This is a genomic window from Burkholderia sp. AW33-5 (assembly GCF_053427615.1).
On record NZ_JBSAXA010000021.1, the window covers coordinates 57672 to 101514 of the forward strand.

Below are 43843 nucleotides of genomic sequence, written 5' to 3' on the forward strand. Positions count from 1 at the left end.
GCGGTCTTGCCGGGGCCGACGCTGTCGGACGGTTTCCGCTCGATGGTCGAGGCGACTACGGCACGGCAGGGCAAATCGGTCGAGCAGTTCGGCATCGACTTCGTGCGCGCGCATCGGGGCAGCTCGATTCTCCGGCGGCCGATCACGCCGGAGGAGGTCGCGAACCTGGTCGTCTACGTATGCTCGCCGCAGGCGTCGGCGACCACGGGCGCCGCGTTGCGGGTCGACGGCGGCGTGGTGGAGAGCATTGCGTGATCGAACGATGCGGCGCGCGGCCGCTTGCCGGTCACGCGCGCCCCATGATCCGGGTGCCGAGTGAAATCCCGAGTTCGGACAGCGACGCGTTGGTCGCGAGCTGAACGGCTTCCCAGCGCGATAGCGCCGCGTCGAACGCTGTGCCGCGCGCGACGCCGCGCAGCGCCTCGGCAAGACCGACCGCATTTTCCGCCGCTTTCGCGACGCCGGCGGCCGTGTGCGGCCGCACGAGGCAGGCCGCGTCGCCGAGCAGTACCGCGCGCCCGAAAGCCATGCGGTCGACCGCGAGATCGAGGATCGCCTGGGCGAACGGCGCCTGCGTCGCGTCGACGAGCGCGGCGAGCGTCGGCGCGAGCATCCGGTTGCCGGCCTCCACGAGTTCGAGCTGGTTGTCGTCCCGCATCGCGCCGGAGGGCAGCGAACCGTCGCGCTGCGTGCCGTCCTGCGCGAGAAACAGCGACGGCATGCGGTCCGCGGCGAGCCGCCGGTACCAGACCCAGTTCACGCGGCGCTTGCCCGGTTCGATCGCGCCGTCGCGGCCCGGCACCAGATACGTCAGGAACAGATGCGCGTCGCCTTGCTGAAACGTGAAGCGGTTGCGCAGCACCTGCAGCACCGTGTCGGACAGCAGGTGCTCATCGACGAGCCCGCGCCACGCGACATAACCCGCATACGCGGGCCGCGCATCGGGAAGCAGTTGCGCGCGCACGTTCGAGCGGCCGCCGTCAGCGCCGACCAGCAGGTCGGCCCGCTCGACGCGGCCGTCCGCGAAATGCGCGATCACGCCGTCGCCTTCCTGCTCGAACCGCTCGAACGATACGCCGGCCTGGACGACGCCTGCGGGCAGCGCGCGCTTCAGGACCGTGTAGATCACGTTCCACGCGGTCTGCGTTTGCGGCATGTAAAGGCGCTGCACGACGCGGTCGTGTTCGTCGAGATAGATCCGGTCGCCTGAATCGACGCCCGCATCGTGCGGCACGGGTACGCCGCCGAACGCGAAGGCGCGCTCGATCGGCGCTTGCAGCACGATGCCGCCGCCGCGGCTTTCGAGATCGTTCGGCGATTGCTCGAACACCTTGACGCGCCATCCGGCCGCCCGCAGTGCGGTCGCCGTAAACAACCCGCCCACCGATCCGCCGATGACGACCGCCAGCGGACTGGAAACGTCGCTCATGATGGTTTTCTCTCGATGAAGCGTCGAACGGCGATTCAGCCTTCCCAGTGCTTCAGGAAGTCGAGCAGCAGCGCGTTCACGCGCTCCGGCTGTTCCTCCTGAGGCAGATGCCCGCACTGCGCAATCGGTTCGGCACGCAGGTTCGTCGCCATGCCTTCCCACACGGATTTCATGTCGAACATCTTGCCGACCGCATAGAAATCCTCGCCCCAGATGGCCATGGTCGGGCACGCGATCCTGACGTCCGCGTCGACGAGATCCTGCTTCACGTCCTCCGCGTTTGCTCGATAGTCGGCCAGTGCGCCGCGCACTGCACCCGGGCGTCGATAGGCTCGCACGTATGTGTCGAACGCGTCGCCGGAGATCGCGTGCGGGTTGTAGCACCAGTCGGAGAAGAAGTGGCTCAGCCACTCGGCTTCCTTGCCGGCGATCAACGCCTCGGGCAGGTCGGGCACCTGGTGAAACAGGAAGAACCAGTACGCGCGCGCCGTTTGCGCGGTCATGTTCTGCGCGACGATGCGCGTCGGCACATTGTCCATCACGACGAGGCGGTCGACGCGTTCGGGGAAGTCTTTCGAGAACCGCGTCGCGACGCGTGCACCACGATCGTGTCCGACGAGCGCAACGCGGCCGATGCCGAGCGTGTCGAGCAGCCCGGCGATGTCGCGCGCCATGTTGCGTTTGTCGTAGCCGGCGGCCGGCTTGTCGGTTTCTCCGTAGCCGCGCAGATCGGGCGCGATCACGCGGTAGCGCTGTGCCAGCGCGGGGATCTGGAAGCGCCACGCGAAGCTGGTTTCCGGAAAGCCGTGCAGCAGGACGACGACGGGCCCGCTGCCGGCATCGATGTAGTGCTGGCGGATGCCGTTCGCGGTGACGGTGTGATGGGCGATCGAAGGCGTGGCGGCGGTCATGTGAGGATCCCTGTTCGGTTCGGCCTGCGCGCAACGGGAACGTGCGGAGCGTCCTTTCGAGGATAGGTGAAATGCCCGGCGCGACGGATAAATTGTTCTGAAATCGTCTTGTTTCGCCGCACGTGGCCGGTGTCGATTGCTTCATAACGATTAAGTTGTGGCCGGGCCGCTGGCAACCTCTACTACTCGTGTGAATCGCGCCTCAAGCGGCGTACAAGGAGCCCGAGCGTGAAGATGCCAGATGTCGATTCGACCGTCGTCGCGCGCCGTGCGGCGATCGCACGCGACCTGCGCGCGATCGTCGGGGACGAATGGGTGCTCGACAGCGAAGCGGAGCGGCGCCCGTACGAGTGCGACGGCCTGACCGCCTACAGCGCACTGCCGCTGCTGGTCGTGCTGCCCGAGACGACCGCACAGGTGAGTCGCGTGCTCGCCTATTGCCATGCGGTGCACATCAAGGTCGTGCCGCGCGGATCGGGTACGTCGCTGTCGGGCGGTGCGCTGCCGCTCGAGGATGCCGTGCTGCTCGGCACGGCCCGGATGAACCGGATTCTCGACATCGACGCCGCGAACCGCGTGGCGCGCGTGCAGCCTGGCGTGCAGAACGTCCGGGTGACCGAGGCCGTGCGTTCGCTCGGGCTCTGTTACATGCCGGACCCGTCGAGCCAGGCGATTTCGACGATCGGCGGCAATGTGGCCGAGAATTCGGGCGGCGTGCATTGCCTGAAATACGGCGTCACGTCGAATCACGTCACCGGGATGGACATCGTGCTGATGACGGGCGAGGTGCTCACGCTGGGCGGCGCGTTCGTCGGCGGCGCCGACGGCGAGTTCGACCTGTGCGGCGCGCTGATCGGCTCCGAAGGCCTGCTCGCGGTCGTGACCGAGATCGTGGTGCGCCTGACGCCGGAGCCGCCGCTCGCGCGCGTGCTGTCGCTCGGCTTTGCCGACGTCGAGCGGGCGAGCCGCTGCGTCGGCGCGATCATCGGTCACGGCATCGTGCCGGCCGGGCTCGAATTCGTCGACCGCAAGGTGATCGGCGCGGTGTCGTCGCTGCTCGGCGAACTGCCGCCGCCGGGCGTCGAGGCTCTGCTGCTGTGCGAGCTGGACGGTATCGAAAGCGAGGTAGACACGCTGGCCGCGGAGGTCGAGCGCATCGCGCGCGATGCCGGTGTCGTGGACCTGCGGATCAGCCGGACCGAAGCCGAACGCGAACAGCTGTGGCGCGCGCGCAAGCTCGCCTTCGGCGCGATGGGCAAGGTGGCGCGTGACATCTACGTGACGGACGGCACGATTCCGCGCGGGCAGCTCGCCGAAATCCTGGCCCGCATCGACCGCCTGTCGAAACAGCACGGCCTCGACTATGCGAACTGCTTTCATGCCGGCGACGGCAACCTGCACCCGATGGTGCTGTTCGATTCCGCGCAACCCGGCGACCTCGAGAAAGCCGAGGCGTTCGGCGCCGACATCCTGCGTGCGTGCGTCGATCTCGGCGGCGTGCTGAGCGGCGAACACGGCATCGGCGTCGAGAAGCGCGACCTGATGCCTTACCAGTTCGAACGGAACGACCTCGAATTGTAACAGCGGCTCAAGTGCGCGTTCGATCCGGACGAGTTGCTCAATCCGGGCAAGGTATTCCCCACGCCGTGCCGTTGCGTCGAACTCGGCCGCGTGCGGATTCGCGGCGACAACATGCGATTCGCCGATGTTCCGCGCTTCTGAGGAGCCAGCCATGCACGCGATCGACGATCGGACTGCGCAGGCGCGCATTTGCCCGCGCGATGCGGCGGAACTGGTTGACGCCGTCGCCGACGTCAATCGTCATGGCCGCTCGTTCGAGATCCTCGGCGGCGGTACCAAGCGCGGGTTCGGCGAACCGGTGCACGCGGATGCGCTGCTCGATCTGTCCGGCCTGTCCGGCATCGACTTCTACGAACCCGAGGAACTCGTGATCAAGGTGCGCGCCGGCACGCCGGTCGAGACGGTGCGCGCGGCGCTGGCCGAGCATCGCCAACAGCTCGCTTTCGAGCCGCCGGACTACGGCCCGGTGTTCGGCGGCGAAGCGGCGCGTGGCACGATCGGCGGCGTCGTCGCCTGCAATCTGGCCGGGCCGCGCCGCGTGCTGTCGGGTGCCGTGCGCGACGCCGTGCTCGGCGTGGAAGGCGTGAGCGGCCGCGGCGAGGCGTTCAAGGCCGGCGGGCGCACCGTGAAGAACGTGACCGGCTACGACGTGCCTCGCCTGATGACGGGCTCGTTCGGCACGCTGGCCGCGTTGACGGCCGTCACGCTGAAACTGCAGCCTGCGTGGCCGGACGAATGCACGCTGCTGATCGACGGGCTCGACGACGGCGCCGCTACCGGCCTGCTCGCTGACGCGTTGCGCCTGCCGTTCGAGGTCAGCGCGGCCGCGCACGTCGGCGGCGAGCGGCGCGATAGGTCGGCCGTACCGACCACGGCATTGCGGCTGGAAGGCCCCCGCGCATCGGTGGCGGCGCGCGAGGTGGGACTCGCGAAGCGGGTCGGCCGCTCGCTGGCGATCCGCACGATCGGCGGCGACGCGAGCCGGGCGTTCTGGCGCGCGTTGCGCGACCTGCGGGCGTTCGCGGACGATCGCGACGCGTGCATCTGGCGCCTGATGCTGCCCGGCACGCAGGCCGCGCGCGTGGTCGCGGCGGTGGGCGGCGACGCGATCTACGACTGGGGCGGCAGCCTCGTCTTCTTGCGTACCGACGCGGCCGCGGTGGCCGGGCAGGCGGCGGCGCTCCGGCAGGCCGTCGCGACCGCTGGCGGGCACGCGTGCCTGTTTCGTGCGCCGGAGGCATTGCGGCGCGCAGTCGGCGCATTCCATCCGCGCTCGGCCAACCTGCGCGCACTCGGCGAGCGTGTGCGAGCGAGCTTCGATCCGAACCGCGTATTCAATCCGGGCTGACTCGTCCCCATCGACACGGGAGCAGCGTGACATGAGAACCCGCATCGACGCCGCCGCACTGGCCGACCCCGGCATCGCACTGTCTAACGACATCATCCGCAGCTGCGTGCATTGCGGCACGTGCCTGTCGCATTGCCCGACCTATCAGGTCCGCCACGACGAGAACGACAGCCCGCGCGGCCGCATCGTGCTGATGAGGAACATGTACGAGTCGGGCGGCGCGCCGGACCCGAAGACGGTCGCGCATCTCGATCGCTGCCTGACGTGTCTCGCGTGCGAGGCGATCTGCCCGTCGGACGTCCAGTATTCGAAGCTGATCGCGCACGGCCGCGAATACGTCGAGACTCATTACCGCCGGCCGCCGGTGCAGGACGCGATCCGTCGCGCGCTGGCCGTGCTGATTCCGAGCCGGCCGCTGTTTCGCGCCGCGCTCGCCGCCGGCCGGCTGTTCCGTCCGCTGCGTTCGGCCTTCGGCGGCACGCTGCGCGCGATGCTGGAGATGGCGCCCGCGGCACCGTTGCCCGCGGCGAGTCCGGTCGATCGCGCGCAGGTGTTTCCGGCACGGGGGCCGCGCCACGCACGGGTCAGCCTGTTGAACGGCTGTGTGCAGACCGTGCTCGACCCCGCGATCAACGAAGCGACGATACGGTTATTGCAGCGGCACGGCGTCGAAGTTGTCGTCGCGCACGGTGCAGGGTGCTGCGGCGCGCCGGCCGAGCACATGGGGCGCGAGGCGCAGGCGCTGCCGCTGGTGAAGGCCAACATCGAAGCGTGGCTGCGCGAAGCAGACGGGCCGGCGGGGCTCGACGCAATCATCGTCAACACGTCGGGATGCGGGACGTCGCTCAAGGCATACGGTCACACGCTGCGGCTCGATCCGGCATGGAGGGACGGCGCGACCCGCGTCAGCGCGCTCGCGAAGGACATTACCGAATTCATGGCGCAGCTCGGCTTGCAGGCACCGGTCATCCCCCCGGGGATGCGGGTCGCCTATCACGCAGCGTGCTCGATGCAGCACGGTCAGCGGATCGTGCATCCGCCGCTCGACCTCTTGCGCGACGCGGGGTTCGACGTCGTCCAGCCGTCCGACAGCTTCATGTGCTGCGGATCGGCCGGCGTCTACAACCTGCTGCAGCCCGAGATCGCGGGCGAGCTCAAGCGGCGCAAGGTCGCGGCGATACGTGCGACGGCGGCCGATATTGCCGCGGCCGGCAATATCGGTTGCATGACGCAGCTGGCCGGCGCGGTCGGCATGCCGTTCGTGCATACCGTGCAGTTGCTCGACTGGGCGACCGGCGGGCCCGTGCCCGACGCGTTGCGCGCCAGCGTCGCGGTGCGCCGCAAGCGAGATGGCGCTTGACGGCTGCGCGGCCGCGTGACGAAGGAGAGCGCGCAGCCGTACCGGGCGGTGGCGCGTCCGGCGAGAACATTGACGTATAACCGACGTCGTCGAAAACGTCGAACAAGGAGCGTGCCATGCGATTTGCCGTGTATGAACAGAATGGATCCCGCGGCCTGGCCGTGGAGCACGACGGGAACTGGTCCGGGCTGACTGCTGCGGACACGGCCTATCCTGGCGATTTGGATGCGCTGCTGGCGCAGGGTGCCGATCTTGCCGGGGTGGGCGCGCGTCTCGCCGGTCGATCTCGACGCGGTGCGTTTGCTGCCGCCGGTCGGACGACCGCACAAGATCATTTGCGTCGGCCTGAACTACCTCGACCACTCGACCGAGACCGGGTTTGCAAAGCAAACCTATCCGACCGTGTTCGCGCGGTTCGCGTCGAGCCTGATCGGCCACGGTGACCCGATCGCGCTGCCGACGCAGTCTTCGCAACTCGACTACGAGGGCGAGCTTGTGGCGGTGATCGGCAAGGGCGGACGCGGCATCGCGCGCGAGCGGGCGCTCGATCACGTTGCGGGTTATTCGCTCTTCAACGACGCGACGCTGCGTGACTACCAGTTCCGCTCGCCGCAGTGGACGATGGGAAAGAACTTCGATGGCACGGGGGCATTCGGGCCGTGGTTCGTCACGGCCGACGAACTGCCGCGCGGTTGCAGGGGGCTGAAGATCCAGACGCGCCTGAACGGGACGGTGGTGCAGGAGGCGTCGACGTCGGACATGATTTTCGATGTTGAGACGCTGGTCGTGCTGCTCAGCGACGTGATGACGCTGCAGGCCGGCGACGTGATCGTCACGGGCACGCCGGCCGGCATCGGGATGGCGCGCGAACCGCAGCTGTGGATGAAGGCCGGCGACGTGTGCGAAATCGAGGTCGAGCGGCTCGGCGTGTTGCGCAACCCGGTCGCGCCGGCGGCGGTGCGGCGCGACGCATGACGTACGCGGGCGGTGCGCACGCCGCCCCCCCCCCGTCGCGTTACGCGCGCCGGCGGCGCTGGACGGCCGCGCCCGACGCGAACTGCTTCAGCGCGGCGGGCGCGCCGTGCAGGAACGCGTCGATCAGCCAGTCGCGCAACACTTCGCTGTGATTCGACTTCAAGCGCCCGCCGACGAGCACCTTGGTCGTACCGTGCGCATCGGCGAACGTCCACGCCTGTTGGTCGCCGCCGAAGTGAAAGCGTAGGCACCCGTGATCGATCAGCTCGCCCGGCTCCGACGGCGTGCCGTGCGCGTCGAGGTAGTCGTGGCTCGCGACGACATAACAGGGAACGTGCCGAGTGTCCGCGCGATGACTCCGGCGGACGGCGCCGCATCGCCGAGCCGGATCTCGACGTCGATGCAGCCCGCGACGAGATCGACGCGCTCGTCGGTGAACTGCAGGTCGAGCTTCGGATGGCGCGCGAGGAAAGTCGCGACGTGCGGCGCGATGCGGCGCACGCCGTACGCGACCGGCACCGACACGCGCAGTGGCTCGGACGGCTCGTCGCCGCGATCGGAGACCAGCGCGTCGGCTTCCGCGAGTTCCTCAAGCGGCAGTTTCGCGCGCGCGTAGTACATGGCGCCCGCATCGGACAGCGTGACCTGACGCGTCGTGCGGTTCAGCAGCACGGTGCCGAGCGATGCCTCGAGCGTATCCACCGCGCGTACCACCGACGCAACCGCGAGGTCGAGAAGCCGCCGGCTTCCGCCACTTCAACGAACGCGCGCAGCGCGGAGAATTTGTCCATGTCGTTGCTTTGTGACTGCGTGCTTTTGTGCATATCGCAACGAAGCGTTGCGTGCCGTTGGCATTCTATCGCCGGCCCGCGAGCGCTATCTTCTGAACTGGCAATTTACAGGAGCGTGCGATGAAACCCCTCGAAATTACGGTGACTTACGATCTGATCTGCCCGTGGTGCTGGATCGCCGAGCACAGGCTCGCGGAGGCGATCGACGCAACCGGCCTGGCCGGCAACGTGAGCGTGCGGTTCTTGCCGTTCGAACTGAACCCGACCATGCCGGCCGGCGGCATCGACCGCAAGGCGTACCGCAGCGCGAAGTTCGGCAGTTGGGCGCGCTCGCAGACGCTCGACGCGCATGCGGCCGAAGCCGGCCGCGAGGCGGGCCTCGTATTCGATCATGCGCGCATCGCGCGCACGCCGAACACGCGGCTCGCGCACAGGCTCGTCTGGTTCGCACAACAGCGCGGCAGTGCGGTCGCGCTCGTCGATGCTTTGTTCGCCGCGTATTTCCGCGACGGCCGCGATATCGGCGATACAGACGTGCTGGTCGAGATTGCGGCCGGCGCCGGTTTGCCGGGTGACGCGGTGCGAGCATTCCTCGCATCCGGCGAAGGGCTCGATGCGGTGATCGGGCTCGAGGAGAAGGCTGTGCGCGACGGCATCGCTTCGGTGCCGTCGACGCGCATCGGGCCGTCGGTCGTCAGCGGGGCGCAGCCGACCGTGGTGTTTCGGGATGCCTTGATCGACGCGCAGCGCGCGCTCGACCCGATCGCCTGAATCCGGGCCGGCGCCGCCGTGGCCCGGCCTTCAGAAAGATTCATGCGCGGCCCAGGATTATTGCGAACCCGGCCGGTAAGCTCGGTGTCACGCGCACCTCGCGGCCAGATCGGCCAGGCGGCGCGCAACATCGATACGCAACCGGGGAACCGACATGAAGAACTTGATCCGGCACACGTGCGCGGCTCGCGCGGGCAGCATGCTGCTCGTCGCGTGGTGCGTCGGCATCCTCGCATCGGTTGCGTTCGCCGGCGAGCCGGGCGGAGGCAACCAGGCCCCCGGCTTTTATCGGCAGAAGCTAGGCGACCTGCGGATCGTCGCGCTGTCCGACGGCACGCATCCGTTTCCGGTCGATACGGTCTTCCGGGATATCTCGAAGGAAGCCATCCGGCGCGATCTCGATCGCGCGTTTCTCGAGCCGCCGGTGCAGGGGGCGATCAATGCGTTCCTGGTCGATACGGGAACGAAGCGGATCCTCGTCGATTCGGGCGCCGGTGTGCTGTACGGCGAGTGCTGCGGCAAGCTGCTCGCCAACCTGCGTGCGGCCGGTTATGCGCCGGAGCAGGTCGACGAAGTGCTGCTCACGCACCTGCACAAGGATCATGTCGGCGGTATCGCGTCGAACGGCAGGATGACCTTTCCGAATGCAGTCGTTCGCGTCAACGAGATCGAAGCGAAATACTGGCTCGATCCGGACAACAAGGCACAGGCGCCGGCGTTTCTGGCATCGTTTTTCGATGCGGCGGCCGTGTCGGTCGCGCCGTACGTCGCGGCCGGGCGCTTCAAGACGTTTCGCGGCGAGGCGACGCTCGCCCCCGGCATTCGCGCGGTGCCGATGCCCGGTCATACGCCGGGCCATACGGCCTACCTGATCGAGAGCGGCGACGCAGGGCTGCTCGCGTGGGGCGATATCGTGCATGTCGCGGCGATCCAGTTGCAGGATCCGGAGGCGACCGTCCAGTACGACAGCGACGCCGACGCGGTGCGCGGCTCTCGGCGCGCTGCGCTCGAGCGCGTGGCGGACAAGCGTTATCTGGTCGGGGCCGCGCACATCGCATTTCCCGGCCTCGGGCATTTGCGCAAGGACGGGGAGCAGTACGACTGGGTGCCGGTCAACTACGACACGACACCACTTCGATGAAGCGAAGGCGCGCGGCGGCGGTGGCCGCGCGTGACGGAATCAGCGGGACAGTTCGCGCCGCCAGGCGCCAGGCGGATGGCCGACGATGCGGACGAACACGCGGTTCAGGTGGCTCTGGTCCGCGAAGCCGCACACGGCCGCGATTTCCGCGAGCGACATGTCGGTCGTCTCGATCAGTTGCCGTGCGCGGATCACGCGCTGTTCGAGCAGCCATTGATGCGGTGTGCGTCCCGTCGTGCTCGAGAACGCCCGAATGAAATAGCCGCGCGACAGATCGCATTCGCTCGCGACTTCCTCGATCGATACGCCGAGATCGGCCTTTTCCAGCAGCAGCTCTTTCGCGAGCGCCGCCTTCGCCGGCGACAGCAGGCCCTTGCGCTGCAGGTCGCGCGCCCCCGCATGGCCGTACTGGCGCGCGAGATGCGTGCCGATCGCGAGCCCCATCTGCTCGACGAACAGCGCGTTCAGCGCGCCGGGCTCGTCGAGGCTGTCGGCCACCGCGTGCGCGAGATGGCCCAGCACCGCGTCCTGTACGTCGGGTGCGCAGGTCAGGCCGCCGATTTCGGTGCCGTCATGCTCGCGGCCGAGGCCGCCGAGATACGCGTGCGACAGCTCGACCAGCAGGAAGTCGAACTTGCCGTACAGGTCGGCACGGAAATTCCGGGAGAAGTCGCGAATGTAGATCGAGTTGTGCTGGAACCGCCGCTCGGAACGGGATTGGCCGGTACCGCCGTAGATTGTGCGCCGGTGCCCGCCGTTGAGCGACACGCCGATCAGGAAGCCGCGATCGCTGGCTGCCATCTCGATGCGCTCGAAATGCTCGTCGCGCATGCATTTGCGATGGAGCTTGAGCCCGCCGACTGAGCGTTCGACATCCTTGGACAGCAGGCTCGACAGGCAACCGAGCGTGTCTTTCGGCAGTGCGGCAGGGGGCGCGACGAGGGAATCTGGCATGACAGAAAAATCCTTCGATGGGAGCGGCGCGCGAACATTTTTACGCGAAGTTTATACGGTGCGCTCAATCGGCCCAAGTTAACTTGAATAAATGTCCACTTACTGACGAAATGCTTGCTGTCGTCCGACCCGCGCCGCGCGGGCCTCGACCGGCACGCGAATACACCGCCGTGGCCACGATCCGGTCACTCCTGCCCTATTTACGATCGCGTGGCGCACGCCTACGGGCGCACGGGTGTGGAGGCGGCCAGCGCATTTTCCTTCAAGATTTTTGTTTATACGGCGTTTACACTCGCTCCACATTCTGAGACTTTGCGTCCGCCCGGCGGCGCTGGACGGGTGTGCATCCCCGCCCCTGTGGACTGCCGTGTTCACATGGCGGTCATCGTCGGGAACCTGGAGGCGGCCATGATCCAGATCGGGACGTTGTCGGTGGATTTCGAGCAGCGGGACATTCGCCACCACGGCGCGTCGCTGCGTATCGGCGCACGCGCGCTTGACATACTGGAAGTACTGCATCGCGCCAACGGTTCCGTCGTGTCGAAGGACGACATCATGGATGCCGTGTGGCCGGGCCTGATCGTCGAGGAAAACCGGCTGCAGGTTCATGTCGCGACGCTGCGCAAGGCGCTGGGCGCGGACCGTGACCTGATCAAGACGGTGCCGGGCCGCGGTTACCTGCTGATCGCGAATCCGGCCGTCGCGCACGAGGCCGCGCCGGGCGCGGCCTCGTTGCCGGCCGAGCCCGTCGCCGTGGGCCGCCCGGTTCCGCTCGTTGGACGTCAAGCGGAGATCGCGCAGATCGTCGACATGATCGAACGCGCGGCGGTCGTCACGCTCGTCGGGGCGGGCGGCATCGGCAAGACGAGCCTGGCCGGCCGCGTCGCCCATGAGCTGCGCGAGCGCTCCGGCGAACGCGTGCTGTTCGTCGCGCTTGCGAGTGCCGCGACGCGCGACGACGTGCTGCTCGCGATCGCCGCGGAACTCGGCCTCGAGACCGACCGCGTGCCGGGCATCGACCGGATCGTCGAAGCGTGCGCCACGTCGCCGGCCCTGATCGTGCTCGACAACGCGGAACACGTCGTCGATCTGGTGGCCGATCTCGTCGATACGCTGACGTCGCGCGCGCCGTCGCTGCGCGTGCTCGCGACGAGCCGCGAACCCCTGCATATCTCGGTCGAAGCTGTGTTTCGCGTGAGCCCGCTGGCGGTACCGGACGGCGACGTGCCGCTCGGCGAGATCGTGCGTCATTCGGCAGTCGAACTGTTCCTCGCGCGGATCCGCGCCGCCGCGCCCGACTGCGCGGTCGATGCGGCCAGCATCCGGTTGATCGGTGACATCTGCCGACGTCTGGACGGGCTGCCGCTCGCGATCGAACTGGCTGCCGCTCGCGTCGCGACACTCGGGCTCGAGGTCGTCGCCGCGCGTCTGGATGACCGGCTGAACTTGCTGACCGGCGGGTTGCGCTCGGCGCTGCCGCGCCACCAGACGTTGCGCGCGACGTTCGACTGGAGCTACGTGCTGCTGGATGCGGCCGCGCGCGCGCTGTTTCGCCGCATGGCGTGCTTCATCGGCCCGTTTACGTTCGATGCCGCGCGCGAGGTCGCGATGGATCCCGGCATGTCGGCCGCCGAGGCGATCGCGGTGCTCGGCGAAATGGTCGCGAAGTCGCTGGTGACCGTCGAGTTCCACGGGGCGCAGGCGCGTTACCGGTTGACGGAATCGACGCGCGCGTACGCGCTCGAGAAACTGCACAACGAAGGCGAATTCGACGTCGTCGCTGAGCGTCATGCGCGCTACGAGCGCGAGCAGGGCGAAGCGCGAATGCAACCGCAGATGGAGACGGAGATGCCGCCGCCGGACACCGACCTCGCGGGCACGCGTGCCGCCGCAGACGTGCCGGCGCCGCGCGAGCCCGTCGCGGCCGAGCCGTGGGCGCAGGGAGCGGACGCGTTGGCGCTCGCGTTGCTGGAACCGGCGCGGATGCGCGAATGCGCGCATCCGGCGCGGCGGACGCTCGACGCGATCGAGGCCGGCGGCATCGACGCCGCGCGCGAGATGCGCTTGCGCGCGGCCTACGCGACGGCGCTGCTGCATACCGACGGCGATACGCACGCGGCCGCCGCGATGTGGGACCGGACGCTCGTGCTCGCGGGCCGGATCGGCGACGAGGCGTTCGACGCGTGTGCGATGGTCGGGCTGTGGAACACGATGCTGACACGCTCCGACATTCATGAATCGCTGCGCTATGCGACGCGCTTCGAACGCGCGGCCGAACGGCGCGGCGACCGGCCGCAGCGGCTGCTGGCGAACGCGATGGTCGCGACGTCGCTGCATTACTTCGGCGAACACGCGCAGGCCCGCGAGCGGCTGGAGGCCGCGACCGCCGGGCTGGCCGTGGCTGGCGAGCCGTCGTGCGCGGAAGCCGCGCTCGGGATCGACGTCACGACGCTCGGCCGCACGATGCTGATGCGGCTCGTCTGGATGCAGGGCGATCCGGAATATGCGATGCGGCTGGCCGCACAGACGGTCGAATCCGTACGCCGCACCGGGTCGGGGCCGGCACTGTGCGTCGTGCTCGGCGCCGCGGCTGTGCCGATCGCGTTGCGCTACGGCGATCACGACCTGATTTCCGACTATCTCGGCACGCTGCGCTCGACCGCGGAGGCGCACGGGTTCGACATCTGGCTCAGTCACGCGGAAGGTCTCGCTGGCCAGTTCGACATACAGGCCGGGCATCCCGGCGCTGGTCTGGCGCGGCTCGAGCCCGCGCTGCGGCGCATCGAGGCGAGCGGGTTCCGGCGACTGCTCGCGCCACTGGTCGTCGCGTACGGGGAAGGGCTGACGCGCACCGGCCGCGCGGCCGAGGCATGCGTGAAACTCGACGCGACGCTCGCGCGCTGCCGCGCGCACGGCGAGCACCTGTTCGTGCCGGAACTGTTGCGCGTCCGAGGGCTCGCGATGCTCGAACAGGCCCGCACCGCGGAGCCCGATGCCGCGCTCGCTTATGAAGTCGAAGGGCACCGGCATCTGCTGACCGGGATCCATACCGCGAACGGGCAAGGCGCCGCGATGTGGGCGCTGCGCGGCACGCTGGATCTGTCGGATCACCTGATCGAGCGCGGGCGCATCGCGCAGGCATCGTCGCTGGTGGCCGACCTGTCGGGGCAGATCGACCCGCAGTCGCGCGCGTTCGACGTGCGCCGCCTGGCGCGTCTGCAGAACTTCGTTCGCCAGGAGACCAACGCGTCGACCAGCTCGACGCGCGCGCGACGCGAGGCGGCGGATGCGATGCAGTCGGCGGCGTGACGGCGCGCGGGCCGGTCGTTCAATGTTCAAGGAGGAAGGGATGGTCGGTGGATCGTCAAACCGGATGCATGCCGCGTGCGGCCGCATGCCGGCTTTCGGCGCGGACGGGGGGGCCTGACGATGCTCGAGACGACGGCATCCGCCGAAGCGGCGGACCTCATCGTATACAACGGCAAGATCGCGACGCAGGACGCGCGGCAGTCGTTCGTGACCGCGCTCGCGGTCAAGGACGGCCGGATTCTCGCAACGGGCAGCGGGCACGACGTGATGCGCCATGCGCATGCCGGCACGCTGCGCATCGACCTGAACGGCCGCACCGTGATCCCGGGGCTGAACGATTCGCACCTGCACATGATCCGCGGCGGCCTGAACTTCAACCTGGAACTGCGCTGGGACGGCGTGCCGACGCTGGCCGACGCGCTGTGCATGCTGCGTCGCCAGGTGCTGCGCACGCCGGCGCCACACTGGGTGCGCGTGGTCGGCGGCTGGACCGAATTCCAGTTCGCGGAAAAGCGCGGGCCGACGGTGGCCGAGCTCAACGCGATCGCGCCCGACACGCCGGTCTTCATCATGCACCTGGGCGACAGCGCGCTGCTGAACGCGGCCGCGCTGCGCGCGATCGGCTACGGCCGCGACACGTCGAGCCCGCCCGGCGGCGAGATCCAGCGCGATCGCCTCGGCAGGCCGACCGGCATGCTGATCGCGCGCCCGGACATGGCCATTCTGCACGAGGCGCTCGAACGTGCCCCGAAGCTCGGCCACGACGACCAGATGAATTCGATGCGGCATTTCATGCGCGAGCTGAACCGGCTCGGCGTGACGAGCGCGATCGACGCGGGCGGCGACTTCCAGGCGTTTCCGGACGACTACGGCGCGATCCTGGCGCTCGCGCGGCGCGGCGAAATGACCGTACGCGTCGCGTACAGCCTGTTCGTGCAGCACGCGGGACGCGAGCTCGACGACTACGCGCGCTGGGTGACGCTCGCGAAGCCCGGCGACGGCGACGCGTTCCTGCGCATGAACGGCGCGGGTGAACTGCTCGTGTATTCCGCGGCCGATTTCGGCAATTTTCTCGAGCCGCGCCCCGATCTGCCGGCGGCGCTGGAGGCCGAACTGGCCGCGGTGGTGCGGCTGCTGGTGCGGCACCGCTGGCCGTTCCGGCTGCATGCGACTTACGACGAATCGATCGGCCGCTTCCTGAACGTGCTCGAAGCCGTGAACAGCGAGACGCCGTTCGACGGCCTGCGCTGGTTCTTCGATCACTGCGAGACGATCACGGACGCGAACATTGCGCGCATCGCCGCGCTCGGCGGCGGCGTGACGGTCCAGCACCGGATGGCGTTCCAGGGCGAGTACTTCATCGCGCGTTACGGCGCGCAAGCCGCGATGCGCACGCCGCCGATCCGCGCGATGCTGGCGGCCGGGCTGCCGGTCGGCGCGGGCACCGACGCAACGCGCATCGCGAGCTACAACCCGTTCGTGGCGCTGTACTGGATGGTGTCGGGGCGCACGGTCGGCGGCACGGCGCTGTATCCGGAGCGCAACCGGCTCAGCCGGATGGCGGCGCTGCGCTGCTATACGGTCGGCAGCGCGTGGTTTTCCGGCGAGGACGACTGCAAGGGCGCGCTGGTGCCCGGCCACTACGCCGATTTCGCGGTGCTGACGGACGACTACTTCACGATCGACGAATCGCAGATCAAGTCGCTGGCGTCGGTGCTGACGGTCGTTGGCGGCAGGATCGTGCATGCGGACGACGAGTTCGCGTCGCTCGCACCGCCGCCGCCGGCGGTCAGCCCCGCGTGGTCGCCGGTGGCCGAATTCGGCGCCGCCGGCCGGCAACGTCCAGCCGAGTCGGCGTCGCTGCACGCCACGGCCGGCGTGGGCCCGCAGGCGGCCGGTGCCGTGCGCGGGCTCGGACGCGCGTTCGTGCAGCGCCTGCGTGCGGCCGCGACGGAAACCGTCGAGCACTGCGAAGCATCGGGTTGCCCCGGTTTCGCGTTCTAGGCCGACGCTGTACCGGCAGGGATGCCGGCCGCGTCGGCGCGTGCCGTGCGAGGCATGGACAATTTTCCGCCTCCGGTGGGGGGCAGAAGGAGTCGAGATGAGTTCTGCGCATACGTGTGCATCGGCCGACCACGAAGTCGCCGGCGTCCGCATCCCGCGGACGCCGATGGCGATCGAAGCGGCCGAAGCGGCCCGCGCGTCGCTGCCGCGGGCGATCACCGGGCATGCGAGCCGGGTGTTCGTACTCGCGTCGCTGGCCGCGCGTCGGGCCGGCGAGACTTGCGATGCCGATGCGCTGTATGTCGCCGCGATGTACGCGAACATGGGACTGAGCACCGCGTATGGCCGCTCGGCCGCGCGCTACGAGCTCGACAGCGCCGATGCCGCCGATACGTTCCTGCTGCGCCACCAGACGTCGCAGCGCCTGCGCGACGACGTGTGGCACGCGATCGCGCTGCATACGACGCCCGGCGTCGCCGCGCGCGTGTCGCCGCTCGCGCGCGTGCTGGCGGCCGCCGTCTCGACCGATCTGATGGCCACCGATTTCGACGCGTATTCGGCCGACGAGCGGCGCGCGCTGCTCGCCGCCTACCCGCGCGGCGAAGGCTTCGGCGACGCGTTCCTCGATGCGGTCGCGCGCGGCGTCGCGCACCGGCCGGCGTCGACGTTCGGCACGTGGAGCGCCGATGTGCTCGAACGCGCTGATCCGGATTTTCGCCGGCCGAATTTCTGCGGGCGCGTGCTCGGCGCGCGCTGGAAGGACGCCTGACGGCGTCTTGCGGGTTTCGGCGGCGTGAGCGGGTGCCGTGGATGCCGGTCAGTGCGCAGGCGCCTGCGCACCGGGTTACGCACTCACGCCCGCCGCATCGTGACGCGCATAGTCGACGTAGCCCGCGCGGTCGCCGCCGTACCAGCCGACCGTCTTCGGCGCGGCGAGCGGTGCGTTCGCCGCGAGGCGTTCGACCAGATCGGGGTTCGCGATGTACGCACGCGCGAACGCGACGAGATCGGCGTCGCCCGCGTCGATCAGCGCATTCGCGGCATCCGGCGCGATGCCGCCGTTGACGATCAGCGTGCCGCCGAAATGCTTGCGCGTGTTTGCGACGATGCGCGGCAGGTCGGGTTCGCCGCTCCAGCCATTGGTGTCCGCCGCGTGCAGGTAGGCGACGCCGGCTTCGTCGAGCATCCGGCCGACGTATGCGTACGTCGTATCCGGATCCGCGTCGCGCACGTTGTTGTACTTCGCGTACGGCGAAATGCGCACGCCCACGCGGCTCAGCGGCATCACGGCGCCGACCGCGTCGACGATCTCCGCCAGGAAGCGCGCGCGATTCGCGACCGAGCCGCCGTAACGGTCGTCGCGGCGGTTCAGCGTCGACGACAGGAACTGATGCGGCAGGTAGCCATTGGCCGCGTGGATCTCGACGCCGTCGAAGCCGGCCGCCATCGCGCGAACGGCCGCGTCGCGGAATTCATCGACCGTGTCGGCCACCTCGTCCGTCGTCATCGCGCGCGAAGGTGTCGCGTGAATCTTCGTGTAATAGCCGTTCTGCAACTGCGCCCACACCTGCAACTGCTCGAGATCGTCGTTGACGCCGGATGGCGACAGCGGCGCGTCGCCGCCGAGCAGCGTCAGCGAACTCACGCGGCCGCCGTGCCACAACTGCGCGAAGATGCGGCCGCCGTTCTCGTGCACGGCATCCGTGACATGCTTCCAGCCGGCTGCCTGCTCGTCGGTGACGAGCCCCGGCGTCAGTTCGAACGAGGCGGAAGCCGGGCTGACGTTAGTCGCCTCAGTCACGATCAAGCCGGCTGACGCGCGCTGCGCGTAGTACTCGGCCATCAGTTCGGTCGGCTGGCCGCGCGACGGCGCGCGCGAGCGCGTCATCGGCCCCATCACGACACGGTTGGGAAGCGGCAGGCCGCGCAGGTCGTAGTGGCTGAGCAGGGAAGACATGATGGATTCCTTTTGGCGTGACGCAGGGCGGCACCGCGTGTCGCTTGACAGCGACCGGTCAGGCGGCGGGCCCTGCGGAAAGTTCGGGAAAGACGGAGCTGAAGCTGATCAGCAGCGAGGTCGCGAGGAACAGCCCGGGCGTCTGCACGACCGCGGCCGCCGCGAGGCTCGCGATCGACACGACGGCCGTGACGATCATCAGGTTGCGGTTCTCGAGCAGGTCGCCGAGCGGCACAATGAAGAACAGGCCGAACGCGTAGCCGATCGGCGTCAGCGACACGGTCAGGCTCGCGGTTTCGCCGGACATGTGCAGGCTGGGCGCGATGAGTTCGGTGATCGGCTGCGCATAGTACAGGTTCGCGACGATCGCGGCGGAACTGAACGCGAACAGCAGGAAGAGGCCCTGCGTGAGTTTGGCCGCGTACCCGTGGGCCGCGAGCGAGGTGGATTCTGCTGACATGGTCGACTCCCTTCGAAAGAGACGCCGGGTGCCCGGTCGTCGGGCGGGCGTAACGGGGTTCGGTTGTTCGTCGCGGCACAACGGAAACCACCGCATTGCCGTCAAGGTTATTGATCGATCGATAACAAGGGAATACGCCCGGGGCGCAATCGAGCTTTGCGCGCCACGCAAAGGGGGCGGACCGTGGACGGATTCATGCGCATGCGCCGAGGCCGAGATCGGTCGCGAACCGCACGCCGGCGTCGGCGAGGCCGGCCGACGCGACCCGGCGCGCGGCCGCCCAGGACGCCGTGCGTCTCGTGACGTCGTGCGCGCCCGCCGGCAGCGCCTGGGCGAGGGTGACCGCGTCGGCGAGAGCCTTCGACATGCCGGATGCCGTATGGGGCCGCAGCGTGCAGGCCGCGTCGCCGACGAGCGCGATGCGGCCGTTGGCGAAGGCCGGACTGAAGACATCAAAGACGGCTTGAACGGACGGGGCGGCGGTCGCGTCGACCAGTTGCGACAGCACCGGCGGCAGACGCTCGTGCGCGAGCATGCCGAGTTCGGCGTGCGCGCGGGTCGACAACAGGCCCGGTTCGGCCGACACACCGTGCAGGCGGCCGCCGAGGTCGGCCAGATGGCTGCGCAACGCGTCGAGGTTCGCTTCGAAGCGGTACCAGATCCAGTTGAAGCGTTGCGCGCGCGGCCCCGGCATGCCGTCGGCGGAGGGAATCTGGAACGCCATGAAAAGTTCGCCGGGCTGCCGGTAGAGCGTCAGGTTCTCGACCAGCATTTCGATGGTCCCGGCATCGAACGCGGCTTCGTCGACGACGCCGCGCCACGCGAAGTAGCCGGTATAACGCGGTGCGTAGCCAGGAAACAGCGCCGTACGGATGCGCGAACCTGCGCCTTCCGCGGCGACGAGCAGGTCCACCCGTTCGCGCGTCGTGCCGATCTGCAAGTCGACACCGTCCGGGGCGCGGTGCTCGACCGTCACGACGCTGTCGTAGCAGATCATCCCTTCCGGCAGCATCGCGCACAGCGCCCGATGGACGATGTCCCACGACGAGAACGGCAGCCATTGACACGCGTCGTCGACGATGCGGCCCGCGCGGTCGATCCAGCGCCGGCGGCGCGTCGGAACCGTCGCGATCGACAGCCGCTGGCCGCCGTGCGCGTCGAGAAATGCCGTCATGCGGCGCAGGACCGCGACACCGCCGCCATGATCGGACACTCGCCGGTCGCACCGCTCGTGGACGACGACCTCGTGGCCGATGCAATTCAGGGTGACGGCGGCGGCGAGGCCCGCGATGGAGCCGCCGGCGATCGCGATCTTCATGATGTGCCTCTCGAAACGGGCCTCCGACGCGGATATCGCGGGTAGCGAAGCCCCCTGAGAGCAGTCTGGATCGGGCGGACTGAATAGTCCTAAACCGCGTCTTAATTCACTTGATTCATGCGGTATGTGCGCGGGCGCGGACGCGCGGTTTCAGTGATGAGCGTCAGCGGCGCTCCCCCTGCAGCGTCGGAATATGCGCGAACAGGCCGGCGAGCCGGTCGACGAACACCTTGAGCTTGACGGGCGTATGCCGGTTGGGCGGATACAGGATCGAGATCGGCCGCAGCGGTGTGTTGAAATCGGTCAGCACCTCGCGTAGGCGCCCCGATTGCAGGTACGGCTCGACCAGGTACAGCGAGGTCTTGATCAGGCCGATGCCGGCGAGGCCGCATGCGATGTAGGTGTCGGCGTCATCGGCCGCGACGGTGCCGCACATCTGCATGATCCGCGTTTCGCCGTCCACGACGTGATCCCACGGCCGCGGCTGGCCCGTATCGGCCGAGATGTGGCTGACCGCGACGTGCTGCGTGAGCTCGTCGACCGTTTCGGGGGCGCCGCATCGTTCGAGATAGGCGGGCGCGGCGCAGGTGGTGAGGCTGCCGATCCGTTTCGCGACCGATCCCGAATCGTCGAGCGCGCCGATGCGCACGACGCAATCGACGCCTTCGCCGATCAGGTCGATCTGCCGGTCGGTCACGCCCAGTTCGACCGAGATGCCCGGACGCGCGGGACGTTGCTCGCCTGCGAGACGGCCGCCTCCATGTCGTCGATTTCGCGTAGCACGCCGACGCAGCGCTCGTAGTACGCCTGCCCGTCCTCGGTGATCGGGATCCGGCGAGTAGTGCGGTTCAGCAGCCGGCAGCCGAGGAGCTGTGCGAGCGTGCTCAGCAGCGCGTATACGCGCTGCGGCGTCAGCCCGGTCGTGTCGGACGCGCGCGTGAATGCCGCCGCGGGCGGGCCAGGAGGGGAGGCCGGGCCCGCACGTACCGGCGGTGGTCGCCCGGTCGGCACCGTCCGATGACGGCGGTGCCGACCGGGCGATCCGGCCATGACAAGCCGGCGCGGCGGCAGCGATTCGCGGCGGAGATCATGTCGTTGCTCCAGGTGTGGGGAGGCCGCGCGGCCGATGACCGCGCGGCGGATGATGAGGGCAGTCTACGCGCGCCGGTGCCATTTCCTGAAACCGCGCCGAAACGTTCTGAACGTGCCGACTCGGGACGTTCACGGCACATGCGCAATCGTCGCTCGTTACCGGTTCGCGACCGGCGCCGGCACCGGCGCCAGCATCGTATGCGGTTCTTTCGTGCGTTGAGGCGCCTTGTGGACCATCGTGTACGCGTAGTCGACGCCCATTCCGTACGCGCCGGAATGCTCTCGCACGATGTTCATCACGGCGTCGTAGGTGTCGTGCCGCGCCCAGTCGCGCTGCCATTCGAGCATCACCTGCTGCCAGGTGACGGGCACCGCGCCAGCCTGGATCATGCGCTGCATCGCATATTCGTGCGCTTCCTTCGACGTGCCGCCCGATGCATCGGCGACCATGTAGATCTCGTAATCGCCTTCGTCCATCGCGCACAGCGCGAAGGTGAGATTGCACACCTCGGTCCACAGGCCGGCGGCGACCACTTTCTTGCGGCCGTTCTTCGCGAGCGCGTCGCGTACCTTCTGGTCGTCCCACGAGTTCATCGACGAGCGCTCGAGGACGGGCTGATTCGGAAATACGTCGAGCAGTTCCGGGAACGCGTAACCGGAAAAACTTTCGGTTTCGACCGTCGTGATCGTGGTCGGGATGTTGAAGGCCTTCGCGGCCTTCGCAAGGCCGACCGCGTTGTTCTTTAGCGCTTGCCGGTCGATCGACTGCACGCCCATCGCCATCTGGGGCTGAAGATCGATGAAGAGCATCTGGCAGTTGTCGGGTGTCAGGACGTCAAGTTTAGGATTACGCATGATCGTGATCTCTCTGGCAGGATGAATCGCGTGACGAACGGTTCGCAAGCCGGATCGGCCGAACCGCGCGGAGTCGACGGAGCCGCTTCGCTTGCAGAGGGCGTCCGCCGATGCGTGAAGATTAGGATGGCCAGGCGGACAAAGAAAATAAAACGTTGTGAATCGATGCCAAGGCGGCAGGCCTGCCGCCCGTGCGTCAGCGCGGCGTGCCGAGGCCGAACGCCGCAGCCAGCTGCGGGCCCTTCTCGAGCAGCGACGTCACTTCGTCACGCCGCCGCGCCGACCACTACGCGAGGCGCGCGACGACGTCGGTCGCATTCGCCGGTAGCGCTTCGGCAAGCGACATCGCATCGCTCGCGGCCTTCGTGCCCGGCGCCGTGCGGGGGCGCACGGTGCATGCTGCGTCGCCCATCAGCGCGACGCGACCGTCGACGAACGCGGGTCTCAACGCATCGAAGATCGCCTGGTTGAACGGCATGCGCGTCGCGTGAACCAGTTGGGAGAGCGTGGCCGGCAGGCGTTCGCCGGCGAGTTGCCGCAGCGTCGCGACGACGTCGTCGGCGAGGTGACCCGGATGCACGGATGTGTGATGGACTTGCCCGGCCCGATCGGTCAGGTGGTGGCGCAGCGCGTCGCGATTGGCCTCGTTGCGATACCACAGCCAGTTGAAGCGGCGCGTTCCCGGTGCGAGCGAGCCGTCGAGCGCGGGAATCAGGAACGCCATGAACAGCTCGCCCGGCACCTTGTGCAGCGTCATGTTCTCGACCAGCGGCGCGATCGACGCGGCATCGAATTCGGCTTCGTCGACGATGCCGCGCCACGCGGGATAGCCCGCGAACGACGGCGCGTAGCAGGGAAACAGGCGCGTGCGCAGGGTCGAGCCCGCTCCGTCGGCCGCAATCAGCACGTCCGCGCGGATGCGTTCGTCGCCCAGGCGCGCGTGCGCGCTTCGTCAAGATGGGTGCAGGTCGTGGTCATCTGCCGCTCCGATGCCCGCGCCGAAGGGCACTCGCAACGCGGCCGGCGCGAGATTGCGAGCGGGGGGAACACGATTCATTGTGGACGGCGCGCATCGCGCGCGGCCCTTAATTCTTATGAAACGTGGCAGCCTCGGCAGCCACGACGACGTACAGTCACACGTATGGCCGGCGTCGAAACCGGTCGGGATCCGACACGCGGTCACCGGGAGACGCTCATGGCGCAGTCGCAGCATGTCAAGGTCATCGGCCTGCCTCACAGCAAGGAGGCCTACGCGATCCGCGACTTCCTGAAGCGCGGCGTGGTCGAGTACGAATGGTACGAGCTGACGTCCGATACCGATTGCGTGCGCGGGCTGGGCATCGCGCCGCTGCGCGATGTCCGGCTGCCGGTGGTCGTCTTTCCGGACGGTACGTGCATCTACCAGCCGACGCTGCCGGAAATCGCCGCGAAGCTCGGCTGGGTTTCCCGGCCGCGCTTCATCGAGTACGACGTATCGATTTACGGCGCCGGCCCGGCCGGCCTGTCGGCGGCCGTCTACGCGGCGTCCGAGGGGCTGCGGGCCGTCGTGATCGAACGCGATGCGATCGGCGGGCAGGCGGGCACGAGTTCGCTGATCGAAAACTACATGGGCTTTCCGGACGGCATTCCGGGCGCCGAGCTGGCGGAACGCGCGCGCCAGCAGGCGGTGAAGTTCGGCGTCGAGTTGCTGATGATGCGCGAGGGCGTGCATGCAACGTTCGTCGACGGCAAGATCCGCGTCGACCTGGCCGACGGCTCGATCCTGACCGCACGCTCGAACATCTGCGCGACGGGGATCGAATACCGCAGTCTCGGCCTGCCCGACGAGCCGAAGTTTCTCAACGCGGGCCTGTACTACGGCGCGGGATCGAGCGAAGCGCCGATGTGCGAGGGCAAGCACGTGTTCATCGTCGGCGGCGGCAATTCGGCCGGGCAGGCCGCGATGAACTTCGCGCGGCACGCGCGCGAAGTCACGATAATCGTCCGGGGTGCATCGCTCGCGGCGACGCTGTCGCGCTACCTAATCGACCGGATCGAGCGCACGCCGAACGTGACGGTGCGCTACGGCACGACCGTCGAAGCGCTGCAGGGCGATGGCCGGCTCGAGGCGATCGTGCTGCGCACGGAAGACGGCGCGCGCGACGTGCTGCCGGCCACGCACCTGTTCGTCTGCATCGGCGGCGCGCCGAACACCGAATGGGCGCGCGACACGAACATCATCCGCAATCCGGGCGGTTACCTGGTGACGGGCAGCGACCTGTACGACTGCCCGGACTTCGGGCGCGTGTGGCCGCTCGAGCGCCGGCCGTACTACCTGGAAACCAGTGTGCCCGGCTCGTTTGCGGCGGGTGACGTCCGTTCGGGGTCGGTCAAGCGGGTGGCGTCGGCGGTTGGCGAAGGGGCGATGGCCGTGACGTTCGTGCACCGGTTCCTCGGCGAGGACGCGCACCGGCCGAGCGCGACCTGAATCGCGCGGCGGGTGACGGCCCGCGCCGCGCGATTGCTTCAGCCGGCCGTCGACACCGGTAGCCGGAAAGTCAGGACGGAGCCGCCGTCGCCGCGCGGCGCCGCGTCGAGCGTGCCGCCGTGCGCTTCGACGATCGAGCGGCAGATCGCGAGACCCATCCCCATGCCGTGCGATTTCGTCGTGAAGAACGCGTCGAAGATCCGGTTCGCGATCCCGGCGTCGATGCCCGCGCCGCGGTCGGCAATGGATACGGTCGCGTAGCCGTTGCCGGCCTGCGACGCGATGTCGAGTTCGCGCGATGCGGCCTGCCCGTCCATCGCGTCGAGCGCATTGGTGACCAGGTTCAGGATCACCTGCTGGATCTGCGTGCGATCGGCCATCACCCGGATCGCGGGGCAATGCAGGTCGACGCGCAACGCGACCTGCTTCGCGTCGATTTCGGTCGCGGTGAGGTGCAGCATGTCGCGGATCAGGTCGTCGATCGCGAGCGGCGCGAGCGCGGGCGGCGTCTGGCGGGCGAGCGAGCGCAGCGCACGCACGATGTCGGCCGCGCGGACGCCGGACGCGCGGATGTCGTCGAGACTCGCGAGCGCTTCGTCGAGATCGGGCGGTGTGCCGCGCAGCCAGCGCATGCCCGCGCCGGCGCTCGAGACGATGCTCGTCAGCGGCTGGTTGATCTCGTGCGCGATCGATGCGGCCAGTTCGCCCATCACCGTCATGTGCGCGGTGCGCGCGAGCTCGGTGCGCGCATGCCGCAGCGCGGCCTCGGTTTCGAGCCGGCGCGCGTTCTCGTCGATCAGTTCCGCGTAAAGCCGCGCGGACTCCAGCGCGTTGGCCGCCTGCGGCGCGAGCACTTCGAGCATCGCGATGCGGCGCGGCGAAAACACGCCGTTGCTCAGCGCATTCTCCAGGTACAGCACGCCGATCAGTGCGCCCTGTTTCAGCAGCGGCAGGCAGAACAGCGAACGCGTGGGGTGCGCGCGCAGGCTGTCGACGTGGTCGGGCATCCCCTCGCGCTGCGCGTTCGCGAGCACGACCGGCTTGCGGGTGCGCGCGACGGTGTTCAGGATCGACAGCGGGACATCGTGCTCGGTGGGTTCGCTGCAGGCGATCTCGACGACCACGTCGCTGTCGACGATCCGCGCGGCGGCCTCGATCGTCAGCCGGTCGTTGCGGGCGAGCAGCAGCAGGCCGTAGCCGGCGCCGGCGTACACGATCATGTTGCGCATCAGCGTCTGGATCAGGCGCTCCAGCACGATTTCTTCGGATAACGAATGGGATGCGCGCATCGCGAGCGCGAAATCGAGGTCTTCGCGCGCGGGCACGCCCGCGCCGCCCGGCGGCGGCTCCATCACGAGGAACGTGTGCTGCGCTTCCAGCGCCTGCGCCTTGCCGGTCGCGCCCCAGCGCCGGTAGCACGCATGCGCGAGCCGCCACTGATGGCGCGCCGGGCCGGTGAGCCCGAGCGACATCGCGTGGCGCGCGGCCAGTTCGTGCGCAAGTGCCTGTTCGTGCACGAAACCGTGTTCCGCCGCGAGGCTGGCCGACGCGTCGTACTGCTGCATTGCCACGACGTGGTCGCCGCGCACGCGCGCGAATTCGGCGTCGATCAGCGCGAGCTTGTTGCGGAATGTCGCCGGATTCCGCTCGCTCCAGTCGGCAAAGCGCGCGCGCTGCGGCGCGAAGCGTTCGAGCAGCGGCCCGGGCGGCGTCGCGCCGCTGTCGGTCGCGATGCCGGCGAGCACGCTGAACAGGTGGAAATCGGACAGCATGATGTGCGCGGGGGTCGACCACGCGCTTGCCGCGGCCGCATCGAGCGCCGCGCAGGCCGCAGGCGCATCGCCGAAGATGAACGCCGCCTGGCCGGCGAGCACGTCGGTCCAGAACTGCAGGACCGACATCGGCGTTTTCGTCGACACGCGCATGCGCCACGTGCCGACCGGCCGGTCGTAGCCGAACTGCAGCGCGTCGACGAATTCCGACTGGGTGGACACGAGGTCGACGATGTCGTCGTAGCGCGCGCCGCGCGCGATCGCGAGCAGCGGATCGATCTCGTCGCGGATCGTGGGCAGCGCTTCACCCATCGACAGCAGATCGCTGACGATGTGGTTGCAGCTGTAGCACATCCAGCGTAGCTCGGCGCTCGCATTGCCCGCCGCTTTCGCATCGCGTGCGCGTTCGAGTGCGTAGGACAGCGGCTGCGTCCAGACGCTCACCTGGTCGAGCGCGATCAGCGTGGCGGAGCGATAGCGCTCGAAGCCGTGGCGATCGACCAGCGCCAGCGCGACCTTCGCGAATTCGAAGCCATCTACATACTTGCCGTGATGCTCGGCAATGCCCACGCCATACCACGCAAGCCCCTGCACCGATGCGGCGGTGACGCCGTGCTGCAGCGTCAGCCGGACCATCGTCGCAAAATGCAGCAACGGCAGCCCGCCGCTCGGGTAGAACATCGCTGCTTCGAGTGCGGTCAGCAGCGCCATCGTCGCTTCGACGCGCGTGTCGGTCATCAAGGGCAGCTCGACCAGATCGCCGATCGCACGGCCGGCGAGCGCGTCGCGCACGGCGTCACCGGCCGCCGCGAGATGGGCGGCGGTCGGCTCGGCGGGCAGCTCGACGCCGAGCAGCGCCAGCCCCTGCAGCGCGACGTCGACCGCCTGCCGGTAGCGCGACTCGACCGTGAGCTGCGCGGCCTTCAGCCGGTGGGCCTCGGCGCGGTCGGCCGGCGTGCGCGTGCGCGCCATCAGCTCGTCGATCGTGCTCGATGCCTGCGCAGTCGCGCCGGTCGCGAGCAGCAGGCCGCCGAGCAGCATGCCGCTGCGGCTCGCGAGACCGTAATGCTGCGTCCACGCGTGCGGGCCGAGCAGCGTCTGCGCGCACGCGAGAAACGACAGCGCGCGATCGCGTGCGGCGACCGTGGCAGCTGCTTCCGCAGCTGCGACCAGCGCGTCCGCGAAGGCGAGCGTGAGCGTGCGGTCGAGCGGCGCTGTGTGCGCCTGCTCGATCTGGGCGGCCAGTTCCAGCAGCGCTTCGGTCGACCGCGCGCCCGTGCGCGCGAGCATGGCCGCGGCGATCCGGGCGTGGCACTGCGCCCGCTCCGCGCGCCCGGCGAGGGCGTGCGCGGATTCGATCACGCGGTCGTGCACGCAACGCCAGCGGTCGTCGGAGTAGGACACGAGGCCGGCCTGGCGCGCGGGGGCCATCCAGAACGCGAGTTCGCCGCGCGTCTTGCCGGCGGCCGCACACAACAGCGCGGCGTCGGCATCGGTGCCGATGCAGGCCAGGAGCGACAGCAGCGTTCTGGATTCATGCGGCAGCCGCTGCATGCGGGCGGCAAGCAGGCTCACGACATTCTCGGCGGGGTGGTGTGCGTCGAGGTCGGCCGGCTGCCACTGCCACGTCCGCCGCACCGGGTCGTACGCGAGGAGTTGCTCGTCGATCAGCGTGCGCACGAACTGCTGCACGTGGAACGGATTGCCGCCGGTCCGGCGCGTCACGATGTCGCCGAGCGTGGACAGCCGGTCCGGCGCTTCTCCGAGCAGCCCGGCCAGCATGTGCGTGACACCGGGCGCGTCGAGCGGCGCCAGCGTCAGCGCCGAAACGCGTGCGGGGTCGAGCTGCTGCAGGAAGCGGCGAAACGCTGGCGGGTGATCGTGCTGCGATCCGCTGCGATAACCGGCGACGATGCAGGCGTGGGCCGGCGGATCGAGCGCGATCGACGCAAGAAACGCGAGCGTCGCGTCGTCGGCCCACTGGATGTCGTCGAGCGTCATCACCAGCGGCTCGGCCGGCGTCGCGAATGCGCGGAACGCGTTCATGACGATCCGGCACAGGTGAAATTCCGGGATCGCGTCGGTATGGCTGAACGCGACGGGCTCGACATCGATCAGCCACGCGATCTCCGGAAAGATGCCGGACAGCAGGCTGGCCTGGGGGCCGATGCACGCGCACAGCCGTGCGACGGTCGCGGCGATTTCGTCGTCGCGCCTGGCGAGCGCGCTGCCGAACAGTGCGCGCAGCGCTGCCAGCACTGGCGCGTAGGGCCGGGCGGGCTGGAACTGGTCGACCTTCGCAGCCGTGCACCAGGCCGTGCGCGATGTCGCGCGCGCCGTGCGCATGAATTCCTCGGTCAGCGCGGTCTTGCCGATGCCGGCCGGCCCGTCGATCAGGACGATGGCGGTCTCGCCGGTCTGCAGGACGGCGGCCAGCGCGGCCGCGAGCCGGAGGGATTCGGCTTCCCGTCCGACCAGCCGGTCGGGCGTGCGCAAACCGGCGAGCGGATCGTTGCCGCCGAGCGCGAACGGCTCGACCCGGCCGGCTGCTTGCCAGTCGCGCCGGATACGTTCGAGATCGTGCTGTACCGCATCGCAGGACGGGTAGCGCTCCGCCGGCTCCTTTGCGATCAGCTTCAGCAGCAGGTCGCTCAGTATCGCTGGCACGTCGTTACGCAGCTCCGTGGCGGGCGACGGCTGCATCGCGACGTGCGCGTGCACCCATTCGGACATCGACGCAGCCTTGTATGGCAGCGCGCCCGTCAGCAGGCGGAACAGCGTGATGCCGAGCGCGTACAGGTCGGAGCGTTCGTCGATGCCCGTGCCCTCCGAGACTTCGGGGGCCGCATACGCGACGAACTCCGCGCGTAGCAGATCCGCCGCGGCGTGTTCCGTCCGACGATTTCGCGTATGCGCGAACGAGCGCAGCATGACCGTGCCGTCGGGGGCGGCGATGAAACTGGCCGGTTGCAGGTCGCCGTGCAGCCAGCCGAGCCGATGCAGCGCGCCGAGCGTGCGCACCGCGTGGATCGCCGTGTCGAGAAACGCATCGAGCGGCAGCCGCGCGTGCGAGAGCGTGTCGAACGCGTGCCCGTCGACGCGCGGAAAGACGAGCACCGGGCCGTCCGCGGCGCGGATCAGCGCGGCCGGCAGCAGCGCCCATGCCGGATCCAGCACGCCGTTCAATGCGTACTCGCGCTCAAATTGCCGGCAGCGCCCGTCGGATTCCCAGCCGGTCCGGCACGCGGACCACACGCGCCCGGTCTCGGCATCGGTCAGGTCGAAGTACAGCACGTCATCTGCGCGGACCGCGTTCGACAGGCGGGCGCGCGCCAGCCAGTCGGCATCCATTCGCTTCGTGTCGTCGGGGTTACGCAAGTGTTGGTTCACGATGAGGGCAGGCTGGGGGGAACGGGACGCAACGGCATGTCGGCGGGCAACGGCCGGGCACGATCGCACGCGTGGCGTGCCCGTGCATTGTCCGACAGCCCGCGGAAATCTGCAGGCCCCCCCCTCCCGGGGTTTCCGGCGCACGGGTAGCGTCCCACTAAACCAATAGATAATGGCCGGCACGCGCGCCACGCCATACGATAGGTTCATACCTGTCGGCCAGCCTCGATGCGGCCGGACAGACGGAACAGGGGGGGCCGCCTCGCGGGGCGGCGCACGATGCGGAGCAGCATAAGGCGGGTGCGGATCATGTATACGTTCGGGCGGGTGACGGTTTCCCTTGAGTGCCGCGAAGTCTGCGTCGACGGGCAGCCCCGGTATATCGGTGCCAGAGCATTCGAGATTCTCGAGCTGTTGGTGAAGGCGGCCGGCAGGCTCGTGTCGAAGGACGAGATCATGGAGGCCGTGTGGCCGAACACGATCGTCGTCGAGAACAACATCCAGGTGCACATCTCGACGCTGCGCAAGCTGTTCGGCGGCAAGCACGGCTGGATCCGGACCGAGTCGGGCCGTGGCTACCGGCTCGCGCCGCCGGCCGACGCAGCCCATGCCGGCCGCCTGCCGGACGCGCTCGAGCCGGCGCGCGGCGTCCGCACGGGTGCCGCACCGCGCAAGAGTCCGCTGATCGGCCGCGAGCCGGAAGCGGCCGAGCTGCACACGCTGCTCGAACGCGAGACGTTCGTCACGCTGGTCGGTCCCGGTGGCGTCGGCAAGACGCATCTTGCGCTGGAGGTCGCCGCCGCATGGTCGGCCGTGCGCGGCGTCGAGATGGTCCGGATCGACCTGGCTGGCTGGCCGGGAGACGCGACGCTGGAGTCTGCGGTGTTGGGCGCGCTCGGCCTGCCGAGCGTCCCGGCCGCCGGGCACGCGGACGTCGTGCGCGCGATTGGCGGGCAGCGCGTGATGCTGGTGTTCGACAACGCGGAGCAGCATGTCGGCGAAGTGGCGGACCTGTGCGAAGCGATCGCCGACGAGAATGCCTGCGCGATCCTCGTCGTGACCAGCCGTGAGCCGCTGCGGGTCGCCGGCGAGCGCGTGTATCGCGTCGGGCCGCTGCCCGTGCCGCCGGCCGGCGCGACCGAAGGCGAGATCGTCACGTGCGGGGCCGTCCGCATGTTCCTGGCGCGGGCGCGCGCGATGGGCACCAACGTGCCTGCGGATGCGAAGACGCTGGATGCGATCGCGACCATCTGTCGCCGCCTGAGCGGCCTGCCGCTCGCGCTCGAACTCGGCGCGGCACGCATCGCGCTGCTCGGGATCGAGGGACTGGCCGCCGATCTCGACAAGTCGGTGCTGTCGTTGTCCGGCGGCCTGCGGACCGCCCATCCGCGCCAGCAGACGCTGCGGGCCACGATCGAGTGGAGCTACCGTCTGCTCGACGACGCGGAACGCACCGTGCTGTGCCGCCTCGCGGTGTTTCCGGATGCGTTCGCGCTCGACGCGGCGTGCGCGCTCGCCGCGTGCGACGAACTGGGCGCCGCACGCGTGCTCGACTGTCTTGTCAGTCTCGCATCGAAATCGTTGCTGGTTGTTCATTCGGTCGGGCTGTCGAAGCGTTATTCGTTGCTCGAGGTCGTGCGCGCGTATGCGCTCGAGAAGCTGGAGGAGTCGGGAGAAGCGGGCCGCGTGCATGCGAGGTGCGCGTCGTTCACCGTCGATGAACGTGTGGATTCGCGTCCGCCGGCGCCAGCCGTGTCCGCGCAGCCGCTGCTGGCCGCGGCGCCATGGACATGACGCACCGATCGCGGGGGGCGGGCAACGCCCGTCGACGCCGCCCCGCGTTGCATTACTCTGTACTGGATTGACACAATTTTCAGGTTCTCATTTCATGGCCATTGTTTGCATCATCGATGACGATGCGTCGGTCCGTAAGAGTCTTGCCAGCCTGCTGAAATCGGCGGGCCATACTGCATTGCCGTTTGCGTCGGGCGAGGAATTCCTGGCGGCCGATGCGCCGGCCGGCGCGATTTGCGTGCTGGTCGACCTGAAGATGAAACGGATGAGCGGGCTCGACGTTCAGCGTCTGCTGATTCAGCGCAAGGCGACGCTGCCGGTCATCCTGATGTCGGCACACGGCGACGACGTATCGATCCGCCGCGCGCTGGCGCAAGGCGCGATCGCGTTCCTGCGCAAGCCGTTTCCACCAGACGACATGATCAACCTGATCGACCAGATCGCATCCGGCACGCCGCCCGCGTGAGCGGCGCTCCGCCGGCCGGCCGTGTCGCCTGCCGCGTGGTGATTCCGCCCGGCATTTTGTTAGTTCATCATCTGATAATGAAGCGGATGCCTACACTGGGAATGCAATGGCGAGTACGCCGGACATGACGTCGAGCGGCAACGGTGGCGCGGGAGATACCGCGCCGATCGTCTATGTCGTCGACGACGACGAAACGTTGCGACGCGCGTTGAGCGCGCTGTTGCGCTCGGCGGGATTTCGCGTGGAGACCTTCGCGTCGTCGCGTGCGTTTCTCGCGTTCGAACGGCCCGACGTGCCGAGCTGCCTGATTCTCGACGTGCGGCTCGCCGACGAGAGCGGGCTGGCCGTCCAGGAGGCGGCGGTGCGTGCGGGCCTGAACGTACCGATCCTGTTCATGACGGGTTACGGCGATGTCGCCACGACGGTCAAGGCGATGAAGGGCGGCGCGCTCGATTTCCTGACGAAGCCGTTTGACGACGAGGCAATGCTCGATGCCGTCGGCCGCGCGCTGGAGCGTGACCGCACGCTCCACGCGGTGCGCGGCGCCTATGCGTCGTTGACGCCGCGCGAGCGCGAAGTGATGAGCCAGGTCGTCGCTGGCCTGATGAACAAGCAGATTGCCGCGAATCTCGGCCTTCAGGAAATCACGGTGAAGGTGCATCGGGCCCAGGTGATGAAGAAGATGCGGGTGCGCACGCTGCCGGATCTCGTGCGGCAGGCCGAAGCGCTGGGCGTGTGCCCGGCCAGTGCGCACGACTGAGCGAGCAGGCCCGGCCGCGCGGCCCAACGGTGCGGGCTTCGACGTAGCGGGCCGCGCCGCGACGATGACGACGGCGCTCATGCGGCCATCGTGTTGTCGGCGACCGTCGCTCGCGTGACCGCGCGCACGTCGTGTCGCACGGCCGGCCGCGCGGCGGGCGTACCGTCGAACGCGGCGACGAGATGGTCGGCGAGTGCACGGATGCGCGCGGGCAGGTTGCGGCGCGAGTGATAGAGCAGCGATGCATCGAGATCGCCGACCTGCCAGTCGGGCAGCAGGTGAACGAGCGTGCCGTCGCGCTCGAGCGGTCGTGCAAGATGCTCGGGCAGCACCGCGAAACCGGTGCCGCGGGCCGTTGCGAGAATCAGCGTCTCAAGGCAGTTCGAGCTGATCGCGCCGGCAAGACGGATCTCGGCGATCGCGCCGCTGCGCCGATGCCGCAGCGGCCATGCCGACCCGGCGGCGCCCGTCTTGCCACCGTGCGGATCCATGCGTTCGAGCGCCTGCGGCGTGAGCACTTCGCCGCAGGCGGCGCGATACTGCGGGCTCGCGTACAGGCCCATCGGGATGCGCCCGAGGCACCGCTCGATGCACGTGAGGCTCGACGTGCGTGAGGTGACGATCGACAGGTCCGTCGCGCCGTTCAGCGCCGCGCTCGGATGATCGGCCCAGTCGATCCGGACCCGTACGAGCGGATGTTGCCGGTTGAAATCGGCGAGCGCGGGCACCAGCCGGTCGGCGCCGAACAGGTTCGACACCTCGATCGAGATCTCACCCTGCATCTCGCTTGCGTTGGCGTGACAGCAGACGGAAAAGTGCTCGTATTGCTCCAGCAGTGCGAGCGCCTGTTCGAGGACGTCGCAGCCGACGCGGGTCAGCGTTACCTTGCGCGTCGTGCGGTGAAACAGCAGCACGCCGAGCGATGTTTCAAGGCACTGGATCGAGCGGCTGACGCAGGGAACGCCGAGCCCGTGGAGCTCGGCGGCTTTCGTGAAGCTGCCGTGCTCGGCAACCGTCTTGAGTATCTCGAGCGTTTTCAGGCGATCCATGACGGGTCTCGCTTCGGTGAATTCGATACGCTCAATGTAGGCAGTGCATCGGTGTCGGGCAACACAAAAAAGTTTAGGTAAGCTTAAGAGCAAATTTGAAAATTCGTGAGGCCGCCAGAATGGCCGGCCGGCCGGCCGCGAGTCGAGTATCTTTCAGAGCCGGTTGTCGCGTTGCGCGACGTTTTGCGGTGCCGTGGCGGACGGCGTCCACCCGCCGCCCAGCGCTTGTATCAGATCGACCGGTGCAATCGCGCGCGCCAGACGGCTGTGGATCAACTGGCGTCGCGCACTCCACGCGTCACGGTCCGCGTCGATGACCTCGAGATAGCTGACGTAACCATGCGCGTAGCGGCTCAGCGATAGCTGCGCGGCCGCTTCGGTCGAGCGCGCCGCACTGGCGTAGCGAGCGATCCGCTCGTTCTGCGCGGCGATGTCGTTGAGCGCATCCGGCACCTCGCGCAGCGCGCCCAGCGCGGTCGCGCGATAGTCCGCGTCGGCGAGCACCGTGCCGGCCGTCGCAGCGGCTACCGCGGCGTCGCGCTTGCCGCCGTCGAACAGCGTTTCGGCCACACTCGCCCCGAGGCCCCACAGCGAGCTGTTGCGCTCGAGAAACGAACCGAGGTCGCGGCTCGCGAACCCGCCCTGGGCCGTCAGCGTCAGCGTCAGCGTCGGCAGCCATGCGGTGCGGGCAACGCCGGTTTCGAGCGATGCCGCATCGACACGGCGTGCCGCTGCATAGACGTCCGGCCGCTGCGCGAGCAGCGCGGACGGCAGGCCGGGCGGTACCGCCGGTACGCGAATCGCGGCGGCGGTCGGCGCGACCGTGAAGCCGGTCGCCGACACGCCGGTCAGCACCGCGAGTGCATCGACGAGGTTTTCGCGCAGCCGCCGGCTGTCCGCGAGATTCGACGCGCGCGGTATCGAGATCGGCCGCCGCGCTGGCCGACAACTTCCGGGTGGCGATGGTGCTCGCGATCGCGGGCGCGTTGATCGGCTTGCTGCTCAGGCCGGCGCGCGAATGTCTCGAACGAAAGGCGACAGGACCCTATCCTGCGGCCATGCGGGCTGTACTGAAATCGCGCTGAATTTTCGTGAAGCCGTATGTGGTGCACGCCGCGCGACACCTGAGCGCACCGACCAGAAAAATTAAGTCTCGCGTCAAGACTCTTCAGCGGCGGCCCGCTATCGTCATCATCGGATCATCCCGTTGCGCGCCGTCGCTTGTGCGCGACCCGGACGCCGCGTGCGCCGTTGTTGCGCCATCATCGCCGCCGAGCGGCAGACCGATTCGTCGGTCCTCGTGTCGTGGAGCGACCCGACGCGTTGCAGTTACGACGAACAGCGCTGGATCAGCGCGAAGTCGCGCGCTGCGCGCTGACCGGCATGACGATTCATTCCGGCGACGCGATCTACAAGCCGCAATGGCGCGGATGAAAGCGTCCCGCGAATTACTGGGAGATGATCCTCGCGTCCGAGATGGACCGGCTCATCGGCCGGCTGCCACGGGCGTGACCACGGACGCTGCACCCCGTCCGCCGGCCGCGGCCGGCGAACGCCTCTTTTTCACCTCTAAGGAATCCGTATGAGCACGTTCACGACCCGCGACGGCGTTTCGATTCACTACAAGGACTGGGGCGCCGGACGCCCGGTCGTGTTCATTCATGGCTGGCCGCTGAACGCGGATATGTGGGACGTCCAGATGCATCATCTCGCGTCAAACGGCCTGCGTTGCATCGCCTACGACCGGCGCGGCTTCGGCCGGTCCGGCCAGCCGTGGACGGGATACGACTACGACACGCTGGCGGACGATCTCGCGACGCTGATCGACACGCTCGGCCTGCGCGAGGTGACGCTCGTCGGCTTCTCGATGGGCGGCGGCGAAGTGGCTCGCTACATAGGCCGGCACGGCACGCGCCACATCGCGAAAGCCGTGCTGATCGGTTCGGTGACGCCGCTGGTCGCGCGGCGCGACGATCATCCGGACGGTGTCGACATCGCCGTGTTCGATGGAATCCGCGCGGGCATCGTGGCCGATCGCGCCGCGTTCCTCGAGCAATTCTGGCCGCTGTTCACCGGGTCGAACCGGGCCGCTTCGACGATCTCGCGCGCCGCGCTCGACTGGACGTCGTTCATGGCACTGCAGGCCGGCTTGAAGGGAACGCTCGACTGCGTCGGCGCGTTTTCCGAAACCGATTTCCGTGCGGATCTCGACAAGTTCGACGTGCCGACGCTCGTGATTCACGGCGACGACGACCAGACGGTACCGCTCGCACTCACGGGTGCCGTCGCGGCCCAGCGCGTGCCGCACGCGACACTGAGCGTCTACGAGGGCGGCCCGCACGCGTTGTACCTGACGCATGCGCAACGCTTGAACGACGAACTGCTGGCGTTCGCGCGCGCATGAGGGGGCAGGGCGGCGATGACGCGGCCGGACCGCCGGCTCACTCCGCCCATTTCGACCCGAGCACCAGCCCGCAGAAATTGGTCCGACGATAGTCCGGGTCGCAACGCTCGAGCACGTCGGCGGATACGTTGCCGAACGCGGTAGCGGGGCGATGCGCGGTGCCGGCGGCGAGTGCTTCGAGAAACAGTTCCTCGAAGCAAGGGCCGCGCGGCCACGCGTGCACGATCGCGTCGCGTTCGGACAGGCTCATCTCGTCGAAGTGGTGCGCGAAGAGGTCGGTCTCGACGCCGGCGCCGAGCAACACCGGCAACGGCGTCATGTACGGATGGATCCCGAACGTCGAATGCAGCGCGATCGCGCGCCAGACTTCCGTCGCATCGTCGGCGGCGACGCCGTATCCTCCGAGGAATGCGTACGCCGCATTCGCGCCGTCGATCTCGAAGCGCCGGCGCGAATGCCGGTAGCGCTCCGTCAAGCCGAAGTGATGGAACAGCGCGGCGACGTACAGCAGTTCGGCGTTGAACGCGATGCCGCGACGCAGCCCGATGATCGATGCAAACGCGAACACGCGCATCGCGTGCCGGAACAGCAGGTCCGGTTCGCACGCGCGGACGGTGTCGGCGGCGTCCCGTGCGAGCGGGCCGTCTGGAATCCTGATGCCGGCGATACGGTTGCCCATGGTCGTGTTCCTCACGGCGTGGCGGCAGTCGCTCGAAGCTGGCGCCATCGATCTATCGTCGCGCGCCGCGCCGCTGAATGTCCTGAGCGGTACCTGAATCGTTATGAGCGGAAAATCCGACCGGCCATCTCGCGCGGAATCGGTTTCATTCTGCGTCGCGCGTGTTTTTTACCTGTTTTTATCTGAAAATCAGGCGCGACGCCTTTTTCAATTAATGAATCGAAGAAATTAAATTTGGAAAAATCGCGCGTTTCACTCTGTGAAACGGGTTCATGGATGAATCACTGTTTCACGTGTTGTGAATGCGAGAGGCCGAGCCGCACCCCACAAGGAAGGTCGCGGCATACGCGGGCGGAGACGCACGGAAAATCATGGTTTTCATCGATTCAAAAAATTTGCTCAACAGATTCTGATTATTTGAATCATCGCAAAGGGCAAATGCCGTAGCATTGGCGTCCGATCGATGTCATTTTTGACAGGGCATCCATGCACGCACTCGATTGAAAAATCTGATGATCCGGATTGGAACGCTACACGTATTTCTTGACAGGCGTGAAATTCGCTCGAACGGCAAACTGCTGCGCATCGGCAGTCGCGCATTCGAAATTCTCGAACTCCTGATTCGAGCGAACGGCGCGTTGGTCTCGAAGGACGAGATCATGCAGCGCGTGTGGCCGCACACGGTCGTGGAGGAAAACAACCTGCAAGTGCACGTCGCTGCGTTGCGCAAGGCGCTTGCCGACGATCGCAACCTGATCGTGACGGTGCCGGGCCGCGGTTACCGGCTGGTCGGCGGCCACGCCAACGTCGCGCCCCCCGTGCGTGCGGCGACCGCGCGGCTGACGGCCGCGACGACCGCGCTCGTCGGCCGCGAGCAGACCGTCGCCGATGTACTCGCGGCACTCGATACCGCACGCGTCGTGACGCTGGTCGGGGCGGGCGGCATCGGCAAGACGCGGGTTGCGTTCGAAGCGGCCATGCGCGCCGGAGCCCATTTTCCGGATGGTGCCGTGTTCGTGTCTCTGGCCACGGTTGCCTGTCCGCAGTTCGTGCCCGACGCGCTGGCGGCGGCGTTCGGCATCGCGCAGCCCACCGGATTGCTGACGCTCGAAGCGGTGCTGGCCAGCGTCGCCAACCGCCGGATGTTGCTGATGCTCGACAACTGCGAGCATCTGCTCGACGCGGCCGCGCGGATCGCGAGCGCGCTGACCGAATCCGACGCAGGCTTGTGCGTCCTCGCGACCAGCCGCGAGGCGCTGCATATCCAGGGCGAGCGGCTGTGTCTGATCCCACCGCTCGAGATACCGCGCGACGGCGCCGACGATGCCGAAACGCTGGACGCGAGCGCGGTGCAGTTGTTCACAGCGCGCGCGCAGGCCGCCGATCCGCGTTTCCCGCTCGACGAACACAGCGTGTCGCTGATGGCATCGGTGTGCCGGCGCCTCGACGGTCTGCCGCTCGCGATCGAACTGGCGGCGGCCCGCGCGGCCGTGGTCGGCATCGACGTGCTCGCCGCGCATCTCGACGACCATTTCCGGTTGCTGACCGGCGGGTTCCGCACGGCGTTGCCGCGTCATCAGACGCTGCAGGCGATGTACGACTGGAGCTACCGGCTGCTCGGCGATGCGGAGCGCCTGCTGCTGCGATGGCTCGGTGTATTCCGAGACACCTTCTCGATCGACGCGGTGCGGGAGATCATCGGAACGACGCGGCTGACCGATGCGGACCTGCTCGACACGATCGCCGGCCTCGTGTCGAAGTCGCTGCTGAGTCTCGAAAGCGCGCACGGCGCACCGCGTTACCGGCTGCTGACGACGACGCGCGCGTACGCGCTGCAACAACTCGAAAACAACGGCGAATGCGCGGCCGCCGCCCGCGCCCACGCGAACTACTTCCACGCATTGTTCCGGCTCGCGCCGGCAGACGACGGCGGCACGCTCGCCGGATCGCGGCTCGACGTGATCCGGCGCGAGCTCGGCAACCTTCGCGCGGCGCTCGACTGGGCATTTTCGCCGAACGGTGACGCAGAGGTCGGCATTGCGCTGGCAGCCTTGGCGGTGCCGTGCCTGTTCGACCTGTCGCTGGTGGACGAGTGTCGCGAACGCGCGCGCGCGGCGCTCGATTCGATGCGCGGCATGGACGATGCGCGCTCACGCGACGATGCGCGGGTGCGTCTGCTGGCTGCGTATGCGGCCGCGCTCGCCCATACCGCCGGGTCGACGCAGGTTGCGCACGACGCGTGGACCGAAGTGCACGCGCTCGGGTTCGACACCGGCGAGAACGAGTCGCCGCCGCGCGAATCGTAGCGCCGCGCGGCCGTCGCGCCTTCAGAACGTTTCAGGTTGAACACATGACCGGGCCGGCCGGGGCGTCTACATTGGGCAAGCGGACCGTCGGCGATGCGCGGGCATGTGGGCAGGCAATCGGCTCGCGCTGCCGCTGAATGCCGGCGCGTCGGCTTCGCGCGTCATCGAACGACTACCGCATGAAACATGTTCCGTCCGACCTTTGCGTCACGATTCGCCGCCGGCGGCCGCACGCGAGATCGGGGCATGCGCGATGCGCTCGCGCGAGTTCCGCGCGCGTCGCGTATCACGCATGCCGCCCGCTCCAACATGCTGAACCTGTCTGCCACGGTCGCTTACGGCGCACCGATCGTCATCGCCAATCTCGACGCATGGCGGCTGCTCGGTCCAGGCCGTTCGACGACGAAGGCGATAGGGCGCTGCGCGTCGTTCGCCGCGCTGACCTACATGCTGTTCGCGACCGGCGTGAGCCCGCTCGCGGTGCCGGTGTCGCCCGAGCGGCAGGCGATCCAGGTGATCGGGATCGCGTGGTGGCTGCAGTGCGCGCTCGTGTTCAGCCTGATGCTCGACCATCTGCTGCTGCCGCGCGCGTGGCGCACCCGGCTGCTGTTTCACGACATCGCTGCCGGTACCGTGATCCTCGGGCTCGCCGTCCAGAACACGCTGAACGACGTGTTCTCGGGCCTCATGCCGAATACCACCCAGCCGTTTAGGCTCGGCGACACGGTGACCATCGGCGATCTGGGAGGACGCATCGTCGAAAGCAACTGGCGCGCGACCAAGCTGATCAACAGCCTCGGCAACCTGGTCGTCGTGCCGAAGCGAAGATGACGATCGTCAACCTGAGCGGACCCGAGAACGTACACGGCGTGACGTTGACGATCGAGATCGATCCGGAAGTGCGGCCGGCCATCGTCGTCGATGCGCCCGATCGCGCCGCCGCCAGTTCGCTGGACGTATTGTCCAATCCCGCGCCGGTGTCCGTCGTCAAGGCGTTCCGCACCAATGCAAGCCCGAGCTCGGGCGGCTGATGTGCGAATCGCTGTCCGAACACATCGCGACCGAGGAGAAGATGATGATCCCGCCGGCCGCGCGTGCGCACGCATCTTTCAACCTGATCGATTGGCTCGAGAAGGAGATGAAGCGCCTGCACGATTCGTTCGGCTGCCTGCCGCGGGGGCCGTGGGCGGCGGAATCACACGAGCGCGGTAAACCGGTCGACGAGATCGGGGCGGGCGAGCTGGTCGACCCACCAGCGCAGCGCGCGTCCGGCTTCGTCGCCGCGCCAGGCGATATAGCACTGCGTCGTGTCGCGCATGCCGGTCACGTCGCGTGCGACGAGCTTGCCCTGCGCAATCGCGCGTGCCGCGATGCAATCCGGGAGCGTGCCCACCGCCAGCCCTTCGCGCTGCGCGGTCAGTTTCGCGGCGAGGGTGGGGACCGCGAGATACGGCTGCCCGGCATAGATCGCGACCGAGCGCGGCTGCAGCTCGCGCGACGTATCACTGATCACGGCGCCACGATACTCGACGACGGACGCCATCGACAGCGGTTCGGGCAATGCCGCGAGCGGATGGGTGGGTGCGACGGCGAACACGTGCCGGAGCGAGCCGATCGGCCGCACGACGATGTCCGGCAGTTCCGGCAGCTCGCCCGCCGCGCCGACGAAATCCGCGCGTCCCAGGTGCCGCCGAGGACTTCGGTGGACAGGCGCAGCCGCGTATTCATCTCGAGCCCGTAGAACGCATGCACGTACGGCCACAATGCCTCGAAGGGAAGGATCTCGTCGATGCAGATGCGCACCTCGGTTTCCCAGGCTTGCTTCGTGCGTTGCGCCTTCAGTTTGAGCTGCTCAGCCCCGTGCAGGAGCCGGCGACCTTCCTCGACCACCACGCGCCCCGCGTGCGTGAGCTGCGCGCGGCGCTCGCTACGGTCGAACAGCGCGACGTCGAGATCGCTTTCGAGCTTTTGCACGAGATAAGTCAGCGCGGACGGTACGCGGTGCAGCAACTCGGTGGCTTCGGCGAACGTACCGGTGCGGTCTATCGCGCCATTGCCATGAGCACTTCGAATGACAGCTTCATGATGAATTCCACGGGGACATCGGGCAGTCATGTTTTCGCCAAGCACCGCCGGCTCCAAGACGGATCACGACAAAATCGATGGATCGTATCGCCGCGCTCGGCGGCGGCAACGCGGTTCAGCACCGGATGGCATACCCGGGCGAATATTTCGTCGAGCGCTAAGGCGCACAGGCGGCTGAGGCCACGCCGCCCGTCGCGAAGATGCTGTCGAAGGGCCTCAAAGTGTCGGCCGGCACCGAGGCGACGCGCGTGGCGTCGTACAACCCGTGGGTGTCGCTCTCATGGCTCGTGACGGGCAAGACGGTCGGCGGCCTGCGCATGTATCCGCAGCGCAACCTGCTCGATCGCGAAACGGCGTTGCGCATGTGGACCGAGTACGTGACGTGGTTCTCGAACGAGGAAGGCAAGAAGGGGCGCATCGCGGTCGGGCAGTTCGCCGACCTGGCGGTTCCGGATCGCGATTTCTTCGCGTGCGCGGAGGACGACATCGCCGGCACGACCGCGTTGTTGACGGTGGTCGGCGGCAGGATCGTACGGGGCGCGGGACCGTTTGCGTCGCACGACGCACCGATTCCGCCCGCGATGCCGGACTGGTCGCCCGTGCGCGAGTACGGCGGCTATGGCGGCTGGGGCGCGACGCAGCGCAACGGCGCACCGCTGCAACGGGCGGCGGCCGCCACGATGTGCGGCTACGCGACGGCCCGCAACGTGCACCAGCATGCGCATGCGAGCGCGTGGGGCAGCGCATTGCCGACGTCGGATGCGAAAGGCTTCTGGGGCGCGTTCGGCTGTTCGTGCTGGGTGATTTGACATGTCGACGGCAACCGGCCCGTGGCTTTGTCGAGAGCACGCGCGCAACGAACCGATGCAGTCGATCGCGGCCGGTTCGCAATGCCGGCCTGCAACGCTTTCGCAAAAAACGGACGCTTTGGTAAACGACGCGATCAGCCGTCAAGGACTTCCGCTGCGGACGCGCATAACCTCGATCTGGCCAATCAGCGGGAGTGACGACGATGAAGGAAATCCGAGTGAGGCACGGTCGCGTCGCGCGAGCGTGGGTTCGGGCCGTGGTAGCAGGGTCGTTAGGCGCGGCTTGCGTCGTCGCGCATGCCGTCGATCCCGCCGCACGTGTGCACGAGATCACGACAACCCGTTGTGCCGCGTGCCACGGCATCGACGGCAACAGCAGTGTCGACATCTATCCGCGGCTCGCGGGGCAGTATCCGCAATACCTTTACAAACAGCTCACGCAGTTCAAGGGCGGGCCGGGAGTCCCGCCGCTGCGTCATAGCGCAGTCATGCAGGCGATGGTCGAAGATCTCAGCGACGCGGACATGAAGGCGCTCGGCGACTATTACAGCGCGCAAAAGCCCACGCAGGGCGAAAGCCAGCATCAGGATCTGGTCGAGGCAGGCAAGGCGATCTATACGCATGGCGGCATCGGCGGCGCACCCGCCTGCATTTCCTGTCATCGCGAGTCCGGCGGCGGAATTCCGCCTGACTTCCCGCGAATCACGGGGCAGCACGAGTCGTATGTGAGCCAGCAACTGCATGCATGGAAGAGCGGTGCGCGCGGAGGCAAGGGCAAGCTGATGAGCCTGATCGTTCCGTTGCTGAGCAACGACGAGATCGCGCAGGTCTCTGCGTACGTCGCGTCGCTCAAGCAGTGATTCGCGAGGCAGTGTCACCAATTTCGCGCTGGCCACGGGGCGCTGCTTGAGCTCGGTGAACCAGTGACGATAATCTTCAGCCCACACGGGCGTGTCCAGATCTTTGGTCATGTGTTCCGTTGGCAGGCACCGGCAGGTGCCCGAAGAGAAAGTATCTCGACGGAGCCGCCATGCACAGCAGGCATGAATCCGCAATTTCAACGCGACCCTAATTTTTCGATAATGTTAATTTTGTCTACGGAAGACGCCCTCCGCTTCGGCGCTCCTAAGCATGGCTCCGACTCCAACGTGCAGGCATTGCCCGCCGGCCGTTCGCCGGTGCCTGACACGAGCGGGGGCGATGGTCGTGCTTTGGCCATCTCGAACCACGCGATGGTGACTTGCCGATCGAATCGGCCAGGTTGCGTATGGAGTTTCTCTGCCGCTATGGGATGGTCCGAGAACTGCTGCTCGGCAGAGCCTCGTGCCTCAGCTTACGAGCGGCGACCGTACGCTCCATCACCGTCCACGCGACCTGCAATGGATCAGTTTCGCACTATAACAGTTCTATTTTGATAAGAAGGGTTATCAAATCACTACGATCGAAAGACTAGATCAGGGGTGAGCGAACGTGCTCGCATCAAGTGCGGCAGGGCGCCTATGCTTGTTGTCTGGCAGAATCTCTACTGCCCAATGCCAAGAACGCCGTCGTCGCGACCACTTCACAAAACACGTTGACGTCAGCCATCCAGGCAAGCACGGAGGAA

General features: G+C 68.1%; 29 protein-coding genes and 7 pseudogenes (1 of these 36 running past the window's edge). 21 read left to right on the plus strand and 15 right to left on the minus strand.

The window, feature by feature from the left end:
* Positions 1–255: the 3' portion of an SDR family NAD(P)-dependent oxidoreductase gene (locus ACV22V_RS25920; RefSeq protein ID WP_448015916.1), read on the plus strand. The gene continues 540 nt to the left of window position 1, outside the view; 255 of the gene's 795 nt are visible here — the last part of the coding sequence; its start codon lies off the left edge, out of view; the stop codon is at positions 253–255.
* A gap of 31 nt (positions 256–286) precedes the next feature.
* Here the strand turns inward: ACV22V_RS25920 and ACV22V_RS25925 are convergent, their stop codons facing one another.
* Both ACV22V_RS25925 and ACV22V_RS25930 read right to left on the minus strand, forming a co-directional pair.
* The gene (locus tag ACV22V_RS25925) at positions 287–1429 is read right to left on the minus strand and encodes an FAD binding domain-containing protein (RefSeq protein WP_448015917.1); all 1143 of its coding nucleotides are present in this window, start codon (positions 1427–1429) and stop codon (positions 287–289) included.
* A gap of 35 nt (positions 1430–1464) precedes the next feature.
* Positions 1465–2340, minus strand: coding sequence for an alpha/beta fold hydrolase (locus ACV22V_RS25930; RefSeq protein ID WP_448015918.1), 876 nt, complete (start codon positions 2338–2340; stop codon positions 1465–1467).
* 234 nt (positions 2341–2574) lie between these two features.
* On the opposite strand from ACV22V_RS25930, the gene ACV22V_RS25935 reads away from it, so the two are divergent.
* From ACV22V_RS25935 to ACV22V_RS25950, 4 genes and pseudogenes are all read left to right on the plus strand, one after another.
* Positions 2575–3921: an FAD-linked oxidase C-terminal domain-containing protein gene (locus tag ACV22V_RS25935; protein ID WP_448015945.1), complete on the plus strand. Its 1347-nt coding sequence runs from the start codon at positions 2575–2577 to the stop codon at positions 3919–3921.
* Positions 3922–4072: 151 nt separating this feature from the next.
* Complete coding sequence (glcE, locus tag ACV22V_RS25940) at positions 4073–5269, plus strand: glycolate oxidase subunit GlcE (protein WP_448015919.1); 1197 nt, start codon at positions 4073–4075, stop codon at positions 5267–5269.
* Positions 5270–5300: 31 nt separating this feature from the next.
* On the plus strand, positions 5301–6629 hold the full coding sequence (glcF, locus tag ACV22V_RS25945) for a glycolate oxidase subunit GlcF (protein WP_448015920.1): 1329 nt from the start codon (positions 5301–5303) through the stop codon (positions 6627–6629).
* 116 nt (positions 6630–6745) lie between these two features.
* Positions 6746–7604: pseudogene (locus tag ACV22V_RS25950) on the plus strand (fumarylacetoacetate hydrolase family protein).
* Between the two features lie 109 nt (positions 7605–7713).
* Here ACV22V_RS25950 and ACV22V_RS25955 read toward each other — a convergent pair.
* Positions 7714–8395: pseudogene (locus ACV22V_RS25955) on the minus strand (LysR substrate-binding domain-containing protein); the annotation flags it as partial.
* Positions 8396–8515: 120 nt separating this feature from the next.
* On the opposite strand from ACV22V_RS25955, the gene ACV22V_RS25960 reads away from it, so the two are divergent.
* Both ACV22V_RS25960 and ACV22V_RS25965 read left to right on the plus strand, forming a co-directional pair.
* Positions 8516–9166, plus strand: coding sequence for a DsbA family oxidoreductase (locus ACV22V_RS25960; RefSeq protein WP_448015921.1), 651 nt, complete (start codon positions 8516–8518; stop codon positions 9164–9166).
* Positions 9167–9320: 154 nt separating this feature from the next.
* A complete protein-coding gene (locus ACV22V_RS25965; protein ID WP_448015922.1) occupies positions 9321–10307 on the plus strand; it encodes an MBL fold metallo-hydrolase in 987 nt (328 codons plus the stop codon).
* 39 nt (positions 10308–10346) lie between these two features.
* Here the strand turns inward: ACV22V_RS25965 and ACV22V_RS25970 are convergent, their stop codons facing one another.
* Positions 10347–11261: a helix-turn-helix domain-containing protein gene (locus tag ACV22V_RS25970; protein ID WP_448015923.1), complete on the minus strand. Its 915-nt coding sequence runs from the start codon at positions 11259–11261 to the stop codon at positions 10347–10349.
* Between the two features lie 408 nt (positions 11262–11669).
* Between ACV22V_RS25970 and ACV22V_RS25975 the strand changes: the two genes are divergently transcribed.
* The 3 genes from ACV22V_RS25975 to ACV22V_RS25985 all read left to right on the plus strand — a co-directional run bounded on the left by ACV22V_RS25975 (position 11670) and on the right by ACV22V_RS25985 (position 17343).
* On the plus strand, positions 11670–14570 hold the full coding sequence (locus ACV22V_RS25975) for an ATP-binding protein (RefSeq protein WP_448015924.1): 2901 nt from the start codon (positions 11670–11672) through the stop codon (positions 14568–14570).
* Positions 14571–14690: 120 nt separating this feature from the next.
* Complete coding sequence (locus ACV22V_RS25980) at positions 14691–16574, plus strand: amidohydrolase (RefSeq protein ID WP_448015925.1); 1884 nt, start codon at positions 14691–14693, stop codon at positions 16572–16574.
* 97 nt (positions 16575–16671) lie between these two features.
* Positions 16672–17343, plus strand: coding sequence for a phosphohydrolase (locus ACV22V_RS25985; protein ID WP_448015926.1), 672 nt, complete (start codon positions 16672–16674; stop codon positions 17341–17343).
* Positions 17344–17418: 75 nt separating this feature from the next.
* Here the strand turns inward: ACV22V_RS25985 and ACV22V_RS25990 are convergent, their stop codons facing one another.
* The 6 genes and pseudogenes from ACV22V_RS25990 to ACV22V_RS26015 all read right to left on the minus strand — a co-directional run bounded on the left by ACV22V_RS25990 (position 17419) and on the right by ACV22V_RS26015 (position 23190).
* Positions 17419–18531, minus strand: coding sequence for an alkene reductase (locus tag ACV22V_RS25990; protein WP_448015927.1), 1113 nt, complete (start codon positions 18529–18531; stop codon positions 17419–17421).
* A 61-nt stretch (positions 18532–18592) separates the two neighbouring features.
* Positions 18593–18991, minus strand: a pseudogene (locus ACV22V_RS25995) (MFS transporter); the annotation flags it as partial.
* Between the two features lie 193 nt (positions 18992–19184).
* Complete coding sequence (locus tag ACV22V_RS26000) at positions 19185–20309, minus strand: FAD binding domain-containing protein (RefSeq protein ID WP_448015928.1); 1125 nt, start codon at positions 20307–20309, stop codon at positions 19185–19187.
* A gap of 163 nt (positions 20310–20472) precedes the next feature.
* Positions 20473–21254, minus strand: a pseudogene (locus ACV22V_RS26005) (LysR family transcriptional regulator); the annotation flags it as partial.
* Positions 21255–21557: 303 nt separating this feature from the next.
* Positions 21558–22256, minus strand: a complete 699-nt coding sequence (locus ACV22V_RS26010; RefSeq protein WP_448015929.1) for a hydrolase — start codon at positions 22254–22256, stop codon at positions 21558–21560.
* A gap of 286 nt (positions 22257–22542) precedes the next feature.
* Positions 22543–23190, minus strand: coding sequence for an FAD binding domain-containing protein (locus ACV22V_RS26015; protein WP_448015946.1), 648 nt, complete (start codon positions 23188–23190; stop codon positions 22543–22545).
* A gap of 261 nt (positions 23191–23451) precedes the next feature.
* Between ACV22V_RS26015 and ACV22V_RS26020 the strand changes: the two genes are divergently transcribed.
* Positions 23452–24723 carry an NAD(P)/FAD-dependent oxidoreductase gene (locus ACV22V_RS26020; protein ID WP_448015930.1) on the plus strand — a complete coding sequence of 424 codons (1272 nt, stop codon included), beginning with the start codon at positions 23452–23454 and terminating at the stop codon, positions 24721–24723.
* 38 nt (positions 24724–24761) lie between these two features.
* Here the strand turns inward: ACV22V_RS26020 and ACV22V_RS26025 are convergent, their stop codons facing one another.
* A complete protein-coding gene (locus ACV22V_RS26025) occupies positions 24762–29846 on the minus strand; it encodes a trifunctional serine/threonine-protein kinase/ATP-binding protein/sensor histidine kinase (RefSeq protein ID WP_448015931.1) in 5085 nt (1694 codons plus the stop codon).
* Positions 29847–30212: 366 nt separating this feature from the next.
* Here ACV22V_RS26025 and ACV22V_RS26030 point away from each other — a divergent pair, with 366 nt between their 5' ends.
* The 3 genes from ACV22V_RS26030 (at position 30213) to ACV22V_RS26040 (ending at position 32905) form a co-directional block, all read left to right on the plus strand.
* Positions 30213–31679 (plus strand): winged helix-turn-helix domain-containing protein, encoded by a 1467-nt coding sequence (locus tag ACV22V_RS26030; protein WP_448015932.1) that lies wholly within the window; start codon positions 30213–30215, stop codon positions 31677–31679.
* A gap of 94 nt (positions 31680–31773) precedes the next feature.
* A complete protein-coding gene (locus ACV22V_RS26035) occupies positions 31774–32145 on the plus strand; it encodes a response regulator transcription factor (protein ID WP_448015933.1) in 372 nt (123 codons plus the stop codon).
* A gap of 106 nt (positions 32146–32251) precedes the next feature.
* Positions 32252–32905: a response regulator transcription factor gene (locus ACV22V_RS26040; protein ID WP_448015934.1), complete on the plus strand. Its 654-nt coding sequence runs from the start codon at positions 32252–32254 to the stop codon at positions 32903–32905.
* 77 nt (positions 32906–32982) lie between these two features.
* Here ACV22V_RS26040 and ACV22V_RS26045 read toward each other — a convergent pair whose 3' ends face one another.
* Positions 32983–33954 (minus strand): LysR family transcriptional regulator, encoded by a 972-nt coding sequence (locus tag ACV22V_RS26045; protein WP_448015935.1) that lies wholly within the window; start codon positions 33952–33954, stop codon positions 32983–32985.
* Between the two features lie 153 nt (positions 33955–34107).
* Positions 34108–34809 (minus strand): TolC family protein, encoded by a 702-nt coding sequence (locus tag ACV22V_RS26050; RefSeq protein ID WP_448015936.1) that lies wholly within the window; start codon positions 34807–34809, stop codon positions 34108–34110.
* Between the two features lie 388 nt (positions 34810–35197).
* Between ACV22V_RS26050 and ACV22V_RS26055 the strand changes: the two are divergent.
* Positions 35198–35466, plus strand: a pseudogene (locus tag ACV22V_RS26055) (DUF3331 domain-containing protein); the annotation flags it as partial.
* A 70-nt stretch (positions 35467–35536) separates the two neighbouring features.
* The gene (locus tag ACV22V_RS26060) at positions 35537–36358 is read left to right on the plus strand and encodes an alpha/beta fold hydrolase (protein ID WP_448015937.1); all 822 of its coding nucleotides are present in this window, start codon (positions 35537–35539) and stop codon (positions 36356–36358) included.
* Between the two features lie 37 nt (positions 36359–36395).
* Here the strand turns inward: ACV22V_RS26060 and ACV22V_RS26065 are convergent, their stop codons facing one another.
* The gene (locus tag ACV22V_RS26065; protein WP_448015938.1) at positions 36396–37037 is read right to left on the minus strand and encodes an HD domain-containing protein; all 642 of its coding nucleotides are present in this window, start codon (positions 37035–37037) and stop codon (positions 36396–36398) included.
* A 512-nt stretch (positions 37038–37549) separates the two neighbouring features.
* On the opposite strand from ACV22V_RS26065, the gene ACV22V_RS26070 reads away from it, so the two are divergent.
* From ACV22V_RS26070 to ACV22V_RS26080, 3 genes are all read left to right on the plus strand, one after another.
* Positions 37550–39343, plus strand: coding sequence for an ATP-binding protein (locus tag ACV22V_RS26070; RefSeq protein ID WP_448015939.1), 1794 nt, complete (start codon positions 37550–37552; stop codon positions 39341–39343).
* A 309-nt stretch (positions 39344–39652) separates the two neighbouring features.
* Positions 39653–40174, plus strand: coding sequence for a mechanosensitive ion channel domain-containing protein (locus ACV22V_RS26075; RefSeq protein WP_448015940.1), 522 nt, complete (start codon positions 39653–39655; stop codon positions 40172–40174).
* Complete coding sequence (locus tag ACV22V_RS26080) at positions 40171–40374, plus strand: hypothetical protein (protein WP_448015941.1); 204 nt, start codon at positions 40171–40173, stop codon at positions 40372–40374. Before ACV22V_RS26075 ends, ACV22V_RS26080 begins: the two co-directional genes overlap by 4 nt.
* Positions 40375–40538: 164 nt before the next feature.
* On the opposite strand, the pseudogene ACV22V_RS26085 reads toward ACV22V_RS26080, so the two are convergent.
* Positions 40539–41427 (minus strand): annotated as a pseudogene (locus tag ACV22V_RS26085) (LysR family transcriptional regulator).
* A 63-nt stretch (positions 41428–41490) separates the two neighbouring features.
* Between ACV22V_RS26085 and ACV22V_RS26090 the strand changes: the two are divergent.
* A pseudogene (locus ACV22V_RS26090) lies at positions 41491–42237 on the plus strand (amidohydrolase family protein); the annotation flags it as partial.
* A 320-nt stretch (positions 42238–42557) separates the two neighbouring features.
* Entirely contained in the window at positions 42558–43097 is a 540-nt protein-coding gene (locus tag ACV22V_RS26095; RefSeq protein ID WP_448015942.1) for a c-type cytochrome, read from the plus strand.
* Positions 43098–43843 lie beyond the last annotated feature (746 nt).

Coding starts and splice junctions, on each gene's coding strand:
- ACV22V_RS26070 (WP_448015939.1), top strand. CDS start 37,550: ATGATCCGGATTGGAACGCTACACGTATTTCTTGACAGGCGTGAAATT.
- ACV22V_RS26010 (WP_448015929.1), bottom strand. CDS start 22,256: ATGCGTAATCCTAAACTTGACGTCCTGACACCCGACAACTGCCAGATG.
- ACV22V_RS26080 (WP_448015941.1), top strand. CDS start 40,171: ATGACGATCGTCAACCTGAGCGGACCCGAGAACGTACACGGCGTGACG.
- ACV22V_RS25935 (WP_448015945.1), top strand. CDS start 2,575: ATGCCAGATGTCGATTCGACCGTCGTCGCGCGCCGTGCGGCGATCGCA.
- ACV22V_RS26025 (WP_448015931.1), bottom strand. CDS start 29,846: ATGGATGCCGACTGGCTGGCGCGCGCCCGCCTGTCGAACGCGGTCCGC.
- ACV22V_RS25990 (WP_448015927.1), bottom strand. CDS start 18,531: ATGTCTTCCCTGCTCAGCCACTACGACCTGCGCGGCCTGCCGCTTCCC.
- ACV22V_RS25980 (WP_448015925.1), top strand. CDS start 14,691: ATGCTCGAGACGACGGCATCCGCCGAAGCGGCGGACCTCATCGTATAC.
- ACV22V_RS26040 (WP_448015934.1), top strand. CDS start 32,252: ATGGCGAGTACGCCGGACATGACGTCGAGCGGCAACGGTGGCGCGGGA.
- ACV22V_RS26060 (WP_448015937.1), top strand. CDS start 35,537: ATGAGCACGTTCACGACCCGCGACGGCGTTTCGATTCACTACAAGGAC.
- ACV22V_RS26045 (WP_448015935.1), bottom strand. CDS start 33,954: ATGGATCGCCTGAAAACGCTCGAGATACTCAAGACGGTTGCCGAGCAC.
- ACV22V_RS26065 (WP_448015938.1), bottom strand. CDS start 37,037: ATGGGCAACCGTATCGCCGGCATCAGGATTCCAGACGGCCCGCTCGCA.
- ACV22V_RS26020 (WP_448015930.1), top strand. CDS start 23,452: ATGGCGCAGTCGCAGCATGTCAAGGTCATCGGCCTGCCTCACAGCAAG.
- glcF (WP_448015920.1), top strand. CDS start 5,301: ATGAGAACCCGCATCGACGCCGCCGCACTGGCCGACCCCGGCATCGCA.
- ACV22V_RS26000 (WP_448015928.1), bottom strand. CDS start 20,309: ATGAAGATCGCGATCGCCGGCGGCTCCATCGCGGGCCTCGCCGCCGCC.
- ACV22V_RS26075 (WP_448015940.1), top strand. CDS start 39,653: ATGCTGAACCTGTCTGCCACGGTCGCTTACGGCGCACCGATCGTCATC.
- glcE (WP_448015919.1), top strand. CDS start 4,073: ATGCACGCGATCGACGATCGGACTGCGCAGGCGCGCATTTGCCCGCGC.
- ACV22V_RS25975 (WP_448015924.1), top strand. CDS start 11,670: ATGATCCAGATCGGGACGTTGTCGGTGGATTTCGAGCAGCGGGACATT.
- ACV22V_RS26035 (WP_448015933.1), top strand. CDS start 31,774: ATGGCCATTGTTTGCATCATCGATGACGATGCGTCGGTCCGTAAGAGT.
- ACV22V_RS25930 (WP_448015918.1), bottom strand. CDS start 2,340: ATGACCGCCGCCACGCCTTCGATCGCCCATCACACCGTCACCGCGAAC.
- ACV22V_RS25965 (WP_448015922.1), top strand. CDS start 9,321: ATGAAGAACTTGATCCGGCACACGTGCGCGGCTCGCGCGGGCAGCATG.
- ACV22V_RS25970 (WP_448015923.1), bottom strand. CDS start 11,261: ATGCCAGATTCCCTCGTCGCGCCCCCTGCCGCACTGCCGAAAGACACG.
- ACV22V_RS25960 (WP_448015921.1), top strand. CDS start 8,516: ATGAAACCCCTCGAAATTACGGTGACTTACGATCTGATCTGCCCGTGG.
- ACV22V_RS25925 (WP_448015917.1), bottom strand. CDS start 1,429: ATGAGCGACGTTTCCAGTCCGCTGGCGGTCGTCATCGGCGGATCGGTG.
- ACV22V_RS25985 (WP_448015926.1), top strand. CDS start 16,672: ATGAGTTCTGCGCATACGTGTGCATCGGCCGACCACGAAGTCGCCGGC.